Raw genomic sequence first — 57671 nt, 5'->3', positions numbered from 1 at the left:
GATTGTGCCATTGCATTTTCGACACTGGCTGCAAACTGTCCCTGTTGCTGCTCTAGCGATGCAATACGCTGATTAGGCTCAACTAAAGCAGCCTGAAGCTTTTTGGTTAGCTTTGCAGACTCGGCTTGCTGAGCTTGTAGTTGTTGATATAGGTAATAGCCGCCAGCAACAGAAGTAAAAGCCAAAATTAGCAGCAAAAATAGGGTGATGATAATGCCCCATGGGGTTGAGCTTTGCTGTTGAGCTTGCTCTTTAGGTGCACTTTCGCTGGAGCTAGTTTCTGGTTCTGACTGAGTGTCGATAACAGGCTGAGTGGCAATTGTTGCCTCAGTTGTTGGTTCTGAAGCGCTAGCGTCAGTGTTCTTGGTTTCCATTAAACAGTCCTTGAAAGCGATGATGCTGCAGTATTTACGAGTATTAACTTACAATCAGCTGCGGACTACTTAAGTGATAACGCAGCCAACATAGCATTAGTATTGGCGGCGGTTGCATTGCTTACATGTGCAAGTCCGTATGTCTTAGCTTTTTCGAATACTCGGGAGCTTGGCACTATAATATGACAAGTTTGCAGCCAAGCAAATAGCTCTTTTGGTACTGTTTTAACTAGGTTATCGAGTATTCCGCCACTGGTAATGATAATAGTGTCAATGCCGAAGCTTTGCCATTGTTGGCAAATAACGCTTGCTTCAATTGCTGGGCAGCCACGTTTATAGACCTCCCAATAATTAAGTTTTGCGCCTCGGTTTATTAGCTCTGTGGCTAAATCTTCTCGGCCACCTTCGCCACGAACAATAACAATATGCTTATTATCGACCTTAGATAACGAGTCGAGTGTTAATAGGCCTTCAGTTTGCTGGCAATCTTCAGGCGCTTTTTCAGCGTCAATACCTAACGCTTGCAAAGCACTATAAGTTGCATCGCCTACGGCAAGATAATGCGCGTGAGCTGGCCATTGATTATCAATAATCTGCGAAGCAAAAGTAACGGCGTTGGTACTGATAAAAATGATGATGTCGGCTTGATTGAGTGTAAGCTCAACGTCTGCAGTACTGAGGTTGGAAGTGGATTGAACGTTAAGTAAGGGCGTAACAAAATAGGAGACGTTGCGCTGAGTCAACGCCTCTATCATCAACTGATTGCGCCCTTCTGGGCGCGTCAGTAAGACTTTCATCGTGATTACGCGTTTGCGTAAACAGCATCAAGAATGGTTTTTGCGCCTTTCTCGAGTAGTTCTTCAGCCAATGCTACACCTAACTTTTCTGCATCTGCAGTGCTACCAGTGGTAGAAGCTGTGATGATTTGGCTGCCATCAGGGTTACCCACTAAACCACGTAGGCTGATGGTGTCACCGTCGATTTCAGCGTATGCGCCAATTGGTACCTGACAACCGCCTTCAAGACGAGTGTTCATTGCACGTTCTGCGATAACACGCATACGTGTTTCAGCGTGCTCAAGTGGAGCGAGTAGCGCTTTAACGCGAGCATCATCAGTACGACATTCAATACCTACAGCGCCTTGGCCGTTTGCTGGTAGTGATTGTTCAGCAGAAATAAAGCTAGCGATTCTTTCTTCAAGCTTTAGACGTTTAAGGCCTGCAGCTGCAAGAATGATTGCATCGTAGTTACCAGCATCTAGCTTAGCTAGACGAGTACCAACGTTACCACGGAGATCTTTAATCACTAGATCAGGACGTGCAGCGCGGATTTGGCACTGACGACGTAAGCTAGAAGTACCAACAACAGCACCTTGTGGTAGATCTTCGATTGTCTTATAGGTGTTTGAAACAAATGCATCACGTGGATCTTCACGCTCACAAATAACCTCAAGACCTAGACCTTCAGGAAACTCAACAGGCACGTCTTTCATTGAGTGAACTGCGATGTCAGCTTCGCCTTCCAGCATAGCGACTTCAAGTTCTTTAACGAATAAACCTTTACCACCTACTTTTGCAAGCGGAGTGTCTAAGATGATGTCACCTTTAGTGCTCATCGGTAGCAATTCAACAGTGAGGCCTTCGTGGATTTTTTCCAGTTCTGCTTTCACAAATTCGGCTTGCCACATGGCAAGAGGGCTCTTACGTGTTGCGATACGGATCAGATTTTGAGACATGAAGATATTCCATCTTAGAACTTATTTGCGCCAATGCTAACATTGGCTGAATATAGATGTAACATTCTGTTGTTGATTCTTTGAAGTCTACCCATTTCTAAAACTGCAAAAACAGTGATCTTGATCACATTTGCTTGCTGCTGTGAAGATTGCCATATACATTAGAGGGGCATTGTTTTCTTTTTAAAGGTCAAATCATTTGCCACATGAGCTTGGTAAATTTGAGCATGCCGCTCAGAGGTTAGATGTTATCAGGTTTGCGAGAGCGATAGCTTTATTGTCGCCATTAAAACGTCACCTGTTGCGGCTGATTGCGGTCTTTTTACATCAACACTCCCCAAAATTCCCCGGCTATAACGGCCCTTTAACGCCATGCGGCGTGATTGATTTTGAGCTTTCATATGAAACTCAAGAGGCTTGCGGCACCCTAAATATTGATATTGGCACTTTTAGTCAGGTTAAAAACCCTCAAATAGAGGGGATTTACAGTATGGGGAGTACGGCCAGTTTTGGTCAAAACCCTCAAAGTGATATCGATGTCTGGTTGGTTCATAGTGCCGAGCTAACTCAAAATGAATGCCAACTGCTTGCCGATAAAACTTTATTGCTCACTAGTTGGTTTGCTCAGTTTGATTTTGAGGTGAATTTTTATCTGGTTCATCCACAGCAGTTTATACAGGATCGCGAGCAGCAAACCGATTTATACAATTGCATGGGGCAAGAACACAGTGGCAGTGCGCAACATTGGTTATTGTTAGAAGAGTTTTATCGCAGCCAGTTCCGGCTTGCTGGTAAACCTATTGCTTGGTGGCCAAATGCAAAACCAAGCGCATCGTTCCTGTCGCTCGGCGACACTAATGCGCTGCCCGCGAGTGAATATTTTGGTGCTTCATTGTGGCAATTATATAAAGGGGTAGAAAAGCCCCATAAAGCGTTACTTAAAGTGCTATTGCTAGAGGCTTACGCCAGCGAGTATCCGCATACTCATTTGGTTAGTGATCGCATTTGGCAGCACACATTAGATGGTGACTTTTCCGCTGCAAATGATGCTTATTACTTACTTTATGAGTCGATAGAGGCTTATTTATTGAAACGCGGTGATGCTAGGCGACTTGAGATCACTCGGCGCTGCTTTTACCTAAAATGCGGCGTTAAATTGAGTCAGACAGATCAAGCTGTAGATTGGCGTTACTTTAAAATGCAAAAACTCGTTGCCGATTGGCATTGGTCTGACAGCTTACTGCGCACTTTAGATAATTGTGAAAACTGGCATTGTGGCCAGTTACAGTGGTTTAACGAGCAGCTCAATGAATTGATGTTGGGTAGCTATCGCACTTTGCTGCAATTTGCTTCGACTCATAAGTTGAGTGAAAGCCTACGGATCTCAGAACTTGGGCTGCTAACTCGAAAACTACATACCTATTTTAGTGAAGATGCACATCAAATAATGCGTTTGAATCCGCTATGGAGCCGCTCCATATTGGAGCCAAACTTATCAGTTATCTATAGCTCTACCGATCAGTATTATTATTTGTATCGCTGTAGTCCAAATCCAAGAAATTTTCTTGAGCATAGTGCGGTATTTCATTCCAAAAGTAAGGCGAAATTGTTGGTTTGGGCAAGCTTGAACGGCGTTGCTAATCAGCAAACACGCTGGCATGAAATAAGGCAAAGTAAACGTAAATCAAATTATTTAACTCAGGCCGCAAGTCGCCTAGATGGCTTAATTGTTAACGAGTCAATTAGGGTGTCTAAAATGGCACTTTATCAGCCTTGGCACTTCCGTAAGCTTGTATTCTTGCTTAATTTTAATAGCGATCCAACCGAGAGCTGGTCGGGGCAAGATATTATGGTTGATTACATGAATAGCAATGTATTCTCGATTGGACGCGGCTATTTGAATATGGTCGACTCGATAGATGTGATTAGCCTTAACAGTTGGGGCGAGTGGCATTGTAATCATTTTGAAGGTGAAAAAAGCATTTTAGATGCGCTGTCGTTTGTTACCCCAGGAATGAAACGGGCCAATAAAGCAGTGTCTGTTGATGTGATTAGCTGCTCATTAAAGTTACGCTCGCAAACTGAACGCACAGTTAAAGACTTACTTTACCGCGCTGTTCGCTTAAGTCGGCAGGCACAAAGTTCAACAACGCTGGCACATGCGCTACAAGTGGGCAAAGTTCGTTATGGTTTATTTTTCAATAATCGCGGTATGCATTACGAGAATTTAAGCGACGCAAAATCTTTCTATCAGCAGTTATCCCAGCGTAAATTATTAGAATTGCCCCGCCCGAGTTTAGGTGATGAGCCGTTTGCTAAACTACCTGCGGTTATTCAAGATTATGCTGCCAAAGGCGCAATTCAATATTTTCTGCGTCAGCGCAAGCAAGGTTTAGATGTTTTTATCTTAGATGAAGCCAATGAGCTGAATCATTATGTGCAAGAGGGGACGGACGTGAATGCGCTAGTTAATAAACTTAGCCACTACCATACTTTTGAAGATCCACAGCTGACTAAAGAAAACTTTAACTTGCCGCAGTTTTTTAAATTAGATCGAATTAAAGGTGTGTTGATTGCCGTGCCTTTTGGGGTGACACACGAGTCGAGTGAAGTCGATTTTTAATGTTGGCGTTATAACAAAGGGAAGCAGAGCTTCCCTTTGTACTGTTATTTAACAAGAGATTAGCGGTAATCGCTTGGTCGCTTTTAAATATCGAGTTTGTAGCCGCTTTGCTTAAAGATAGATTCAATGACAAATGGCATAAATTCATTGCCGTTGCGCTCATCCATCCACTTACCATCGACATAAGCAAAGTGGTAGCCACCAAACTGCGTTGCTAACCAAATCTCATGTAATGGCTCTTGCTTGTTCATTACGATTGTCGATGAACCGTTAAACTCTAATTGCAGCACATTGCCTGAACCATCAACATCAATATCTGCATCTTGCTCGTCAATGAGCACTTCTAATGCGTTATCAATAGTTTGAAATATTTCATCAACCAATTGATGAAATTCGAAATCTGTTAGAGCCATGCTAATTATTCCTCAGATTTAGTTAATACAATCATATTACCAATCGTCACGATGATTACCAATCACATTAATTTTGTGGTTAATGCTTTGCTAATCCAAAATGGAGGGTGTCATTATTAATAATGTAAGTATTTCAACAGCTTAAAAGGTTGCTGTGGCAGGGTGATGACTTAAAGCCCTACAGGGTTTAGTTGATTTATTTTGTATTAACCGCGTTTTTACCCTGCAAGTTGCGATTTAACCCAATTAACTTTGCTCGTTTAAGCTTAACAAGGCCGATATTAGTTGTAATAAAGCGGCTATATAAATGCGTTAGAGGGTTGACGCGTAGCGGGCTGTCTGCAAACATCAGGATTAACTATTTTCGCCGTATAGCAAGCCTTAGTGCTATTGCTCAAAGGGTCACCTGATGTTGAATAAAATGAGACTGTTTTTGCTAGTAGGGCTTGGTAGCCTAGTACTTTTAGGTTGTGGGCAAAAAAGTGCGTTATATCGAACGCCACCACAGGAAGTTAATCAGCAGGCAACTGATCAGCAGATGCCTGACGCAGAGCAAAAGCAAAGCGAACCGAGCAAAAAGGACTAAAGACGTTGGATCATTTTTTATATCAAGCAGATGAGCTTTATGCGGAGCAGTGCCAAGTTGCCGAACTCGCAAAACAGCATGGAACACCGCTGTATATATATTCTCGCGCGACATTAGAGCGCCATTGGCACGCTTTTGACAATGCCGTGAGTGATCATCCACATCTTATTTGTTATGCGGTAAAAGCTAACTCGAATATTGCGGTGCTGAATGTACTGGCACGTTTAGGCAGTGGTTTTGATATCGTTTCTGGCGGTGAGCTATCACGGGTGATAGAAGCCGGTGGCGATCCAGCTAAAGTGGTGTTTTCTGGTGTGGGTAAAACCGTTGCTGAAATGGAAATGGCACTGAACCTTGGTATTTATTGCTTTAACGTTGAGTCGGCTGCAGAGCTTGAGCAGCTAAACCAAGTTGCTTTGCGTCTTGGTAAGATTGCCCCAGTATCATTGCGCGTTAACCCTGACGTTGATGCCGGCACTCACCCTTATATCTCAACGGGTTTAAAAGAGAATAAGTTCGGTATCGCCATGGAAGAAGCCGAAACTATCTTTGCCCGAGCCCATGAATTAGCGGGCCTTGAGGTCAAAGGGGTGGATTGCCATATTGGATCGCAACTTACCGAGATTAAACCGTTTTTAGATGCTATGGATCGCATGTTGGCGCTAATTGATCGTCTTGGCGCGCAAGGTATCGAGATCAAACATTTCGATGTAGGTGGTGGACTGGGTGTGACTTACGAAGATGAAGTGCCACCTCAGCCTGATGTGTATGCGGCTGCATTACTCGATCGTTTAGGCGGTCGCGATCTTAAATTGATTTTTGAACCTGGTCGCGCGATTGCTGCTAACGCCGGGATCTTTGTTACTCAAGTGCTTTATCTTAAAGAAAACAGCGATAAGCGTTTTGCCTTGGTTGATGGTGCGATGAATGATTTGATCCGTCCATCTTTGTATAGCGCATGGCAAAAGATCATTCCGGTGCTCGAACGTGCTGGTGCAACCCATAGCTATGATGTGGTTGGCCCTGTTTGTGAAACCGGTGACTTTTTAGGTAAAGATCGCCAGTTGAATGTGCAAGCTGGTGATTATCTTGCGGTACGTTCATCAGGTGCATACGGCTTTACTATGGCGTCTAATTACAACTCTCGTCCACGAGCTGCCGAGCTGATGGTTGATGCAGATAACGCTTATGTCATTCGAGAGCGAGAAAAAGTCGCTCAGTTATGGCAAGGTGAGCAGATCCTACCGTAAACTAGAACAATACTTAAATAGCGGATCATTGATCCGCTATTGATACTTTTTAAGGATACCCACCTTGATCCAATTCACTAAGATGCATGGCTTAGGCAATGACTTTATGGTCGTGGATGGAGTGACACAGAATGTGTTTTTTTCACCTGATCAAATTAAGCGCCTAGCCGATCGGAATTTTGGCGTAGGATTCGATCAGTTGTTACTGGTTGAGCCGCCTTATGATCCCGATTTAGATTTTCATTATCGCATCTTTAATGCTGACGGTAGCGAAGTAGAGCAGTGCGGTAATGGCGCACGCTGTTTTGCTCGTTTTGTGCGTAATAAGGGCCTAACCCATAAGCACAAGATCCGAGTTAGCACTTCATCGGGTAAAATTACCTTACGCCTTGAGCGCGACGGCAAAGTTACTGTGAATATGGGGGTTCCCGTACTTGAGCCTAATAAGATCCCTTTTACTGCTAAAAAAGTAGAAAAAACTTATCTATTAATGGCATCAAGCGGCACTTATTTATGTGGCGCCGTTTCTATGGGTAACCCACATTGCGTGCTTGAAGTTGAAGATGCTGCTGCATCTGATGTTGATACGATCGGTGCGGATCTGACTAATCATGAGCGTTTCCCTAAAGGGGTTAACGTTGGCTTTATGCAAGTGGTCAACTCTGGTCATATTAAACTGCGGGTTTATGAGCGCGGCGCTGCTGAAACCCTTGCTTGTGGTACAGGTGCTTGTGCTGCTGTGGTTGTAGGTATTCAACAGGGGAAGCTAGATCGTAATGTGCAGGTTGATCTTCCTGGTGGCACGTTAATGATCAACTGGGAAGGTGAAGGTAAACCTTTGTGGATGACTGGCCCTGCTGAACACGTATACGACGGGCAGATCGCACAATGATCGATAATCCAAACTCTAACCTTCCTTTTGACGAGATCCTGATCCGCGAATATCTGCTCGATAACCCAGACTTTTTCAGTCGTTATCCAGAGCTGTTGCTGGCTATGCGTATTCCGCATGCGGAGCGTGGTGCTGTGTCACTGGTTGAACGCCAGCAAGAAAGCTTGCGTCAACGGGTGCGTCAATTAGAGGAAGAGATCACAGCACTCTTGGCTATGGCATCACGTAATGAGCAGATCTACATGTTTAACAGTGCATTATCTTTGCAGCTGCTAAAATGTGAAGATATGGGCGAATTACGTCAGGTGTTATCGACTGGTTTAAAAGAGCAGTTTAACTTTACCCATGTGAGGCTGATAACAGTGCACGATCTTGATAGCGAGCTATCAAAGATCTGGAGCAAGCGTCTTGATTCAGGCTATTACTTTGGTCGCTTAACGATCGAAGAATCGAAACGACTATTTGGCAGTGAAGTGGGTTCAGTTGCACTGTCTCGCTTATCACAAGATTGTGGTCAGGTGATCTTTGCGATCGCCAGCCAAGATCCAATGCATTTCCATCCAGAAATGGATCACTTGTTGCTGTCACAGTTAAAACAGTTTCTTGATCACCAGTTAACCAAAATCTAATCGCGAGGCTTTATGGCTGCTAATGCGCTGTCAGATAATAAAGGTTGGCTAGCTGACTTTGAACGATACTTGCGCACTGAACGCCAAGTATCGGCTTACACTGTGCGTAATTATCTGTTTGAACTCAATCGTGTTGAAAAGCTATTTGCTGACACAGAATCGTGGGGCGCGCAGCAACATGATTCTTTACAGGCATTGCTGGCTAAGTTGCACCGCAAAGGCTTAGGTCCACGCTCTCTGTCCTTGACGCTCTCATCGCTAAAACAGTTTTATGAATTTTTACTGCGCGAACAACATATCAAGTTAAACCCTGCGATAAATCTAACAGCTCCAAAACAAGGCAAGCCTTTGCCTAAGAACATGGACGTTGATTCAGTAGCCCATTTGCTAGAGATCGACGCCAATGATCCGCTGAGTTTTCGGGATAAAGCCATTATGGAACTGTTCTACTCTTCGGGTTTACGTTTAGCTGAACTGGCAGGCTTAAATGTGGCCGATATTCAGTTTTCAGAGGCGCAAGTTAAGGTGCTAGGTAAGGGCAGTAAAGAGCGTATCGTCCCGATAGGTAAATTAGCGCTACAAGCTATTAGCCAATGGTTGGATATCAAGCGTGATATTCCGTGCGAAGATGACGCCCTGTTTGTTACTGCTAAAGGCAAGCGTTTAGCTCATCGCAGTATTCAAGCGCGTTTAGCTAAGTGGGGCCAAGAGCAAGCGTTAGGCATTAAGGTGCATCCTCATAAGCTGCGGCACTCGTTTGCGACGCATATGCTTGAGTCCAGTGCCGATCTGCGCGCGGTGCAAGAGTTATTAGGTCACGCCAATTTATCGACCACACAGGTTTATACCAGTTTGGATTTTCAGCATCTGGCTAAGGTTTACGATGGTGCGCACCCAAGAGCGAAGAAAAGAGGTCAGTCTTAATGAATATCTTTATTCGGCCGCAAGCTTTTGAGGCCATAAGTTTTGATTTAGATGACACACTTTATGATAATCGACCGATTATTGTTGCGGCTGAAAAGGCGTTGCAGCAATTTCTCCACCCAAATTACCCTAAAGCAACTGCGTGGCAGTTTGATGATTGGCGCGCGTTAAAGTCACGTATGCTGCGCCAATCACCACAATTACGTCATGATACCAGTAAAGCAAGGTTGCAGATGTTAGAACTGGGATTAATTGAGCTTGGGTACGATACAGAAATCGCCAAAGCAGGTGCAAAAGCTGGGCTTGCACATTTTGCGCTGCATCGCAGTCATTTTAAGGTGTCTGCTGAAGTGCTCGGGCTATTAGCCCAACTTAAGCAAAAGTACCGCTTAGTTGGCATTACCAATGGCAATGTTGATTATCAACGCATTGGTTTAGGTGACGTGTTTGAGTTTGTACTGCATCCAGGTCTAGGTTATCCGCAAAAGCCTGCAGCAGACATGTTTGAGTTGGCTGCAAGCAAATTAGCTTTACCCTTAGATAAAATACTGCATGTCGGCGATAGCGCTAAAAGTGATGTCGATGGTGCAAGACTCGCGGGTTGCCAAGCTGTGTGGTTAAATCCAGGTTTTGGCGTAGCGCAGAAATCGTTACCTCAACAACAGCTGCCGCACATCGAAATTTCATCAATACTGCAGCTAAAACAGCTCTTATAGCTTTCCAATTATTTGAGTTATCTGAGTTATTTAAGCCATTAAAGGCTCACTGATGTGAGCCTTTTTACTTTCATAGCTTGGTCACTTTCTTTGATTAAGCTGTGAGTTCCAGTGCTTTTGGGAACAGAATATTGTTCTCAAGATAGATATGCTGTTTTAAGTCTGCTTCAAATTCTGCCAAGCTGGCATAGCAAACTCGCCAAGTAGTGCAAGCGTGCGCTGGTGGTTGAAAGTCATTTGTTAGCTCACGTATCTTTTCAAAGATCTGTAATGCATCATCATGCTCATGCAACATGGCATTGATCGGGTTACCAATGTGGCCAAAGCAATTTTGCATCTCAACTTGGTTGTGTAGGCCTAAAATTGCCGGAAACAGAATTTGCTCTTCTTTCATCAGGTGCGGCATTAAGTCTTCGACGAGTGCACGGATCCAGCCTGCCAAGGGTTTGATTTCAGCATGCTTCTCACCATGAGCGCGAACCATTTTTTGGCTGTACTCCACAAGTAAAGGCGCTTTATCTCTTACAAATGTATGGTGCGTTGCTTCAATATAGTTAAGTAAATCAGGCAGAGGCAGTTGATCTAAACCTTGCTGCTTATCGCCTTGGCTATCGAGTGCCATTAAGTCTTCAAGTAAGGCTGTTTCATCTGCATCGAAACGCTTAATTGCCCGTTCTAATGCAATCCCACCGCCACAACAAAAATCAATACCGTGTTGGCTAAAAAGATGTGCACTACGGAAGTCATTGGCAACTAATTCACCGACGCGACAGGCAAGCAGTTGCTCTTTTGCGTGCAGTGATTTTGGCTGAAATATATTTGGTTGAGACATTGGTATCTCCAAGGCAAGAGTGACGCTAAAATTTACATGTATATTATTTGCACCTTTTATGTGGTTCAATTATTACTTGAGTAAAATGCTCGGGTAATCACACTTTTCGCTGTAAATTAACTCGATAGAGGTAGGGGGGAAGGGGGAAATTGGTTGCTATAGGTGCGGGCTCATCGATGTTTTGAAACTTTTTTATACAGAGAGCGGATTAAGGTTTGTAAACGCATAGTGTTTTAATTTTGATTAATTTAAACTAGCCAACATCAAAGTGATGCGAGTGCGTAATAAAGTCAGTCATGTACGTTATTAAAAATAAAGGTAATGCTGCGGCCTAATGTCGAGCTTATCGCGTTTTATCCGAGCAATATTCATCACCTCTCCAGCTAAGTTGGGGCGGATGTTGTTGATCGTGATTTTAACGATGCAATCTATGGTGACGATGGCTGATGACTGCAGTTCGGCCCACGATGATTGTGGCAGTGACGCAAGCTATATTGTTGAGCAAATAAATAGCGCCGACAAGCAACCACAATGTGATGACCTTGAAACTGCAAGTCATGTAGAAGATGACTGCGCTGAATGCAGTAATAACTGCTGCTCATGTTGTATGACCTTGATGCAGCCTATCACAGCGTTAAAGTCCGTGACCGCAAGCCCGGATAGTCATATTTTTGTGTTTAATTTTACCTCTGTAGAATCCCCTTATTTCGCTTTTCTGCGCCCCCCTAAAGCCTTAATCGTTTAATCAAAATTTTATTATGTTAGCGAGCTTAAATCGTTCGCTAAAGATCTGTTGCTGCACCTATTGGGTTTAGTTATTAACAGGTCTGATATTTTGTATTAAATCGAGGCTTATTCTCTGATGTTTTATAATACTTATGCTGGCAACGACGCCTTAAAAATGGCGATGCGTTGTCTTTGGCGAGGGCTGTTTAGCACTCTCGTTATCATTACTCTGTTATTTGCAGTGCCCTTGCTCGCCAAGGCTGAAACGCACACAGGTACGCTGTCGTTAACCACGGTTATTGAACGAGTGCGGCAGCAACACCCTTCTCTAAAGGTTTTTAAGTTTAGACAGCAAGCGCTTGATGGCGCAGCGCAAACTCAAGCTTTATCTCCGGGTTTTGAAATCGGCTTTGATGCTGACAATATTGTGGGAAGCGGCGAGTTTCAAGGTATCGACAGTGCAGAGTTTAGCGTGTCTTTATCATCGGTGATTGAGCTCGGTGATAAACTGGATGCCCGTGGCGGTATTGTCAGTGAACAGCGTGCGATATTGGAGGCTGAGCAAAAAATTGCCGCTTTAAACGTACTCGCAGAAGCAACTCGCCGTTATATCGATGTATTAGCGGCGCAGTCTCAACTAGAGCTTGCCATTGATTCATTACAACTTGCCGAAGAGACGCAAACGGTTGTGGCAAAGCGCGCTCAAGCGGGGGTAACTCCAGACGCGGAAGTCAAACGTGCTCAAGCGGCGGTGTTTAATGCAAAACTGGTTGCCGAAACTCAACTGCAACAGCTCGATTACGCTAAATTAGCTTTAAGCATGATGTGGGGCGAATCTCAGGTCGGCTTTGATTCGTTGCAAGGCAACTTGTTTGCCTTTAGTGATGATGTCGCGCTCGAACCACTATTCGAGAAGGTAAAGTACAGCCCCGCTATCACTGCTTATTTAACTCAAGCACAACTCAAAGAGGCTGAACTGCGTTTTGCCAAAACCCAGTCGAGCACTGATATTAGCTGGTCGGTTGGCGTTAAACAGTTTCAACAAACTAATGATATGGCGTTGACCGCTGGCTTCAGTATGCCGCTGTTTAATGCTGAGCGAAATACTGGCGAAATCCTTTCTGCTCAAGCCGCAAAAGAGCAAGTGCTTGCTAACCGAGAAGTCGCTTTATTAGAGCTTTATGGCCAGTTATATCGTGCCTATGCCAGCCGTAAACAGGCGATGGTGACGGTCAACCGTTTACAAGCCAGTGTTATTCCTACCTTAACTTTAGCCCTTGAAGACACCAAACGAGCTTATGAGCAAGGCTTATATAGCTACCTTGATTATTTAACTGCACGTGAAGAATTACTCTTTTCTCGCCGAGCACTGATTGATGCCGCGGCCTCAGCGCTGCGTTATGGCGTCGATATTGAGCAGTTGATTGCCGAGCCATTACCTGCTTCTCAACATACTTTCTTCAATGACTTTTCCGATCTAGCAGACTTTTCTAATGCAGCTAAAGGACACACAAAATGAGCGCTAACACATTAACTAAACTTTCTCTCGTTCATCTTGCTGTGACTGCGGTTATTACAGCTTGTATGCTTGTGACACCAGTGCATGCTTCTGATGACCACGCCCATGAGCTTGAATATCAACATCAAGCAGAGCGTCATGACGAACATGGTCATGATAAGCATGACGATGAGCATGGACATAAGGGGGAACATGGTCATGATAAACATAATGATGGTCATCAAGACGAACATGATGGTCACGGTGATGAGCATGGCGATGAACACGGTCACGATGAGCATGAAGAAGGCAAAGTCCACATTACTGCAGAGCAGATGCAGCGCTCTGGTATAGCGACTCAATTAGCCCAAGCTGGGGATATTAAACAAACTGTTACCGTATATGGCCGAGCAATCTTGCCAGAAGCAGCCAGCAGCCAAGTCAAAGCTCGCTTTGCTGGTTTAATTACGCAAATAAAAGTTAACGTAGGCGATAGGGTCAAAGCGGGGCAAATCATCGCTGAAGTTGAGTCTAATTCAAGCTTAAAGCGTTACGCAATTAAAGCGCCTATCTCCGGAGTGGTGGTTGAACGTAATGCCAACGCTGGCGAGATGGCAGCAGATAATGTGCTGCTAAGCATTATTGATGACAGCAAACTGTGGGCTGAATATCAAATCTTTCCTGCACAAATGCGCAGTGTTGCGGTTGGTCAGGAGTTACTGATCTCAGGCACACAGCAACAAGCAGAATCTAACATCAAGTACCTATTGAGTGCACCCAAAGGTGAGCTATACCAGCTTGCACGTGCACCGCTTGATAATACTAACGGCCAATGGCCGCTGGGTAGTTTAGTCTCAGGTTATGTCACTCTGAGTAAACAAGCCGTTGGTTTGATGATTGATAACCTAGCGGTGCAAGAAATGGAAGGTCAGCAAGTGGTGTTTGTGCGCACTGCAGAAGGTTTTGAAAAACGTGTGGTTGAGTTAGGACTGCGTGATAGCCAAATGACAGAGGTATTGTCTGGGCTAAGTGCTGGCGAAGAATATGCGGTGCAAAAGAGCTTTTTGTTAAAAGCGGATCTTGAGAAATCAAGCGCTGGTCACGTTCACTAAAGGAGACGACAATGATTGAATCTATATTGCGTCTCTCGATTGATAGACGCTGGATGATGATGTTCTTTGCGATGCTGCTTGTTGCAGTAGGCTTGTGGAGCTATCAAAAACTACCTATTGATGCTGTACCCGATATTACCAATGTGCAGGTACAAATTAGTACTCGTGCAGAAGGTTACTCACCGCAGGAAACCGAGCAGCGAATTACCTATCCGATCGAAAATGCTTTGATGGGGATCCCTAAGCTCTCTTATACCCGCTCACTATCGCGCTATGGTTTATCGCAAGTGACAGTGGTATTTGATGAAGGTACAGATCTGTACTTTGCCCGTAACTTGATCAATGAGCGTTTAAATGCGATCAAGGGCAAGTTACCCAGTGATATTGAGCCGGAGATGGGACCGATCTCCACTGGTCTCGGTGAGATCTACATGTACACCATTGAAGCGTTGCCTGATGCCAAACAAGCAGATGGCAGCGAGTTTGATGCCACCGCGCTTAGAGAGATCCAAGACTGGATCATTAAGCCGCAGTTAGCTCAAGTGCTGGGTGTTACTGAGGTTAATACCATTGGCGGTTACGATAAGGAATACCATATCACGCCATTCCCAACGAGCATGCTGCAATACGGTGTGTCTTTGGTTGATATCAAGCAGTCATTGCAAAGCAGTAACAATAACCGCGGCGCAGGCTTTATTGAACGTGAGGGGCAGCAGTTAACAGTTCGCTCGGCTGCGCAGCTAAAAACCATTAGTGATATTGAGCAAGTGGTTATTAAGCATATCGATGGTGCGCCAATTTTTATAGCTGATGTAGCAGAAGTGGGTATTGGTAAAGCACTGCGTACCGGCGCGGCAACTCGTGACGGTAAAGAAACCGTACTTGGTAGCGCAATGATGCTGGTGGGTGAAAACTCACGTGAGGTATCACTCGCTGTGGCGGCAAAGCTTGAAGATATCAAAGCATCGCTACCAGATGGCATAAAAGTAGAAGCGGTTTACGATCGCACCACTTTGGTCGATAAAGCCATTTATACGGTACAGAAAAACCTAGTTGAAGGCGCGCTGCTAGTTATTGTGGTGCTGTTTATTCTGCTGGGTAATGCAAGAGCTGCATTAATCACTGCTGCGGTTATTCCGTTAGCGATGCTCGCTACTATGACAGGTATGGTGCAAGCTGGCGTATCGGCTAACCTTATGAGCTTAGGTGCGCTCGATTTTGGTTTGATTGTCGATGGCGCAGTGATCATAGTTGAAAACGCAATCCGCAGACTCGGCCATGCACAGGCGCAAAATGGTGGTCAGGTACTGGGGCGTAAGCAGCGTTTGCAGGTGGTGTTTGCTGCCACTAATGAAGTGATCCGCCCAAGCTTATTTGGCGTGCTGATCATCACTGTGGTCTACATTCCACTGTTTAGCTTAACGGGTGTTGAAGGCAAGATGTTCCACCCAATGGCGGCAACCGTGGTGATGGCATTGCTAGCTGCGCTAGTGCTATCTTTAACGCTAGTGCCTGCCGCTGTAGCACTGTTTATGACGGGTAAAGTGACTGAGAAAGAGAGCCGCGTTATTACCGCCACTAAATCAGTTTATAAGCCGTTACTTATTGCGGCGATGAAACTGCGTTGGTTGGTACTTGGGGCAGCAATGGCGTTAGTGGGCTTCTCTATCTGGTTGGCAACAACCTTGGGCTCTGAGTTTATCCCGCAGCTTAATGAAGAAGATATCTTGCTGCAGGCGATCCGTATTCCGGGCACAGGGCTAGAGCAGTCGGTGGATATGCAGATGCAGTTAGAAGATCGCATTAAGCACTTCCCACAGGTGTTAAATGTGTTCTCTAAGATCGGTACGCCAGAAGTGGCTAACGATCCTATGCCGCCAAATATTGCCGATACTTTTATTATGCTTAAGCCGCGTAATGAGTGGCCTAACCCTAAGATGAGTCATGACGCTTTAGCTGCGGATATTGTTGACGCTGTATCTGGGCAACCGGGTAATAACTTTGAGCTGACACAGCCAATTGAGATGCGCTTTAATGAATTGATCTCTGGTGTGCGCGCCGATCTGGGGATTAAGGTAGTGGGTGATGATCTCGATCAGCTATTAGCTTCAGCTAACGCGATCCATGAAGTGCTAGAAAAGATCGATGGTGTGGCGGATCTGCAAGTTGAGCAAGTCACTGGTTTACCTATGCTCACGATCCAACCTGATCGTATGGCATTGGCTCGCTTCGGGTTAACAGTGGATCAGTTACAAGACTTTGTCGCAACGGCAATCGGTGGCGAGCAAGCTGGTACTATCTTTGAGGGCGATCGCCGCTTTAAAATGGTGGTGCGTTTACCTGAAGCGATCCGCCAAGATGTAGAGCGCTTGCATGAGCTACCTATCGTGTTGCCATCAGGGCAGTATGTGCCGTTATCTGAGGTGGCGACGCTAGACATCGCACCATCGCCTAATCAGATCGGTCGTGAAAACGGTAAGCGCCGCATTTTGGTTACTGCTAACGTGCGTGGTCGCGATTTAGGTACTTTTGTTAGTGAGGCTAAACAGCAAATTGTTACAGAGGTAGATATTCCGGCGGGTTATTGGCTTGAATATGGCGGTACCTTTGAGCAATTAGAATCGGCAACTCAGCGCCTATCGATTGTGGTGCCATTAACACTGGCGCTCATTCTAGGTTTGCTAGTCATGGCCTTTAGCTCGGTGAAAGATGCGCTAATCATCTTTACTGGTATTCCACTGGCTTTAACTGGTGGAGTGATTTCGCTGTGGCTGCGGGATATGCCATTGTCGATTTCAGCAGGCGTAGGTTTTATTGCGCTCTCAGGTGTGGCAGTGCTGAATGGCTTAGTGTTGCTGAGCTTTATTCGTCAGCTTTATCAAGAGAAAGGCGAGTTGATGAGCGCAATTATCGATGGCGCGATGATCAGATTACGTCCTGTATTGATGACAGCCTTAGTAGCAGGTCTAGGCTTTGTGCCTATGGCTCTGAATATAGGCACTGGTGCAGAAGTGCAGCGCCCAATTGCAACTGTAGTGATTGGCGGCATTATCTCATCGACGCTATTAACCCTGTTCGTGCTGCCGATTTTGTATCGTATGGCGCACCAGCGTGGTGAGAGTAAACAGAAAGTGACTGATGAGGCGACAATCTAATACCTCAGTCTTATCGCTAAAGAGCGGCACGAATTGCTGGCCGCTCTAGCTTAGCTTGGATGTGATGATAAAACTTGCTGCGACAGCTAGCTTACTCGTTGTAGCGAGTTCAATCCGACAGTAAAACAAAAGCCCTGCATCTGCAGGGCTTTTTATGACTTGCTATCATCTAAGTTATAGATGTCGTACCAAAAGCTTATTTGCTTTGGGTCATCAGCCAGTTGCTAAGTAAGCGTACACCGTGACCTGTGCCGCCTGCTGGAGTCACACCCACATCTTTTGCCGCTAATGCACTACCAGCAATATCTAAATGCGCCCACTTAGTATCACCAGTGAACTGTTGTAAGAATACCGCAGCTGTAGTAGCCCCCGGGCCGCCAAAGCCGGCGTTCTTTAGATCTGCAATTGGGCTTTTTAGTAAGTCATCGTAGGCAAGTGGCAAGCGCCATAGTTTTTCATCAACCGCTTTGCCTGAGAAAGTGAGTTCATCGACTAGAGTATCATCTTCACTAAATACCGCTGTGTAGCGTTTACCGAGTGCACGCACCTTAGAGCCGGTAAGTGTTGCAACATCAACCATCACTTGTGGCTTATAGTATTCACGGGCATACCACATGCCATCGGCTAAGATTAAACGGCCTTCAGCGTCAGTATTAAGCACTTCAACGCTTAAGCCTTCAGCAGTCATCAATACATCGCCTGGAGCGAGTGCGGTTTCAGATACCATGTTGGCTGCCATTGGCATTACAGCGACCACGTTTACATCAGCTTTTTGCAGCGCCATAGCCTTAACTGCACCTAGCACTGCAGCCGCACCAGCCATATCTGACTTCATACGCGAGATAGAGTCGCCAGATGCCTTAATGTTGTAACCACCAGAGTCGAACGTGATGCCTTTACCGACAAGCGCGATAGGCGCATCGTCATTGCCTTCCCAGTGGGCAACTACGAGGCGAGAGCCTTCTAGAGAACCACGGCCAACCGCATGCAGTGCACCCATACCTAGTTTGGCGATTTTCTTAGGCTCAAGAATGGTAATTTTAACGCCGAGCTTTTTAAGCTCCTTTGCCGCATTGGCAAAGTCTACCGGTGTCATCTCAGTTGGTGTTTCAGAGGTTAAATCGCGGGCTAAGAATACACCTTGCTCAATCGCTGCTAGCTGAGTGTAGAGCTTGTCAGTGTCTTGCGCTTCGTCGACAGCGATGATGTAGTTCTTTTCGGTAGGCTTTTTCTCTGAAAAGTATTTATCGAACTTGTAAGCGCGCAGGTTAATGCCGTGAGCAAGCTCTGCTGCGAAGCTGGCGTTGCTGGTGGCATCGCTAATGCCATCGGTTAATACTTGAATGTCTTTGACTTCAATACCGTTGAAATGAGCTGTGATTTCCGCACCGAGCTTATTCACTTCACCTGGAGTCAGCTCTGCTTGCTCACCCACGCCGATAACCACAAGGCGCTTAGCATCAATACCTGTAGGCATTAAAATCTCTACGATTTGTTTCTTTTCGCCAGTGAACTCTTGCAAGGCTAGCGCATTGCTAATTTGCTGCTTTGATTGTTTGTCTAGCTTGTTAAGCGCGCTTGATGCTTGTTCGCCCGCTTGGAAGACCACTAAGGTGTCGATGTTGTTAGCTTGCTTTTCGACAAAATCAAATGTCTCAGCATTTGCAGAGAAGCTGGTTAATAGACCTAGGCTTAATGCACTGCTTAGTAGGGTTTTCTTAGTTAGCATAATGTCCTCTATCGGGATTTAGTTCTGCGGTCATGTTTGCAAATATGCCGCAGCTTTAATTGTTGTAATGATACTGATTCTTCAATCTGCACTTTGGCCGTGCTCATGCTTTGTTGAGTCGCGGCGGGTGGTGAAATTTATCACTTTTCGAGTTAACAACTAAGTTAAAACTTGTTAGAAATTGTCACATGGTTTGCGAGTCTACAAGGTGAAAATTAGCCGAAGCTGAAAGCGTTGCATGGTTTGAGGTTTATTTGCTTGATTTACAAATGGAATGAATGTGATTTTTGATAGAGGCAATAGAGATAGCGGAGTACATATGGGGGTACATATAAAAGCAAAACGGGCTCTCAATTACTTGAGAGCCCGTTTTAATACAGCAAGTTAAGACGTTAGTCTTAGTTCATGCCGTAGAGTACGACGGGCTGTTTTGAGTGGTTTTTAATTGTCTTTTGTCGCGATATTTTTTCTTATTTATCAATAGCTAAAGCTGATTTCGTGTCTTCATTGGTATTGGTGGGTTTTGGTTCCTATGGTTACATGGGGGTACATATGGGGGTACATGGAATTGGCCGTATTCCCACCCAAATGAGCCGAAATATCATGCTGTACGAAACGAGTTTGCGGGCACTAAATGGCAAGCATCAACCTCAATCTATCGAGCTTGCCGATGGTAAAGGTTTAGGTGTGCGAGTGTCTAAACTAGGGAAGATTCGTTTCCAGTACCGTTACAAAATCAATGGCAAAAATAAGCGCATGGATATTGGCGCTTACCCAGATTTATCACTCAGGCATGCTAGGGATGTTGCTGATGAGTGCCGCTCTTGGTTGGCTGAAGGCCATGACCCTAAAATAAAGCGCTGCATGGGTAGAGAGAAAACGCTAACGCCAGTGACCGTTAAGCAAGCGCTAGAGTATTGGATTGAGAATTACGCTAGAGATAATCGCGCTAATGTCGACAGAAATATCGCCCAATTTGAAAAGCACATTTATCCCTATATTGGCCACTTCCCATTAGAGCAGACAGAGACTCGCCACTGGATTGATTGTTTTGACCGTATTCGACGTGGCATTGCTGGTAGACAAAAGCCCGCGCCTGTCGCTGCTGGGCAAATTCTACAAAATGCCAAACAAGCATTACGCTTTTGTCGAGTAAGGCGCTATGCCATTAGTCGTGAACTGGATGATTTGATTGCTAGCGATGTGGGTAAAAAGCAAAGGAAGAAAGATCGAGTGCTGACCGATGTTGAGTTGTACGACTTGATGAGCTCAATTGCAAACCGTAAAGGCACCTTTTATATGCGCTACCTATGTCGTTTACTCATTATTTTTGGGGCTCGCACACAAGAGCTAAGGTTATCGACTTTTGATGAATGGGACTTAGAGCTAAATCTATGGACAGTGCCTAAAGCGCATAGCAAGACCAATACGGTAATTGTTAGGCCTATTCCCGCTAAAGTTAAGCCAATTATCGAGTTTTTATATAAACGCCATGGTGATACGGGTTATCTGCTTGGCGAGCTTAAAAGTGGTGAGTCCGTTAGCGGTGCGGGTAGCTTAATCCACAAACGCCTTAAGCATAAAGAGTCTTGGTCATTGCATGATTTACGAAGAACCTTCACGACCAAACTGAACGATTTGAGTGTAGCGCCCTACGTGGTTGAACAGCTACTAGGTCACTCTCTAGGCGGGGTGATGTCTATCTATAATCGCAGCCAATATCTACCAGAAAAATTAGCAGCACTTAATATGTGGTGCGAGTGGTTAGAGCTGTTGGTCAATCCTGCTGATAATGTCGTACTCATTGGCTCTGCAAGGTACGGCTAGGGCTTCACTTTCCAAGCTAACTCTCTTCTGCTGCGTCATCTCCTCTCTGCATTGTGTGAACCAGATAACAAAACGCTGTTTTCACTGGTTTTTATAGGTCTCTGTTTATATTTATTATTTACTACTTATCCACACTGATGAGGATTTTACGCCCCCTCTAGCTATTGGGTAGGCTTGTTCCTTATGCTTATATTCGCTCATATTTAGGTTGTTGGGGTAAGTGATTTACCCCCTGTAATATCAGCTGGATAATCATGCTACACGAAACACATTTGCGCTCCATGAATGGAAAGTCTCAAGCGGTGATTAAAGAGAAAAGTGACGGACAAGGGCTAGGTGTTCGAGTCTCTAAACAAGGGCGTATACGATTCCAGTTTCGCTATAAAATTAAAGGTAAGAATAAGCGTATAGATTTAGGTTATTACCCTGATTTGTCCCTCAAACAAGCTAGGGATGAAAGAGATAAATGCAGAGCTTGGTTAGCTGGTGGTCATGACCCTAAAGTTGCGCGTGAAATGGCGAGAGATAAAACGCTAGAGCCTGTGACGGTTAAAGACGCTTTGGAGTATTGGATTGAAAAATATGCGCGAGTGAAGAGAGTGAGCTTTAAGAAAACACAATCTCAATTTAACAAGCATATTTACCCTTACATAGGTCATTACCCTTTAGAACAAACCCAAATAACCCATTGGCTTGAGTGTTTTGATCGTATTAGCGTTGGCATTGAAGGTGTGCAAAAGCCTGCAGCTGTTGCTGCGGGGCAAATATTGCAAGCCTGCAAACAAGCATTAAAGTTCTGTCGAGTTCGAGGATATGCAATCACTCATGCATTGGATGACCTTGTGGTGGGGGATGTAGGTAAAAAAGCAGCAATAAAAGATAGGGTGCTTTCATATAGTGAACTGAAGGATATATTGCAGTGGAGTCATGGGCGCAAAGGCTCCTTCTATATGCGCTACCTGTGCTTGTTGTTAATCGTATTTGGTGCACGCACGCAGGAGGTTAGGCTCTCAACTATCGATGAATGGGATTTAGGTAATGACTTATGGACTGTACCAAAACAGCACAGTAAAACGGGCTTAGTGATTGTTAGGCCGATACCGCAGCAAATAAAGCCTGTTATTGCGTTACTGATTAAGCGCAATACCAAACAAGGCTATCTATTAGGTGAGTTGAGAGAAGATGTCAGCGTAAGTGGTTCAGGCGGTAAGATTTGTAATAAGTTAAAACACAGGGAGCGATGGACACTGCATGACATAAGAAGCACTTTTTCAACCATCCTAAATGACCTTGAGGTCGACTCACGAGTAGTGGATAAGTTGATAGGCCATGTGATTAAGGGCTCAGAGAGGCATTACAACCACAGCAAATACCTTAAGCAATCGGCAGCGGCACTGGATATGTGGTGTGAGTGGTTAGATAGACTGGCAAATCCCATTGATAACGTGGTGGAGATAGATTTCGTAAAGGCGTGCTAAGCGGTTAGGATTAGTCACTTGGGCGTGGTGACTAATCATTAACACTTATTCAAGAGTTCAATTTAGATACTAAGTTAAAGATCACCTTTAACTCTTTAGGTGTTTATTAACGGCAAACTCTGCAAAATAAAGAGGGATGACTAGGTTAACTTGCTCGGTAGCTGGTGAGCCCTGAGTCCCTGTTAGCTTAATCGTTTTATGCGGCTGACATTTGCCAATATAGGACTCCAGTGACCTCGCTCTAGTGCGTTTACCGCTTTTAACCTCAATAGGCACAATGCGGCCTTCATCATCAGCGATAATAAACTCTATTTCAGCTCGTGCATCACCCCATGAATATGTTGGGTCGATACCTTGGGCTGCAAACTCTTGTTGAACAAAGTTTTCAGCAACATAGCCCTTATACTCATAGCCTTGTTGCTTCACTTCTTTATAGCTAACGCCAAGCATGTGATTGAGTAGCCCGACATCAAACATAAATAGTTTGAGCATATTTTCTTTTTTATAAGCAGCTAACGGACTTTTAGGTGCGCCCTCTATAGGGTAGTTTTTCAATACTAATCGGCATTTATCTAACCAAGTAATGGCACTTTCTAGTTCACCATAGCGAGATTTTCGCTCATGAACGCCTTTAAACTTAAAGCGTTTCACAGATTCGTCTATTACAGCAGATAACTGAGAAGGCACATTATTAAATACCGCCTCAATGAGTCCTGTATCAACTTTGCCTGAGTACTTGCCAAAGTCTCGTTGATAGCCCGAAATCAAATCGGCTTGGATATCTGTCACCGCCTCAACACGCTTCAAAATACTATTGTCAGCCATCGTAAACCAAGTGCTAACAGCCTCAGGCATACCGCCAGTGAAATAGTAGTCGGTGAGTTTGTCGAAGAGTTTAGTGTGGGCGACCGATGTACTCGCTTGTGCTTCAAACGCTTTAATCAGTGGTGCTTCATTAGAAGCGATTAAGAACTCATGAAAAGTGAGTGGTCGAAGGTTATGTTGCTCAACTTTACCCACGGGGAAAGTATTAAGTAAGCCGATATTTGAGCCACTAGCAGCAACGAACATATGCGATGCTTTTTCAGCAAAGTATTTTAGCGCTGTAACGGCGCGAGGACATTCGCCGATTTCATCTAAAATTAGCAAGTGGGTTTCTGGGTTGAAAGTCTCACCAGTTAGTAACTCAATATTTGAAATAACGTCGCTAGGGCTAAGTGATTCAGCAAAAGCCTCAGCCATCTCTGGCGACTCAAGAAAATCAATGCGTAAAACCTGTTCAAACGTTTCGCCTAACAGAGTTTGCAGCAGATAAGTTTTACCTGTTTGGCGAGCACCATCAATCAATAAGGGTTTACGCTCACTCTTGCCTTTCCACTGTAGTAGTTTATCGAGTAGTAACCTTTGCATGACCATTATTCCAATATCAAAGCGTATTCCAATTACACTTTAATGCGCATTAAAATGCAAGTTTTCACACTTTTATGCGCATAAAAGTGTGTTTTAGTGATTTTTTTAGCGCTTAAAAGTGCGGCGGTTATGGAGGTGGGTATGGGTATAGATCATTTGAGTCAAATAAGGCGATAGAGTTATAAGGGCTCGTCGCGTTGGTCGTATATGTGAGACTGACAATTTCAGCTAACCGTCAAACAACTAAGCAAGCTTGATTGCTCCACCAGCAACAACACCGTAGAATCTGCCGCAATACACAGTTTAAGTATGGGGTAGGTAAACGTACCTAACCCATGCAGGCTTATGGCTCTATGTTAAGGCAGCTCAATGACTAACAAACTCACTCTTCAAACGCTTGAATCTTTCTTATGGGAAACCGCTGATATCTTGCGTGGCAATATGGATGCGTCTGAATTTAAAGACTACATCTTCGGCATGATGTTCCTTAAGCGTCTGTCTGATGCGTTCGATGAAGAGCGTGAAAAAGTAGTGCAGTATTACCTCGATAAAGGTAAGTCACTAGAACAAGCCGAAGAGCTCAGTGAAGATGAAGATGAGTACGACAATACCTTCTTCATGCCTGCTAATGCCCGTTGGTCTGCGCTAAAAGATTTAAAGCACAACATTGGTGAGGCGCTGAACACTGCAGCCGAAGCGATTGAAGAACACAACTCAAGCCTTGAAGGCGTGTTAGTCACTATCGACTTCAACATTAAAAACAAGCTGTCAGATAAGAAGCTGCAAGACCTGTTATCGCACTTTAATAAACACCGTTTACGTAATGCCGACTTTGAGCGCCCAGATATGCTGGGTACGGCTTACGAATATCTGATTAAGATGTTTGCCGACAGCGCGGGTAAAAAGGGCGGCGAGTTCTATACCCCATCTGAAGTCGTACAGCTGCTGGTGGCACTGCTTAAGCCACATGCGGGTATGCGTATTTACGACCCAACCTCAGGTTCGGGCGGTATGCTAGTGCAAACTCGTAACTACCTTGCTAGCCATGGTGAGAATGCGGCTAACTTGTCACTGTTTGGGCAAGAGATGAACCTGAACACATGGGCAATCTGTAAGATGAACATGTTCCTGCATGGGGTGCACAGTGCCGACATTCGTAAGGGCGATACCCTGCGCGAACCTAAGCACACCCAAGGTGGCGAGCTAATGCACTTTGACCGCGTTATTGCTAACCCACCTTTCTCACTTAAAAAGTGGGGCAAGGATGAATGCGACAATGATGGTTTTGGTCGCTTCCCTTATGGCACACCACCAAAAGATGCAGGTGACTTAGCTTTCGTGCAGCACATGATAGCCAGTACCAACAGCGAAGGTATGGTGGGCGTAGTCATGCCGCATGGGGTGTTATTCCGTGGCTCAAGCGAGAAAGCCATTCGTCAAGGCATATTACAAGATGACCTACTTGAAGCGGTTGTCGGTCTACCATCGGGTTTATTCTACGGCACAGGCATTCCTGCGTGTTTGCTAATAATCAATAAGCAAAAGCCAAGCGAGCGCAAAGGCAAGGTGCTGTTCATCAACAGTGAGCTTGAGTTTGAAGAGGGCAAGAACCAAAACAAACTGCGCCCACAAGATATCGCCAAGATTGTTGAAACCTTTGACAACTACACTGAGCAGTCACGCTACTCAAAAGTGGTTGAGCTATCTGAAATCGCCGATAACGATTACAACCTCAACATTCGCCGCTATGCCGACACCTCGCCACCAGTGGAGATCTTCGATGTACGAGCCATACTGCACGGCGGTATTCCAGTACGTGAAGTGGAAGATGAGTACATTCAGCAAGAGATCCTCAAAGGCTTCGATGTCTCGGCTGTGTTCGATAAAGCTAATGATGGCTATTACGCATTTAAAGCCGAAATCGAGACCAAAGAACAGATCCGCCCGCTTGTTGAAAACAGCCTTGAGCAGATCGAGAGTATTGAGCGAATAGAGAGCCCAGAGCAAGCGTCCGCGACGGCTCTTGTATTGGGTGAGCAAGCGCCTGCGGCTACTATCATTAGTCAGCTAGAGCGCTGGTGGGACAAGTACCAAGTATCACTGCATCAGCTTGATGCTGAAGTAGCCGAGGCAGAGCAAGTGATGCAAAGTTACCTGAAGGAGCTGGGTTATGAGTAACTTGGTTCCTGAAGGTTGGCGTGTTAAAACTGTTGGCGAGTTATCTAATGTCAAAAGGGGGGCATCCCCACGCCCAATAAAAGACCCCAAGTGGTGGGGAGGGGATGTTGGTTGGGTTCGTATATCTGATGTTACATCCTCCCGTAAGTATTTGAGAAAAACTACTCAATATTTATCAAATGAAGGAGTTCGTAAAAGCGTTCAAATCGCCAAAGGTGAGGTTGTTCTAAGTATATGTGCAACTATTGGACGTCCAATTATCATCAATGTAGATGCTTGTGTACACGATGGATTTGTCTGGTTTCATGACTTAGATTGCTCTATAGACCGTGAGTTTTGGTATTACTTTTTGTCTAGTAAAGAAAGCTTTTTAGCTAGTCAGCGCCAATCTGGAACGCAGGGAAATCTTAACACCAGCATAGTTTCTGATTTGTTGTGCTTACTCCCCCCACTCCCTGAACAGCAAAAGATTGCTGCGATTTTGACGTCAGTGGATGAGGTGATTGAAAAGACCCAAGCGCAAATTGATAAGCTTAAAGACCTTAAAACCGCGATGATGCAAGAGCTGCTAACGAATGGTGTTGGCACTAAGCAAGGCACTGGCGATGGAGAGAGTTACATCCCGCATACCGAGTTCAAAGACTCACCCGTCGGCAGAATCCCCAAGAGCTGGGAGGTTTTGCCGTTATCGAAGGTTGCAAAATTAGAAAGGGGGCGGTTCTCACATCGACCGAGGAATGATCCTGCTTTTTATAATGGGGATATTCCATTTTTGCAAACAGGCGATATACCTAAAGAAAGTCCATATATCACAAAGTTTAGTCAAACTTTAAACGAGAAAGGGTTGCGTGTTAGTAAACTATTTCCTGCAGGAACTCTAGTTATAACTATTGCTGCGACAATTGGTGAGATAGGGATTCTTGAGTTTGATTCATCCTTTCCTGATAGTTTAGTTGGGATTAAAGTGAATCCTATCAAAGCTGATTCGATGTATGTTTTGTATGTCATGAGATATCTAAAAGGTGAGCTTGATTTACTTGCTCCTCAGACCGCACAGAAAAACATTAATTTAGATATTTTGAATCCTTTTGTTATTCCTGTTCCACCTTTATTTGAACAGATCCAAATATCAAAATCATTGGAAGCAATAGATGGTCGGCTGAACATATTGAATCTAAAGCTATCCAAGATTCAAAACACCAAAAAAGCCCTGATGCAAGATCTGCTTACGGGAAAGGTGCGAGTCAAGCTCGATTGACGACAACAGCTAGCACGAATAGAGCGCAGCCTATGAGCGCTCTATTCGTAAGTTCTTCGTAAACAGCCGCTGGTAGCTTTCTCTACTTTGGCCTCTAATTCGGTTTTTAACTCAGTCTTTAATTCGGTCTTTAATGAGCTTGGGTAAAGCGCTATCAAGCTTACAGTCACGGAATAGGCTGTCGCTTATGTCGAAAGTGTCGAGAGTCTAGGGACTGCGCACTTAGTTGGAGAGAAATAGCTGGGTAGAAATCGTTGGATAGAAATAACAGGCTAAAAATAGCTAGATAAAAACAACAGTACATAACAAAGGATAACCATGAGCAAGGATGCTTTACCGCAACAATCGTTGTCAGCACTCTACAGTCATTCATTTGAACAATTCAAAGCAGAGCAGCAAACAAGTCAGCACGTTGTATTTTCAACTGGAAATTTCAATGACTTCTTCTTGCCACCTCTAGATGCTGCGTTAAAGCTTTTAGGGGTCAAGAACCCAACGCTATTCGGTATTGAATCTGCTGAAAAACACTTAAAACTGCCACTTAACATCAAACCCAGTAGTCGCCATAAACTGACGAAAGAAGGTGTTGGACTTCCTAGTGCCACAAAGCTAATAGAGTGGGTCACTGAGCTAGTGCTGCAAGTGATTACTAAGGATGCTGTCTTTTCTGAAAAGCAGTTGATTGAAAGTATGCTGGTGAACTCGAATGCTGCTGGTTGGTATTTTGGCGTTAATAACGCAGTTCAGATGAAGCAAGCAAATAGCACAGATGAGTTTACCGCTTTTACGCCGCTGCTTAAGTTTATTACTCAGCGCTGTAGGGCTGACTTGGATTGCTTGAATTTAGCTAAGTGTCGAATAGAAGAATATGGACTTGAAGGGCTAAGTTTAGCGGATATGTTGGCGATACAAGCCCCGTTTTGGTTGGCGAACTCTGAGATTGATAATGCTACTTGGGAGTGTTACTGCGAGGTATTGCTGCAAAGTCAAGCACAGACAATCAGAGATAAACAAACAGAGTTAGCGGTCTTTCGTTGCTTTGCTGAAATGCAATTTGATTTTTATTTGGCAGCTATTGCAAGTTACGAAGTGGGTCATACTTTATCGGCTAGTACAGATATTGAAGTTGTGACTAAGCCTAATGGACTATTAACTCGTGGAATATTGTTCTACACCGATGGCATCGCTAAAAACTGTTTTGATGGTTTTTTGCATGAGTTAAAGCGGGTTTATGGCATTCAGCTTGGCGAGGTAAATTGGCGATGGATGGCAAGCTTTATTGATATTGAGGGCGAGAGCTCGGATGAAATTGAGGAACAGTATGACCGCTTGAAAAAGTGGCGTAGCGGTAAGGGTTCTATTTCAAATAAGAAGTTATTGCACTTTTTCCAAAACCTCGTTGGTACTGATGATATGGACTCACTATTGTTACTCAATGAGTATGCTCGTATCGCCTTAGGGTTAGATAGACAAATCACTCTCTTTAAACAGCAGTATAAAGTGGCTGAATCCACAACGGTAGAACTTGATAAGATATTGAAACAGGTCTTAGCTCAATATCCTAATTACTACTTACGCTGCGTTGAGCGAGAGTTGCTGCTGATTAAAAAGCGACAACCTGTATAGAGAGCTAAAAGTTAGCCTACAGACTGCTACTCGGATAAAAGCCGCTATTATTTAATATTAGCGGCTGAAATCCCGACTTATAGTCGTTCAGTCTGTGTGACAGAGCGTTACTTATCTAGCTGCTCTTGCCAATCTTCAGGGCGTTCATCTTCGCCGCGACTCTGCCAATATGCATCGTTATTAGGGTTCAGTTGGTCGCTATGGTTATCATCGTCATGCTTAGCCATGTTACTTACCTCCCTTTAGTGCATTTTCATTTCTTGCTGCTGCACTGATAGCTCTTGCTGCAAAGCTACCTTTAGGCACTCTTCCACCATTTTGCTTTGCTGTTTCGCTTTGAATTCGACGGGCAGCGTCGGCAGTCATTGGGGTTTTGTTATTACTCATTTTGTATCTCCAATATTAAAAGTGACGTTGGTAGAAGCCTCTGCCAACGAGAAAGATAGTATCTAAGACGTTTTTTGTTTTGCAGGTATCAAAAATTCCAAATTGCAATTATTTGAAAGTTTTTAAAATCCTGAGAGCTGTTTAGCTTTCTCGGTGTTGAACTGTGTGTAATATTGCTTATCGATAATAAGGAATTGAAGTTAAGGGACTATTCATATGCTAAAAGCGATTCTGCACGGTAAGGCTGGGCGCATTGATCACAATGAAGGTGAGTCGGTCAGCTGGTCTAGCTTATTTAAAGCCCGTGAAGATCTGCTTACCTCCACGATATTTGAACGCTTTGCTTATTTGTCTGCCTGCTTGCAGAACTACCTGTTAAATCAATGCTTCGCGAACTCCCATGGGGCGACCCCAGTTAGCTTTGGTGAGTTTGAAGGGATTACTTATTGGCCTCGATTTACTCATGAACATGGGGCTGGCAGTAACCAAGTCGAACCCGACTTGATCATCCACTTTGACCAATGCAATATCATCGTTGAGGTCAAGCCACCAGCTGGTGGAGATCAATACTTTGGTCAATGGAAAAAAGAGATAGAGTCATTCCTGCAAGTCGAGGAAAACCGAGGTAAACCGCTGTACTTCTTAGCTGTAGGACGGGTTCATGTATCGGGTGTTGAGCAATGGAAAGCTCAATTATTCGAGGATTTTAGTTTACTTAATAGTATCGGAACTATCTCTTGGCAGGATATTGTTAATCAGTTGATTGAATTGCAACTGCAAGACGGTGAAAGAGTCTGTATTCGCGATAAGCGAGTAATTGCAGATATGCTTAAAGCTCTCGGTTTATACGGCTTAAAAATTTCTGAGTTTAAGTGGGAAGATTTACTTAACAATACACTACCTAAATTAATGCTTACACATAAAACGCTTTCCAAGACGAATAGGGGGAAGCCTTGCACTTCGAACCAACAATTATTGGTTGAACACGCCTTTCCTAATATCGATTTAACTCTTATAAAAACATGGATGATTAATAAAAATGACTGAACAAGAGCAAACCGAATCATTATTTACCCAGATTAGATCTGCCCATCGTTTGTTGGCATCTTACTATCAACGTTTGTTACCGAGCATAGAGCGTGTTGCTAGCCCATTAGGCGTTGACTTTTATTTCTGGCTACCAAGAGAGTTTGACCGTCCAAAACAGCTAACGAGCAGCCCATTTGATGCATGGAAGTGGGACATGTTGCCGGGGATTTCGACTTATTATACTTTCAAAAAAGTAGAGGACGTAAATAAGTTGAGAATGGGGGAGTACCTGATTTCTTTTTGGGTTATCTCTGATACAGGTGTTTCTAGTGAAGAAATGAATAACGTTGAAGCCGATGGCTTATCTTTGCCTATGAGTGTAGAGGATGCAGATTCCATTATCAGGGTTGGTGTTTTTACACCATTCAAGGAAGTGGATACGAATTGGTATTATAACGTTTGGAACCCTTGTCCTCATCCTGAATATGTAGCCTTAAATGCAGAACCTATAGTTGCTAAAGATGTTGGCGGCTATCCAGTAGTTTCTTGTGGTGTAGAGCTTCCTATTTCGCAATTAATTACAGAAAAGGGAATTCAAGAACTGACTGATAAACTGGCTGTATGTCGAGATAAGGCTTTACAGCATGCGCAGGCTATTAGTTAGTCCCAGTAGTTGCAGCACCATTGCTCGATAACTGTTTAGCATTCGCTTGCAAACTCTAGCCCCATATTTTGAGTTTTATAAATGAATCAAGATGAATTTAACAAAGTAGAAGCACCAGCTATTGAGCAGTTAGTGAGCTTAGGCTGGCGCTATATTCAAGGTAAGGCGCTGTCGCCTGAGCACATCAATGCAGAGCGAACTTACCTACGCGATGTGGTGTTAGTTAAGCGTCTTGAGGCTGCCATAAAACGGATTAACCCTTGGATAAGTGATGAGAACCTACGCAAGGTCTCGCGTGAAGTCACTCATCCAAACTGCGCCGCTTTAATGGAGTACAACCACAGCTTTTATCAAACCTTGGTGAGCTACCTATCGGTAGAGCAGGACTTAGGTAAGGGACGTAAAGGGCAAACGGTTAAGCTGGTGGACTTTGAGCGACCAGAAAACAACGAGTTTATCTGTACCAACCAGTTCAAGATTGAAGGCGTTAATCAGAAAATCATTCCCGACATTATCTGCTTTGTTAATGGTATCCCACTTGCAGTGATTGAGTGTAAGTCACCTTATATCTCAAGCCCGATGAGTGAGGGGATCGATCAGTTACGTCGTTATGCAAACTTGCGCCATAGTGAAGATGATGAAGGCGCTGAAAAACTGTTTTGGTATAACCAGCTCATGGTGTCGACCTGTCGTGATCAAGCTAAAGTTGGCACCATCAGCTCAAGTGCACAGCATTATGGCGATTGGAATGATGCTTTCCCCTTCTCTGATAAACAAATAGCTGATGAACAGCTCTCGCAGCAATTATTGCAGAGTAACGTAATAGGTTTGCATTTCCGTATTGAGATTGAGCTACCTGAAGATGCTTTATCTAATGCTGTAGCAGAACTGCAGCAAGTGGCAGAGCCATTAGCTCAGTATCAAGAGCCTTCTGCGCAATATCAACAGTCATTAGCTCAGTACGACAAGCCACCAGCTAGCTATGAAGCTCTAACCCATGTGACTGCGCAGCAGCGATTACTTGCGGGTATGTTCAGCACGGCTAACTTTCTCGATATTCTGCAAAACTTCATTCTGTTTGAAACTGATGATGGTCGCATGATTAAGAAGGTGGCGCGTTATCAACAATATCGTGCAGTGAACAAGGTCATCGAGCGCCTTAAGAGTGGTACTGATAGAAAAGAGAAGTCTGGCGTTGTTTGGCACACTCAAGGTAGTGGTAAATCGCTCACTATGGTGATGCTAGCGGTGAAGATGCGCCGTGACCCAGAGCTTAAACAATACAAGTTGGTGTTTATTACCGATCGTACTCAGCTTGATGAGCAGCTTTCTAATACCTTCCGTGATGCTCAGGGTGAAACCGTCTATAACGCGGGCTCTGTAGCTCAGTTGAAAGAGCTGCTTAAGAAGGATAGCTCTGATCTTGTTACTGCCATGGTACAGAAGTTCTCCGATTTAGAGAAAGAGACGGAAAAAGAGCAAGCAAAGCAAAAAGGCGTTGCTGCAGGTTTTACCGATCTTAACCCTAGCGACAAGATTATTGTGCTTGCTGATGAAGCGCACCGAACACAATTTGGTGGCTTGGCTATGACCATCAATGCGGCATTGCCTAATGCGCCAAAGATAGGCTTCACTGGTACGCCATTACTCAAGACCCAGAAGATGGGGCAAGCCTTCGGTGGTTATATCGATGAATACAAGATTAACCAAGCGGTAGAAGATGGTGCAACGGTTAAACTGTTGTACGAAGGGCGTGAAGTGATCTCTGAAGTTGCAGGGGAGTCACTGGATAAGCTGTTTGAAGAATACTTTGGTGAATACACTGCAGAAGAGCAGCGTGAAATCAAAAAGAAATATGGTGTAGAACGTGCTGTAAGGGAAGCGCCTGCCCGTATTCGTTGGGTGTGTATCGATCTGCTTAAGCACTATAGAGAACATATTCGCCCCGATGGTTTTAAAGCCATGATAGTGGTGGGAAGTCGCCATGCGGCAGCCATTTTTAAGCAGACCTTAGATGAGCTGGGAGCGCCGCCATCTGAAGTGATTATCTCTGGCGACCATAACGATAAAGCTTATATCGCTAAATACACAGATAAGGTTCATCAGAAGAAAGTTATTAGCAACTTCAAAAAGCCTTTCGGTATCGATAAGCAGGGTACTGAAGAGAAGAATAAGAAGTTTGATAATACCGCCTTTCTTATCGTTAAAGACATGCTGCTAACGGGCTTCGATGCGCCGATTGCGCAGGTAATGTATATCGACCGTAAGCTGCAAGACCATACTTTGATGCAAGCCATTGCCCGTGTGAACCGAACGTACAAAGGTAAAAACTGTGGCTATGTCGTCGATTATTATGGCTTGGCGACTCATCTGACCGAAGCTTTAGATCTGTTTAGTAGTGAGGATGTTGAGGGAACGATTCAAAGCCTGAAAGATGAGATCCCTAAATTAAAGGCTAAGCATACCCGTGCGATGTCTTTCCTCAAGGACGTAAAGAGCCGCGATATTGATGAGTGTGTACTGCTTTTAAAAGACGAGGCTGTTCGTGCCCAATTTGATATGGCATTTAAGCAGTTTGCCAAGCAGCTTAATGTGATTTTACCTGATGCCGCAGCAGCGCCTTTCATCCCAGATATGAAGTTACTGGGTAAAATCCATAACGCATCTAAAACCCTGTACCGCGACGCAGGTTTGGATATGCGAGAAGTTGGTGAGAAAGTTAGGCAGCTGGTGGATGAGCATATTCTGAGTACCGGAGTCGATCCTAAAATCCCACCCGTTGACCTATTGGCTGCTAACTTCAAAGAGAGCATTAAGCCTACTAAGTCTGACGAGTCTAAAGCATCAGAAATCGAAAGTGCGATTAAGCACCACATTACGATTAACCTTGATGAAGACCCTGAATACTATCGCTCGTTGAGTTTGCGTCTACGCGACATTATTGAAAAAACACATGGTAAGTGGGAGCACCAGCTAGAACTGCTTTTTGAGTTTGCAGGCGATATCAGTAGCGCCCACCAGCAAGCCGCTCAAGATGTTGGCTTAAGCGAAACAGAGTTTGCGTTCTACGGTATTTTGATGGCAGAAGTGACTCAAGTCAGTGACGGTGATGTGATTGATGAAGCTGTTCATGATGCGATTAAAGCAATGACACAAACCTTAGTCGCTATGCTCGATGAAGCGACCGATATCATCGACTTCTTCAATAAGGGCGATGAAGTTAAGCGTATGCAGAAAGAGATTAAACGTGCCGTGTTAGATCAACCTTTCGGTGATAAAGCACTCGTTGGTGTTTTGCAAGACCGCTTTATGGAACTGGCGAAAACTAAGTTCGGAAGTAAAGAGTTCGGGAATAAGTAGCGGTGAAGGCAGTGAAACCTGAGCAAGTTGAAGTTAAAGGACTCTGTGTGGATGTTGTCCGTACCAGCAGAACCAAAACAGCCTCGATTAAGGTCGATGATGGTTTGGTTTCTGTAGTGGTACCTAAAGCATTAGATATTGAGCGTATTAAGCAGCTGGTGGCTGACAAGTATCTTTGGATAATTCAAAAGGTTGCACTGCATGAAGAGTCAAAGCCTGCCAGTGATAGAGAGTTTGTTTCAGGAGAAGCCTACGCCTATCTAGGGCGTAATTATCGTCTCAAGGTAGTAGCAGGAGCCTATAGCCCCGTAAAGCTTATCCAAGGGCGCTTAGTAGCGACGCTGCCTGATGGTGCGAAGCGCAGTAACTTAGTCCGAGATGCTGTGATCCGTTGGTATAAGCTCAACGCCTTACGCAAGATTAAAGAGAAGGTGAGGCGCTACTCAAAGGTTATGGGCTTAGAGCCTAAATCTATCGGTATCAAAACATTCAAGAGCCGCTGGGGTAGCTGTAGCCCCAAGGGCGAACTCGATTTTAATTGGGTTATCGTAATGGCTCCCAATCGTGTTGTGGATTACGTGGTGATCCATGAGCTGTGCCATCTGAAACAGCTCGACCATTCCCCTAAGTTTTGGAAAGAAGTAGAGCGAGTCATGCCTGATTACGCCGAGCACAAAGAGTGGCTCAAGGTGAACTCAGGGAAGTTGGTTGTTTAGTTTTGATTTTTCTAACAATGAATACTAATAAAAAGGAATTAAACTGATGTTGAAGCAACAGATTATAGATTTTTTAGCTAGGCATAATAAGGCTTTATCTGCTCAGGAAGAGAGTAATTTAACAATATTGATTGATGCTCTTCAGAGTGACTTCCCTGACTTTGATGTTTATACATGGGTGTATGGCTCTAAGCCTATGATAAAATTTGGATTTTATGGCGGAGACTCTAATACTAATAAGCCTGCTTTCGGTATATACAAGCGCACTACAGATGCAAAATGTAGCTTTGGCTTAAGCTTTGATAGTACTAAATTGCGTGACAAGGTAAAAATTTATGATGACCGATTTGAGTTGGGGGAGTTGCATAAGGCAAAAGTCGAACTTAAAAAATTTCTTCATACTTTAAAATCTATTCCTGAGATTGAGGAAAGAATGTCAGGTAATAGGCGAGTTATTATTGATAATGCAGAGCAGGTTCAAAGTGCTGAGGCTGATGAACATAACCATGATTGGCGAGAAGATGTTGAAACTACTATCAAAATGCGTCGTGGTCAGCCAGCTTTTCGACAAGCATTAGTGAGTGCGTATGGTAATAAATGCGCTGTCACTGGCTGTAGAATAGAAGGACTTTTAGAAGCTGCTCATATTGTCCCGCATTGCCAAGGTACGAATTATGAGGTCAGCAACGGATTACTCCTAAGAGCTGATATTCATACCCTTTATGATATTGGGTTACTGACAATTGCTGGGGATGGAACCATTTGCCTTGCAGAAGAGCTTAATGATGACCCTACTTATGCTGTTATAGCAGATAAAGCACTCATAAACTTTCCTTTGGCTACGCCAGAGGTACTAGAGAAATTGAAAGCATCTTTAGCAAAAAGGTATGCTAAACAAACTGCTGATAAATTAAATTAGGCTGTTTAACCCTACTTTGTTGTGCGGAATTAGTTCAAACATTCGTTAGAATGCTAAATCTTGTAACTGCTCGTAAGTCACTTTCATGGCGTTAATCGCCGCAGTCTCAGGCTCTGCATATTCGGAGTGATCACAAAAAAGTGATCACTCTTGGCTCTCTTAGCTAATTTCTATTTTTGATCACCTGCTTAAAACCTAACATGCTGAAAAGTAAATAGTTGCACAGGGGGACTAAGTAAAGTGAGTCTATAAATAAGCTTGTGATCAAAAAAATGGCGAAACGGTTAACAATTAATTAACTGTTTCTGTTGTAAAAATACGACCTGTAGTTGGTTGCTGGTGGTCTGGCTGAAAGTCATGCTGTTTAGGCTTTATGTTTTATACGGCCAAAGTAATGACCTTTGGCAAAAGCTGGGTTGTTTTCTTTAGTCACATTTTTAACTAAATAGCTGAGCCTGTATAAAGCGGCTTGGATGCTACTCAGGGTGTTAGGCAATATCATGTAGGTACAATTTTCAGGAAAATGGATATTGATGTCGATAATTAGCTCTCTTGCCTTTTTCGCTAGATCAAATGTCACATAGCTGCTCTTGGCCTTTTGCCCATTTAATAAGACAAAACAATGGTAATGACATTTATCATCATATCGGTTCTGCTCCCTAACCCAGCCAAACTCAGCTTTAGAGTTGTAATGTGATTTAAGGTGCTTGAGAATGTAGCTTCTTAGCTTACTGATGGTATTGTTGTTGGGTAATGAATCATATAATGAGACATCGAAGCGGATCACTAATATTTTAGAGTGCCATGAGATATAGGCCATTAAAGTGTTATAAAGGGTGTTGAGAAGTTTGCGGTTTAACCCTTCAGGGAATAGCATTACTTTCCATCTGATCCCACCTAGAACAACATCTATAGCTTGATCTAATTGTTTAACACTATTCTGTGTATCTTCTATTTCCGGTGCACTTATTAAGAGTAAAGACATAATAATATTTAAAACCTAGTACATTTGGGGGAAGCCCTGCTTCTAAGGCCGCATGGTTGTTGACTTCTGGACTGATTTTTTCGATTTTTTAGGTTTGATAAAGCACTATAACAGCCCATTTTGTCTCATCCTTACCCTTGAAAAAGGGCAACACATTGCCCTCTTCTAATTGGTCGAACGCTACAGCTGTGAGCGAACTTCCCACTTTTCATATTCCGATATACTGACAAACCATTCATTCTGGTCTTTAAAGGCTTTAGGCGCATCAGTGGCTTGTCTTAGCCAATTTCTGATGGTCTTAGTACTTTTACCTAGTCGAGTTGCGATTTGAGCCACAGTGAGCACTTGTTCAACGGTATGTGTTGAGGCGACTAATTGGCACAGCCTGACTTTTCTATCGTTTTTAGTATTTGCGTTAGGTGATTTAGTCATTGCTGGCTCCCACTTGTTTAAGCTCTGCAATTGGGCGTGAACGCACCCAAGCTAGGATTTCTGCTAACTTCCAGCCATTGGTGTTGTCATCTAACTTTAGGTGTTTAGGGAATAGGCCTTGGCGCTCTAGTTGAAAGGCGTGGGCTCGACTAACCGATGTGATGAACCTGCGTTGCTGCTCATTGATGATAGGCTCATTAATACTGTCTTCGATTGACGGGGTGAATATCGATGTTTGCATTTGTTTTTCCTTGGCTCCAAAGGGCTTTATTGCTCTTGGTTGAAGGATTTTGCTTAGCTTGCAGGTAAAAACTAAATTTTAGGGAGTTTTAGTGTTTTGGGCTGTCTTGTAGAGGCGTTGCGGGGAAGATAGCTGAGTTTGAGTTATACATTGTATAACTATTTAGGTCGTGATTAGGGGAGGTGCTGGTGGTGAGGGGATGTATCACCACCAGCAAGTCAGCTGTTTCTATTTTTGAGCTAATTGCCATTGCTCAAATTTTAGAGGGCACCAACCAATGGTTCGATGGTTTTGATATACAGGCGCTAAAAGCTTACGAGCTTTTACCCATCGATGGATAGTTGCGCGGCTCTTATGCAATTTAGCGGACATCTCTGTAATGCTAATAAGCGGCATAATCTCAACTTGTGGCGAGTGCACTGCGCCTTTGGCGATAATCATAATCTAGCATCCTACTCATGGTTATCTGGCAACACTACAGCCTCTCTAGATTTTATCCACTCTAGCAATTCAGAGAGCAACCAAGCTACAGATCGTTTAGAGAGTTTTCTGCGGCTAGGGAATAGGCCTTTTCGCTCTAATTGGAAGGTTTCAGACCTACTGAGAGAGGTAATTAGTTTTCGTTCTTTCTCTTTAACCATTCGGTCAAACACTAATTCATTTGCTGCAGCGATATCCATTAAACCTAAATTGACGTCTTTCATTGGTATTTCCTCGTATTCATAGCGCTTGATTGCGCGGATATGGATTTTGAGGAGAGTGCAAGTAAAAACGAAATTTTAGGGCTTTTTAGCAGATAGAGAACATTTTCACACTAAAACCGTCTTATTTATTGTAATCCAGAAAAAGCTATGCGTTACTGTGTTCGTTGTTCGCGAACAGAAAACATGGTGGAGCAGGTTAATGTTAAAACCGCAAGATCTCTTAGTCACATTAAAAATTTTGAGTTTTGAGTTTAATGAAAATTCTCTTATGTCTACAGACGATGGAGAAGATAAACCTTGGGTGTTATTTGAACCTATAAGCTTGTACTACAAAGATAAAGATGAAGTTATCATCTCTGATGAGATGGATGATTTCGATGCTCTTGACTTAGAAAGGATTGAAAAGTTTCTCAAAGATACAGAAACGCTAGAAGACCACTCCAATTGGACTTACCGGAAGTTGGCTCAGCAGCTTTTTATGTCGCTTAGCGAGACAAGTCAGGCAATAAAAAGATCCACAGCGGCAGGGCTACTAATAAAACGAGGAAGTAAAGGGGTTAAAGTTAATAAAAAAGTCCTGACTGATTACATTAGATATGGCGTTGGAATTAGCTTTTTTGCTGAGAAAGGAAAAGTCGTTCGCGGTATACCTACAGCTATTGCAGCTCCTTCGTTTAAAGGTACTTATGCTAGTGCATCGGATCTTCCACCTGTTTGGCCTTGTGCTCGAGGTACAATTAGAGGCGTTGCGATACCAGCTCTGTATAAATCGGTAACTAAAGCAGTAATGATTGATCCTTGGTTGTATAAGCAACTAGCTCTTGTGGATATTTTTAGAGTGGGAAGTGCTAGAGAAAAAGAAGAAGCATTGTATTTTTTGAATAAATTGAAAGGTTAGTTATGACAGAACATGAAGCATTAATCCTTCCTATAGCTATTGCTCTCGGAGAAGACTTATTAAAACAGGTTGCATTTGTCGGCGGGGCTACTGTATCTCTCCATTTAGATGACGCTCAACCAATCGATATAAGCAGTACCAAAGATGTAGATTTTATTGTGTCAGTATCTAGTTATTGTGATTATCAAAAGTTGGCAGAAGAGCTCCGTAATAGAGGTTTCAAGGAATCTCCACCAGAACTAGGGGATGATGATCCAGCGCCTTATTGTAGATTTGTTTGTGATGGCATTTTGGTCGATGTTATGCCTGATGATGAGGATGTTCTGGGGTTTTCTAATCAATGGTTCCGAGTTGGGCTTGCTGAGTCAGTGGATTACATATTGCCAACAGGTCTTAAGATTAAGATTGCTCAAGCAAAACACCTATTGGCCACGAAATTAGCAGCATTTGCTGATCGTGGAATTGATATGTTAGCGAGTAAGGATGCTGAAGATATTGTTGTACTCATTAATGGTAGAGATGATTTGATTAGTGAAATAGCGTCCTCTCCCTTAGAACTGAGACAGTATATTCAAGTAGAGATGTCAAAGTTTATTTCTAATTCAGATTTTGATTACTTATTAAGTAATGCGATGAATGGTGAGGAAGATGAGAGAATAGAGATGATTGAAGAGAGATTTAACCAGCTTTCATCTGGAGGGGAATTGAGTTGACTCCGACTATTCTAACTTGCGAACTTGGAGGCGTTGAGAGTGTTAATGCCGATTACGCAGCTCACTGGCCTGTTGCGGGAGGACACTTATATGTTGTTTGTGATGGTATTAATCATAAGGATATAGTGGCTCAAGCTGTTAGCCTGTTTTGCTCGACATTACGCAGTAATACTCAACAGCAAGATATTTGCAACGAAAAGTGTTTTTTAAACGATATTGAGCAAGCCGTTAAATCTGTGGAAAGTGAATTCGGCACTGATATAGCTTTTTGTATGACTATTGCAGTGGTGCTTGAAGGAGAGGTTCTTGTTGCTCATTGTGGAGACTGTCGGCTTGGGTATTTAACAGCGTCAGGTGTCGACTGGCATACTGTGGATGATGTGCCCTATTTGGAGCTGTATAAAAACGGCAGTATAACTCGCGACACGTACCTAGATCTTAGACATTTAGTAGCTTGCAAGATTAAAACAGGAAAAGCATTGAGTGATGTCAAAGTGTTTACTATTCCAACGCCTGAACAGGGCTGCTTGTTACTGTGTAGTGATGGTTTTTGGTCTGAGATGGAACCTAAACTAGTTGGGGATATCGAGGAGTGTAAACATCTTATTAAAAGCGAACTACCTAATTTGACGAAGAATGCCCGAGACAATTTCAGTCTCATTCTCGTTTGATGCTTACTAGAATCATTTTACTAAAGTTGTTGGTTTCCCCTTAAATTTAGATACAAGTAAAAACAAATTTTTTGAGGATCTGAAGAGATAGGCCTTTTAACTGCGTCTAACAGCTGAACTTTTCACATGATATTTTTTATGGGTGAAATTGCGAAAACTGAGAGGGGATAAGGGCTAGGGCAACAAAACAACGGGGGTACATATGGGGGTACATATTAGCAAAAACGGGCTTTTTGTCGCCAAAAAACCCGTTTCTATACAACACGTTAAGACGTTAGTCTTAGTTCATGCCGTATTTCTTTAATTTCTTGCGTAGAGTACCACGGTTGATACCTAGCATGTTGGCAGCGCGAGTCTGGTTGCCACGAGTGTGTTGCATGATGATATCTAGCAGAGGTGCTTCAACTTCGCTTAACACCATTTCATATACTTCTTCAGCTTCTTGCCCGTCCATCTGAGCGAAAAAGTTAGTGACAGCACGCTTTACCGCATCACGTAGTAATTGTGGCTTGATAGCGCCACTTGCGGTTTCGATTTTGCCAACAGTAAGTGGGTGAACTTCAGTGTGAGTAGTCTGATCAAACATTCGTATTCTGCTCTTTATTAATTTGCAACAAATTCATCAAAATAGCGTTCCACCATGGAACATTGTTCTTCAACGGTTTCGAGTCGATTAAATTCGGCCCTAAAAGGTCGTTGATGTTCTTGGTCTAGGTACCAGCCAACATGCTTTCTTGCGAAGCGGATGCCCTTGAAATCACCATACAGTTTGTATAGTAGTTCCAGGTGTTCAAGCATAACTTGACGCTTTTCATCCATCTCAACGGGCGCTAGCTTATTACCTGTATCCAGGTAATGCTGGATTTCCCTAAATATCCAAGGCCTTCCTTGAGCTCCTCGTCCTATCATCAGGGCATCCACACCAGTATAATCCAACACAAAACGTGCTTTCTCTGGCGTTAAAATGTCTCCATTTGCGACAACAGGTATCGAGATCTGTTTTTTAATTGCTTTGATTGTGTCGTACTCGGCATCGCCTTTGTACATGCACTGCCTCGTTCTGCCGTGAACGGCTAATGAAGCAATACCGCAATCTTCTGCAATCTGGGCGATATGAACACCATTCCTGTGCTCTGGAGCCCAACCCGTTCGAATTTTTAGCGTAACAGGCACGTCAACCGCAGCTACTACAGCACGTAGAATTGCTTCTACTTGTACTGGATCTTGTAGCAAAGCTGATCCCGCAAGCTTCTTATTCACTTTTTTCGCTGGGCAGCCCATATTGATGTCAATGATTTGCGCCCCTTGTTGTACGTTAACAACAGCGGCATTGGCCATTAACTCAGGATCTGCTCCGGCAATCTGAACCGAACGTATTCCGTCTTCACCTGCGTGTGTCATACGCAAGCGGCTTTTATCTGTATCCCAAACTTCAGGATTAGACGAAAGCATCTCTGACACGGCTAAGGCTGCGCCATAACGTAAACAGAGATTTCTAAAGGGTTGGTCTGTGACACCTGCCATTGGTGCCACGATCAACTGATTTTTCAGGTGATAGGGGCCAATCTGCATTTATCAAAACACCTTGCTCGTCAAAGGGGCGCTATAGTACGCCTTTTTCAAGCCTGTGAAAAGGTCAATAAATGACCTAGAGGCAACTTTTTTGCTTGACTTTTGTTGACTGAGAAGTCAGTCGCGGCGCTGAAAGCGCCGCGGGTTACCGCTATTTGCGTATACCTGTCAAGCGACTCCAGTCGTCTTTGTGAGCCGGTGCATCCATATCGAACCACTGGCTGTAGAAAGCTGAGATCTCTTCAGCTTGTTCTTGTAGTAGGCCTGATAGTGCTAATTGTCCACCTGGTTTTACTTTTTCAGCAATAAGTGGCGCAAGTTCACGTAGTGGACCCGCAAGAATGTTGGCTACTAGAATATCGGCAAGCAGATCGGCTGGCTGATCTTCAGGCAGATATAGGTCTAGCTTGTCTTCAACGCCGTTACGTTCTGCGTTTGCTTTTGAGGCTTCAATTGCTTGGTAGTCGATGTCGATACCAGTTACGCGCTCAGCACCAAGTTTTAGTGCGGCTACGGCTAAAATACCTGAGCCACAACCAAAGTCGATAACGTCTTTATTGGTGTAATCTAGGCCGTCTAACCATTCTAAACAAAGTGCAGTGGTTGGGTGAGTACCTGTACCAAATGCTAAACCTGGATCTAAGATCACGTTAACTGCTGTTGGATCAGGGATTTCACGCCAGCTTGGGCAGATCCATAAGCGATCTCCGAATTGAATCGGGTGGAAGTTATCCATCCACTCACGTTCCCAGTCTTTATCTTCAACTTGTTCAATCTTATGGCTGAAGTTTTCACCTAGGTATGGCAAGCCTTTAAGCATGGTCACAATTGGCGCTAAATCGTAATCGGCTTCAAATAGCGCGGTTAGTACTGTGTGGTTCCACAGTGGCGTTTCGCCTAAAGTTGGCTCAAAGATTGGTGTATCTTTGCCATCTTCGTAAGTGATAGATAGTGAACCAAGATCCATAAGCATGTCGCTTAAGGCATCGGCGTGCTGGTTGTCGGTGTCGACCTTTAATTGGATCCAAGGCATGGGATCGTCTCTGTAGCTAGATATAATGGCGTTATTGTAAACCATCTGTTCGATTTACGTCAGCGCCAAGCGTAAAAAGCTGTGGTTTTAATTGTGATGCTGTTTAAGCGTACACTTGTAACAGAAAAATAGGTTGTGACTTAATAGGCTTATTTGTGAGAAAAGCTTAGACTAAAGTCGTAGCAATTTAAGAAGGTTAGTGTTTACAATTGCTTTTCAAGTTATTGAATTTTGTCGGTAAAATGGTTTGACCAGTGTTCGTTTGATTGATGTCTGTTTGTGATCGGCGTCAAAGACTGGTGTTGCTGTTGGTGAGCAAGCTCACGCTTTAAAATGGCGAATATTTGTAGGGTAAATCTTCCTGTTATGGTGTAAGTCCCGACAATAGGCACTATAAAAGAAAAATAACCGTGAGAACCCTAACTGACACTACCGCTCTATTTCAACAAAAAGTGGCTAGCGCTTGGTCTGCTAAAGCTGACCGTTTACAAAGTGCTACCGGCATTCTATTAGGATGCTTTCTATTAGTGCATCTGCACTTCGAATCTAGCATCTTGTTTGGTAAAGAAGCTTTTTACCATGTGGTGCAATTTCTAGAAGGCGGCATGTTTAGCGAAACCGGCCATGGTTATCCGCTACTGACCACCATTTTCTCGACTTTCTTATTAGTAGTGGTTTTAGTCCATGCGGCATTTGCACTGCGTCGCTTCCCTGCACAAATTGGCCAATGGCGTGCGCTACGCAGCCAAATGCAAGTGGTTAACCATAGCGATACTCGTGTGTGGTTTTGGCAGCTAGTCAGCGGCTTCATCTTATTCTTCCTAGTGCCTGTGCACTTATACACCATGATTGCGACCCCAGAAATTGGTCCGCACTTAAGCGCTGAGCGCGTGTATCACGATAATGCATGGTTACTGTATATCGTGTTACTGCCTGCCGTGGTTATTCATGCCATGTTTGGTTTGTACCGCGTTGCAGTGAAATGGGGCATTAGTGCTAATCGTAACGGTCTGCGTAAATTAGCTCATATCTTAGTGGTGTACTTAATGGTGATTGGCTTATTGAGCCTAGCTCAGTACATGATTATCGGCAGTGAGTTAACCCTACCGATTGAGCCGTTTCGCCCATAAAGAGCACGACTAACTCAAATTCTTTGATGCTGAGCCTTGAGATTGATTGCTTGAGATTGATAGTTAATCGGCATCTATAAAACCAATAAAAATAACGCTGAGCATGGCAATGAGCCAAGACACAGCGCAATAGAACATCGACCTATTCCTATTTAAGGAGCAAGCGTGAAACTCATATATACCGATTCTTTAGTCGTGGGCGCCGGTCTGGCTGGACTAAGGGTCGCCATCGCCTCGAAAGAGAGAGGGCTCGACACCGTCGTGCTATCTCTGATCCCTGCTAAACGTTCACACTCTGCGGCTGCGCAAGGTGGTATGCAGGCAAGTCTTGGTAACACTGTTAAGGGCATGGGTGATGATGAAGATGTGCATTTCCAAGATACCGTAAAAGGTTCTGACTGGGGATGCGATCAGGACGTCGCTCGTATGTTTGCCCACTGTGCACCTAAAGCCGTGCGTGAATTGGCAAACTGGGGCGTACCTTGGACCCGCATTACCAAAGGGCCACGCCAAGTGGTGGTGAATGCGGAAAAAGTCACTATTGAAGAAGCAGAAGAGGCGCACGGTTTAATTAACGCCCGCGACTTTGGTGGTACTAAAAAATGGCGTACTTGCTACACTGCCGACGGCACAGGCCATTCACTGCTGTATGCGGTAGATAATAAAGCCATCTCGATGGACATTCCTGTGCATGAGCGCATGGAAGCATTGTCGCTTATTCATGACGGTAAGCGTTGTCACGGTGTGGTTGCGCGCTGCTTAATTACCGGCGAGCTTATTGCGTATGTTGCTAAGTCGACCACCATTGCCACTGGCGGCTATGGCCGTATTTATGAAGTATCGACTAACGCGATTATCTGCGAAGGTGTGGGTCAAGCACTAGCACTAGAAACTGGTGTTGCCAAACTAGGCAATATGGAAGCGGTACAGTTCCACCCTACAGCGATTGTACCAGTGGGCATTTTAACCACAGAAGGTTGTCGTGGTGATGGTGGTTTATTGCGTGACAAAGATGGTCACCGCTTTATGCCAGATTATGAGCCAGAAAAGAAAGAGCTAGCTTCACGTGACGTGGTATCGCGCCGCATGACCGAGCATATGCGCAAAGGTAAGGGCGTAGATAGCCCGTACGGTCCGCATTTGTGGTTAGACATTACTTTGCTAGGCCGTAAGCACGTTGAAACTAACTTGCGTGAAGTAAAAGAAATTTGTGAGAACTTCTTAGGCATAGATCCTGCTAAAGATTGGATCCCAGTCAGACCGACGCAGCATTACTCTATGGGTGGTATTCGTACTGATGCTACCGGTCAAAGCCCACAGCTTAAAGGCCTATTCAGTGTCGGTGAAGCAGCCTGTTGGGATATGCACGGCTTTAACCGTTTAGGCGGTAACTCATTGGCTGAGACTGTGGTTGGCGGCATGATCATCGGTAAGTATGTGGCTGATTTTTGTGAGCAGAACACTCTTGAAATCGACACCAATCTAGTTGAGACCTTTGTGGGTAAACTGCAAAGCGAAATTGACGAGCTGATTGACGGTGAAGGCACAGAGAATCCATTTGAACTTAAGCAGCAGATGCAGCGCATCATGATGGATTACGTGGGTATTTTCCGTAATGGCCCAGAACTTGATAAAGCGGTAAGCGAGCTGCAAGACTTGCTTAAGCGTGCTAATGCGTTAGGTCTTAAGTGTAAGAAGCGCCATGCTAACCCTGAGCTGGTTGAAGCGCTGCGTGTTAAGCGCATGCTTAAAGTGGCACTGACCGTTGCAACTGGTGCTGCTGCGCGCACAGAGAGCCGCGGAGCGCATGCTCGTGAGGACTTCCCACAGCGTAACGATAAAGACTGGCTAAATCGCACGTTATCAAGCTGGCCAGATGCTAACAGCTTGTCACCACAGCTTGAGTATGAGCAGTTAGATGTGATGAAGATGGAGTTGCCACCAGGATACCGTGGTTACGGTATCGACAATGCGATTGCCCACCCAGACACTGAAAAGCGTGAACAGCAAATTGCAGAGATTATCAGCCAGCTTGGCCCTGATGCCAATAGACATCAAAAACAAGCGGCAGTGATGCCATTTGACGTACCAGAATCATTAAAACCAAAGAACGAACGTTTGAGTGATAAACTAAACTCAGGCGCAGGAGAGATCGCTAAATGAGCCAACAAATGGCTAAGGGCCGCACCTTAACTTTCAGTATTTTCAGATATGATCCGCAAATGCCGGATGATAAGCCGAAGATGGTGGATTACCAGATCGAAGAAGCGCCTGGTATGACGGTCTTTATTGCGCTAAATCAGTTGCGTGAGTTGCAAGATCCATCGCTGCAGTTTGACTTTGTTTGTCGTGCGGGTATTTGTGGTAGCTGCGCTATGGTGATTAACGGTATGCCGACTCTGGCCTGCCGCACTCTAACCAGCAAATTTGCTGATGGTAAGATCAAGCTAATGCCGCTACCTGGCTTTGAGTTGATTGGCGATCTATCAGTAAACACCGGTAAGTTTATGCGTGAAATTGCCGAGCGCTTAAAGCTATGGTTACACCCGAAAGCGGGCGATGATGATATTCACCGTTTAGAGGCGCCAATGTCACCTGAAGAAGCGGCTAAGCTATACGAGTTAGAGCGCTGCGTTGAGTGTGGCGTATGTGTGTCAGCGTGCGCAACTAAGCAAATGCGTGACACCTTTGTTGGCGCTGTTGGCCTAATGAAGATTGCGCGTTTTGAGCTCGATAGTCGTGATGCACGTAATGCGGAAGACTTCTACCATGTGATTGGTAACCAAGACGGTGTGTTTGGTTGTATGACGCTATTAGGCTGTCAGGATAACTGCCCGAAAGATTTGCCGCATATGCAGCAAATTGCTTATCTTCGTCGTAAGATGGCGGTTACGCTAGTCTAAGTTAACTTATTTTGTTAAGACAACATATTGAAAAGCCTGCTTAACGCAGGCTTTTTTGTGGATGACGTTTGCGCGAGTTTTATCTACAATTTGGTATTAAATACCTGTGCATTTATAAACGGAATATTGATAATGCAACTTAACGACTTGAAGCTGTTTGTACGCGTTGCTGACTGCGGTAGTTTAACTGCTGCTGCGCTTGAGCTGGATATCTCCTCAGCTGTGGCGAGTGCTGGCTTAAAGCGGCTAGAGAAGGAGCTAGGCACAGCGTTATTTATTCGTAGTACGCGTAGTTTAAGGTTAACTGATGCAGGGGAGCGTTATCTCATTCACTGTCGTCGTGCGCTGAGTGATCTTGAGGTGGGTCAGCGCGCGATTGAAAGCACCCAAGCGAGTATTTCTGGAATGGTGAGTTTGTCGGTGCCATCAGATGTTGGCCGCAATGTGTTGCTGCCGTGGCTGGATGACTTTTTGCTGGAGTACCCAGAACTAAAGCTTAGGCTGCATATTGGCGACAACCTCTCTGATTTTTATCATGACAAAATCGATGTCGCGTTGCGTTCTGGTGTACCTAAAGACTCATCGCTGGTGGCCTTTAAGATCTGCAATTCGCGCCGAGTGTTATGCGCGTCACCAGACTATATTGCGCAGTTTGGTGATATCGCTTCACTTGAGCAGTTAGCCGATCATAATTGCTTGTTCTTTATGTTAGATGAGCGCACTCATGACCAATGGGTTTTTAATAAAGATGGCCAGCAGCACAAGGTAAGAGTCACCGCTAACCGCACCTGTAATGATGCCGATATTGCAAGGCGCTGGGCAGTTGCAGGCCAAGGGCTAGTGTTTAAGTCTTGGCTCGACCTAACTGACGATATAGAGTCTGGACGCTTGGTGCCGCTGCTCAATGAGTATCAAGGTGAGGAAGCTGACTTATATTTAGTTTGCCCCGGAAGAGAGCATGTAACGCCAGTTATATTGCTGCTCAGAGATATGCTGCGAGAGCGTTGTAAACAGCGCTTGGCACGGGTAAAGCATCTGATGGGCTGATAATCAATCGGTACAAATTGCAGCTACAAAAAAACCGCACGAATGCGGTTTTTTTAGTGTTATCCGTTTATGGCTGATAGTGTAAAAGCTAATTAGCTTTTAGCACGCTTCATCGCAGTGAAGAATTCATCGTTAGTCTTGGTCATTGCCAATTTGTCGATAAGGAACTCCATACCTGTCACTTCATCCATAGGATTTAGGATCTTACGTAGGATCCACATCTTCTGTAGTTCGTCAGGCGTAGTTAACTTCTCTTCACGACGTGTACCAGAGCGGTTAAAGTCGATTGCAGGGAATACACGCTTTTCAGCTGCTTTACGAGAAAGGTGTAACTCTTGGTTACCTGTACCTTTAAATTCTTCGTAAATAACTTCGTCCATTTTAGAGCCTGTATCAACTAGCGCCGTTGCGATAATGGTTAAGCTACCACCATGCTCGATGTTACGTGCAGCACCAAAGAAACGCTTTGGACGGTGTAGAGCGTTAGCGTCAACACCACCAGTAAGTACCTTGCCTGATGAAGGGATTACCGTGTTGTAAGCACGTGCTAGACGCGTGATAGAGTCAAGTAAGATAACCACGTCTTTCTTGTGCTCAACTAGGCGCTTAGCTTTTTCAATCACCATTTCGGCTACTTGTACGTGACGGCTTGCTGGCTCATCGAAAGTAGAAGCAATTACTTCACCTTTTACCATGCGCTGCATCTCGGTAACTTCTTCTGGACGTTCGTCAATTAGCAATACCATCAACACCACTTCTGGGTTGTTGTGAGTAATGCTTTGCGCCATGTTTTGTAGAAGCAATGTTTTACCGGCTTTTGGCGGTGCAACGATTAGACCACGCTGACCTTTACCGATTGGTGAACATAAATCCAGAATACGTGAAGTAATATCTTCAGTAGAGCCGTTACCACGCTCCATGCGTAGACGATCTTGTGCATGTAACGGAGTTAAGTTTTCAAAAAGGATTTTGTTGCGAGAGTTTTCAGGCTTGTCGAAGTTAACTTCGGTAACTTTTAGAAGGGCAAAATAACGTTCGCCTTCTTTTGGTGGACGAATTTTACCAAAAATCGTGTCACCAGTGCGCATGTTAAAGCGTCTAATTTGGCTCGGTGATACGTAAATATCATCTGGACCCGCTAAGTATGAACCATCAGAGCTACGAAGGAAGCCGAAGCCGTCTTGTAAAATCTCTAAAACGCCACCACCGAAAATATCTTCACCGCTTTTAGCGTGGGCCTTAAGAATAGAGAAAATAATGTCTTGCTTACGAGCACGAGCCATATTATCTAGCTTCATGTCCTGCGCAAGCTGGACTAAATCTGATATTGAGGTGTTTTTTAATTCTGATAAATTCATCTTGGTGGGTCTTGTTTTGTACGTGGCAATGCCATCTACGATCGACAGTTTTGTAGCTTAATGAGTATCAATCGGATAGCGAGAAGTGGGTTAATTAGAATGATTCTGGTTATTAAAGTAGCACTAACAGGGCGAGGCGTCTAGAAGTTTAGCTAAACCCGACACATTTTCTTGTTGAAGCTGTGTCGGGAGTCACTTATACACCGCACAATCGAGTGTTGCGCGGTGTTTTAGTGATTAAAGTTGCGCGTCAATGAACTCTTTAAGTTGAGTTTTTGATAGTGCGCCAACTTTAGTTGCAGCAAGCTCGCCTGCTTTAAATAGCAGTAGAGTTGGAATGCCGCGAACGCCATATTTAGCTGGTGAAACGTTGTTTTGGTCAACGTTTAATTTAGCGATAGTGATCTTACCTTCGTACTCTTCAGCTACGTCATCTAAGATTGGGGCGATCATCTTACATGGACCACACCATTCAGCCCAAAAATCAACCAGAACTGGTAGTTCTGAATTAATTACGTCATTTTCAAAGCTATCGTCGCTTAGGTATACAATCTTGTCGCTCATGTCGTTCTCCAGTTTGGCTGCCATTGCTGGTTTGTTAATGGCTTAACCTGTATATTGGGTCGGTAAAATAGCTTTTCAAGCTAAAAGTTATGCAAATATTACTGTCGGCACTCTTGAGTATGTTAAATCGCTTTAGACAAGACGCTGATTTACAGGCATAGTTAGCCTACGTCAACGACGTTTAACGCCTGATGCGTTTAAAATTGTCCTAAAGAGAACGATAAACACACGCTTAAATTTCATTGCATCACATAAATATAGAGGGAATGATGATTCCGTCACTGATGCCAAAAATATCGTGGTAAACGTTTCTCCGAGAGTGCACCAATTTTCCGTGATAAAATTCAATCGCTATTTCAAACGATCGAGTTTTTTATTGCAACCTTTTACAGGTAAGCCTGCGCTATGAGCGAAACACATTTATCTACACAGAAGTTTGCTGACTTCCCTTTGAATAAAGAAGTTCATCAAGCACTTAATGAAGCTGGTTTTGAGTTCTGTACTCCAATTCAGGCTTTATCGTTACCGATTTTATTAGAAAAAAAAGATATAGCCGGTCAGGCACAAACGGGTACAGGTAAAACACTGGCCTTTTTGGTTGCGACGTTTAACCACCTTCTATCGACACCTATCCCTGAAAATCGCCAATTAAATCAACCTCGTGCAATTATTATGGCGCCGACTCGTGAGTTGGCTATTCAGATTGCGAAAGATGCTAACTTATTGGCTAAACATACTGGCCTTAAAGTGGGTATTGTTTATGGCGGTGAAGGTTATGAAGTTCAACGTAAAGTATTAGACAAAGGCGTTGATATTTTAATTGGTACCACTGGCCGCATTATCGATTATGTGCGCCAAGGTGTTATCAACGTTAGCGCTATTCAGGCGGTAGTGCTTGATGAAGCCGATCGTATGTTCGATCTGGGCTTTATTAAAGATATCCGTTTCTTGTTTAGACGTATGCCTGACGCTAAGTCACGTTTGAACATGTTGTTCTCTGCAACGCTTTCAATGAAAGTACAAGAGCTTGCATATGACCACATGAACGAACCTGAGAAAGTTGAAATTGCGCCAAACGAGAAAACGTCAAAGAACATTAAAGAGGAGATCTTCTATCCATCGATGGAGGAGAAGATGCCTTTGCTATTGTCTTTGCTTGAAGAAGACTGGCCAGAAAAAGCCATCGTGTTCTCAAATACCAAGCATAGCTGTGAAAAAGTCTGGTCATGGCTTGAAGGTGACGGACATCGCGCAGGCCTGCTAACCGGTGATGTGCCGCAAAAGAAACGTTTACGTATTCTGGAGCAGTTCACTAAAGGTGAAATCGATATTCTAGTGGCTACTGACGTTGCTGCACGTGGCCTACATATTTCTGATGTTTCGCACGTTTATAACTATGACTTACCTGACGATTGTGAAGACTATGTGCACCGTATTGGTCGTACTGGTCGTGCCGGTCAAAAAGGTGTGTCAGTCAGTTTTGCTTGTGAAGAGTACGCGCTAAACTTACCAGCGATTGAATCTTATATTCAGCATTCAATTCCTGTTACGTCGTACGACAGCAGTGCCTTACTTGATGATATTCCACCACCAGTAAAAATTCATCGCAAGCCTAGCACTCACACGCGTAATACTCGCGCTCCGGGTAGTCCTCGTCCACAGGGTGGCCAGCGCAATGGTCCGCGCCGTCATGACAGAACTCGTAGACATTCATAGGCGATAACGCTTAATGACAACACCTCTTTATGCAGCCATTACCCTCGGCTCAAATAGCTTTAATATGTTGGTCGCGAAAACCGTCGGTCAACAGCCTAAAGTTATTGCTAAATATAAGCGCAAAGTTCGTTTAGCCGAAGGGATCCAAGATGATGGCTCGCTGAGTGAAGAGGTGTTATTACGCGGTCTAGATTGTTTAACGATGTTTGCTGACATGCTTAAGAAAGAGGGCGTGTCTGCAGAAAATGTTGCTGTTATCGCAACCGCGACCTTACGTAAAATCTCTAATTCAGATGACTTTTGTCATCGTGCTTTGCCTATTCTTGGTCATCCTATTGAGATAATTTCAGGTATGCGCGAGGCTGAGTTGATTTATCAAGGGATGGTTGCAACGACTGAAGGACATGGTCGCCGACTGGTTATTGACATTGGTGGGGCGAGTACAGAGTTTATTATTGGTGACGGTAATAAAGTTTTGCTAAAAACCAGCCTGCCTATAGGCTGCGTCACTTTTAATGACTCATTTTTTGCAAGTTCGCCTTTGCAGCAACTCGATTTTGATGATGCTAAAACCAAAGTCAAAATGATATTAGGTGAACAGCTTAGTGAGTTAAAAAAGCTAGGTTGGCACTGTGCTGTTGGGGCTTCAGGTAGTGTACAGTCTGTGGTTGAGTTGCTTAATCATCGTGGTTTATCGAGCGTGATCACCTTAGATGTGTTATCGAGTTTAAAGCAAGAAATCCTATCTCAAAACGACAACTCAATGTTGAATATCAGCGGTTTGAACCCTGAACGGGCACCAACATTTGCTGCTGGAGTCGCTATTTTGTTGGCGTTATTTGAATTGCTCGATATTCAAAAGCTTCACCTTTCAGGTGGCGCATTGCGTGAAGGTGTATTGCAGAATCTTGCTAACTGTTGTTAATGCTTAATAATTATCGCTAGTTTAAGTGCTTTCCTAGAATATTGTTTGGTATTAATGAAGAGTTTCAAACGTTAACTCTATTTGATTTAATCTCTCCTATCGTCGTTATTTAGTTATTTTTGTCGCTTAGATAGCGGCTGAAATATTTTTGTTATATTGCATTTCTACGCATTTAACTATTCTTTTTTCCGTTATAAATCCCACCTTTATTCATTATTTAATCTCGGTTTTTTGTCATTTATCTAGACGGCTATCCTCACTATTGAATGACTTTTTAAATGTTTATTTTGCATTTCTATAATTGCTACCTGCAAATGATATATTGCATACAAAATAAAATATGTGATACAAATGTTATCGCATTGTTTCGTGGTTGTATTTGGCTTTAGGACACTTTACTGCTCAAGCAATAGCACTTAAAAATTACATTCTGGGGAGACGGAAGATGAGATTTAATAAAGTTGCAAAGCTAGTTAGCTTGGCTTGTAGTGGCATGGTTGCTGTATCAGCACCAGTATATGCAGCAGAAACAGAAGAAAGTGTTGAGCGCATAGAAGTCACGGGTTCGCGTATTAAGCGTATCGATATGGAAGGTGCAAGCCCTATCACGACAATTACGGCTGATGAGCTGGCAAAGTCAGGCTTTTCTACTGTAGGTGATGCATTACGTAGCTCAAACTTAAATGCCTTTGGTTCTTGGGGCGGTGGTTCTAACAATGGCTGGGGCTCGCAGTCTACAGTGCAGCTGAAAGGTGCTTCTGCTTTTCATACACTGACGCTTTTAGATGGTAAGCGCATGGCTAAGTCGCCAGTTATGGATGGCGGTGCAGCAAATATTAATACCATTCCAATGGCTGCTGTTGAGCGTATTGAGATCTTAACTGATGGTGCTTCTGCTATTTATGGTACAGATGCCATTGCGGGTGTAGTAAATATTATTCTGAAAAAAGATTTTGAAGGTGTTCAGTTTGATGCACGCCTTGATCGTCCAGAACAAGCAGGCGGTGATTCATCAAACCTTTCATTCACAGGTGGTTTGAATTCAGATAAAGGCCATTTAGTTTTTACTGTTGAGCATTATGAACAACAAAAGATTATGCAAAAAGATCGTTGGTATACTCAGCCTTTCGTTGTTGAAGGCGGAGATCCAAATGATTATCAAGATTGGGTAAACATTAGCCCTACTGGTAGAGTTTTGACCCAAGGTGGTGCTGGCGGTTGGGTGTATTCTGCACCATTTTCAAATTCTGATAAGACCTGTGCCGATGTTTATGGTGATGCTTTCTTAGGGCCGCTTGATGATTCTGACTATCCAGGCGATACACTTTGTGCGTATGACTATACCCAAGCTGCTGCAACGACGACGGACCAAACTCGTAATAATACGTTGATCCACTATAACTATGAAATTACGGATCAAATAGAGCTGACGGCGCGAGCGTATTGGGCATCGAATGAAACCATTGATATTTCTGCACCAGTTCCTGCTTCAATTAGCATTCCAAACGGTTTACCGGCTTACACAACTGATGAAGGTTTAGATCTTGTTGAGCTAGTTGCAGATCCTGATGCTGGTATGAATTACCGCTTTGATACTGCCGGTGATCGTGTTGCAGAGCATCACGATAATATCTACGATATTTTAGTCGGTTTAGACGGCTCTACCGATAACTTAGATTGGGATATTTCTTTTAATTACAACAAGTATGACAACTATACTTGGGGTACAGGCTATCAGTTAAAAGGTGCTACAACGGATTTAGTTGGTCAGTGGAATGATCAAACTAATTCATTTGAAGGTTGGGACCCACGTGATCCTAATTCTGAAATGCCTGCTGGTGCGACAGCCAACTATGATAAGCGGATGGCTGCGACTTATGTAGATATTAATGGTGGTTTGTCATTTGAACTATTTGAACTACCAGGTGGTGCGGCAGGTATGTATGTTGGTGCCTCATACCGTGAAGAGTCGCTAGATTCAAAAGTTGCCGCATTAGCTGAAGCTGGACAAATTGTCGGCGGTAATGGTGGCTCTGGTGGTGAGGGTGAACGAGATGTGACAGCTGGTTACTTTGAAATGGCATTGCCTATTCTTGATAACTTAGAGCTAAATCTAGCGGGTCGTTATGATGAGTATTCCGATTTTGGTGGTACATTTAATCCGCAAGTATCAGTTCGCTATAATCTAATAGAGCCTTTACTACTGCGTGCATCGTGGGGAACGGGCTTCCGTGCACCGACCTTGTCAGATCTCTATCAAGGTACTGCAGAAGGTTTCGGCTATATCAAGAATTACCTAAATTGCTATGAGCAGGGTGAAAGCATTGATAGCTGCAGTCGTTGGGATTATGGTCCAACTCGAACTGGTGGTAATGAAGAATTACAACCTGAAGAGTCTGAATCATATAACCTAGGTGTTGTTTGGGAAATTTCAGACCAAGTAAATATCTCTGTTGACTATTGGTCATTAGAAACTACGAATCTAATCGACTCACTAAGCGCTAGCGAAATCGTGCAAACGCAGGCTAAGTTGTGGGAAGCTGCTGACGCTGCAGGTGTTGCACGTCCAGATGTTTCGACAGTCTATCCTGGCACGGAAATTAGTCGCTTAGGTAATGGCAAAATTGACTACGTAGTTAGCCAAAAACTTAACGTAGGTTTGAGTGAGCGTGAAGGTATCGACGTTAAAGTTGGTGCAGGGTTTGATAGTGACTATGGTGATTTTAACTTTGGTTTAGGTTGGTCATACTTTCTTAAATATAAGTCATCATATTCATCTGCAGGTGTGCAAATTTTGTCTGACGATGAAGCGGGTCGCGAAGGTACGCCTGATCATCGTATCAACCTTACTGCAGACTATTCATATGGTGACCATGTTGTCAGTTACTTCGGTAACTTCATTGGTTCTCAAAAGAGTTGGGATGTAGTTGAAGGCAGCTGGGATCCTGATGCAGGCCAAACAGAGGATGATGGTAAGCTGTATGAGATTGATTCGATTTTCTATCACAACTTAACTTATACCTATACTCTGCCATGGAACAGCAGCATTTCTCTTGGTGTAACTAACTTAACAGATGAAGACCCTCAGTTCGCCTATGATGGTACATATGAAGGAGACTTATATGACATCCGTGGTCGTACTTATTGGGCTGGTTTCCGCCAATCTTTCTAGGTTAACTGTATATAGGCTAATTTAACTAACAAAAAGGCACTCACTAGAGTGCCTTTCTATTTTGTGTGATAAAGCTAAAATCTAGCTGTTAACTTTTGGTGGTATTATTTTAAAATATTCAATAAATCAGCTTCTAGCGATACTTCTGGTCTTTCCACAATACGGCCAATCTCTTCGTCATTTTGCTCGACAATAAAGGTAGGAATACGGCTGAATTCATAGTTAGCTGCCAAACCTTGTGGATCTTGTTTCTCTCTATCAACACCAATATAAGTTACTTGTATATTCGGGTTATTGAGTTCTTCAATAAGACGGATAAATCTTGGTGTTTCACGATGACAGTCTGGGCACCATGTACCAATAATAACGGTTACTTGGGTTGGTTTATCGATTTTCTGTAGCTTTGCGATGATCGCAGCATCTGTTTTATAGTTTTTATACTCATCATTAAACCAGTCGAATTCGTTAAGTTCTTGATGTGTTACAGCACCAGTTAAAATCACTTCTTGTTTCTCCTCACTGCAAGTTGCTAGAAAGCCATCTTGTTTATCTTCAAATCCGCAGCCACTATTTGCCATGCTTTGGCTGCTGAAAAATAACAATGTGGTCGCGAGTAATGCTTTAACGTTATTGTGCATGATAATACCTTTGGCAAGAAGAAATGATGTTGCTTTATTCAAACATGTCTAAACAAATGGGTGAAGCTAACGATTGTCGCATTGTTAAAGGGATCACTTTATAAGTAAGAAATGTATTTTGAATGTAGGTTTCTGGCGTAAAGCCTTAAAACTAGCTGAATCGAACGAACTATTACATTAATGCTGCCTATATAAGGAGGCGAAAGTGAGATGCTTCAATTTCGGATAAAAAATAAGTCAGCACCGCAAAGTATGTAAGGCGTAAAATACGCTGACATACAATAGGGACTCTTTAGGTTCAGCCAGTAGTAAGTTAGACCAAGTCATTTGGATTATATAAGTCTCAGCTTATGACAAGATCATGCAAATGAATTACGTAGCTATATAGTGGTGAGCTTTGTAATTGATTACAGCAAAAGGCATAGATATTGATTTTAGAGCGAACACCTTGCCACTAGTATAAGTAGATATATTCATTAGTGAGTAAGACTGACTTAAAAACACTCTGGGTTAGACCTTATTAGATTAGCAAAAAATCAAATTTGTTTGAAATTGTCCGTGCAACTCAAAAATACTGTACTAGACTCATTATCCCGGTGCACAAATAGTAAGCTTTAAGTAGGTGTTTGTGGATAACTCTGGGGGTATTTAGTGGGTATGGTGTGCTTATAATATCTTTTTGAAAAAACGTCATTTTTCTTTCAAAAAACGCTTGCACTCAGATCAAAACTCCCTATAATGCGCATCCACTGACACGGCACAGCAGGCCACCTACCCAGCGTAAACGCTAGATAGAACGGGACTTGCAGCGGTGTTAGAGAGATTAACTTCTACGGAAATTAGCCTCAGGTGACAATCGCTTTAGAAGCTCAATTAGATGTGACTTGAACAAAGAATCATCGCTTGAAAAACTTCTTAAAATA

General features: G+C 43.8%; 50 protein-coding genes (1 of these 50 running past the window's edge). 31 read left to right on the top strand and 19 right to left on the bottom strand.

Annotated elements, in window-relative coordinates; translation table 11 throughout:
• The 3 genes from MSG37_RS20085 to hemC form a co-directional block, all read right to left on the bottom strand.
• Positions 1–374, bottom strand: partial view of a uroporphyrinogen-III C-methyltransferase gene (locus tag MSG37_RS20085; RefSeq protein ID WP_248472472.1) — the 5' end (the start) only. It extends 775 nt beyond the left edge of the window; only the first 374 of its 1149 coding nucleotides appear in the window; its start codon is at positions 372–374; its stop codon lies beyond the left edge, outside the window.
• 65 nt (positions 375–439) lie between these two features.
• The gene (locus MSG37_RS20080) at positions 440–1171 is read right to left on the bottom strand and encodes a uroporphyrinogen-III synthase (protein ID WP_248472471.1); all 732 of its coding nucleotides are present in this window, start codon (positions 1169–1171) and stop codon (positions 440–442) included.
• 5 nt (positions 1172–1176) lie between these two features.
• Positions 1177–2109, bottom strand: a complete 933-nt coding sequence (hemC, locus tag MSG37_RS20075) for a hydroxymethylbilane synthase (RefSeq protein WP_248472469.1) — start codon at positions 2107–2109, stop codon at positions 1177–1179.
• A 199-nt stretch (positions 2110–2308) separates the two neighbouring features.
• Here hemC and MSG37_RS20070 point away from each other — a divergent pair, with 199 nt between their 5' ends.
• The gene (locus MSG37_RS20070) at positions 2309–4732 is read left to right on the top strand and encodes a class I adenylate cyclase (protein WP_248472467.1); all 2424 of its coding nucleotides are present in this window, start codon (positions 2309–2311) and stop codon (positions 4730–4732) included.
• Positions 4733–4815: 83 nt separating this feature from the next.
• On the opposite strand, the gene cyaY is transcribed toward MSG37_RS20070, so the two are convergent.
• A complete protein-coding gene (gene cyaY / locus MSG37_RS20065; RefSeq protein WP_028767903.1) occupies positions 4816–5145 on the bottom strand; it encodes an iron donor protein CyaY in 330 nt (109 codons plus the stop codon).
• Positions 5146–5554: 409 nt separating this feature from the next.
• On the opposite strand from cyaY, the gene MSG37_RS20060 reads away from it, so the two are divergent.
• The 6 genes from MSG37_RS20060 to MSG37_RS20035 all read left to right on the top strand — a co-directional run bounded on the left by MSG37_RS20060 (position 5555) and on the right by MSG37_RS20035 (position 10142).
• Positions 5555–5731, top strand: a complete 177-nt coding sequence (locus MSG37_RS20060; protein ID WP_248472466.1) for a lipoprotein — start codon at positions 5555–5557, stop codon at positions 5729–5731.
• Positions 5732–5736: 5 nt separating this feature from the next.
• On the top strand, positions 5737–6981 hold the full coding sequence (gene lysA, locus MSG37_RS20055; protein WP_248472464.1) for a diaminopimelate decarboxylase: 1245 nt from the start codon (positions 5737–5739) through the stop codon (positions 6979–6981).
• Between the two features lie 64 nt (positions 6982–7045).
• Positions 7046–7873: a diaminopimelate epimerase gene (gene dapF, locus MSG37_RS20050; protein ID WP_248472463.1), complete on the top strand. Its 828-nt coding sequence runs from the start codon at positions 7046–7048 to the stop codon at positions 7871–7873.
• The gene (locus tag MSG37_RS20045; protein ID WP_248472461.1) at positions 7870–8502 is read left to right on the top strand and encodes a DUF484 family protein; all 633 of its coding nucleotides are present in this window, start codon (positions 7870–7872) and stop codon (positions 8500–8502) included. Before dapF ends, MSG37_RS20045 begins: the two co-directional genes overlap by 4 nt.
• A gap of 12 nt (positions 8503–8514) precedes the next feature.
• A complete protein-coding gene (xerC, locus tag MSG37_RS20040) occupies positions 8515–9426 on the top strand; it encodes a tyrosine recombinase XerC (protein ID WP_248472459.1) in 912 nt (303 codons plus the stop codon).
• Complete coding sequence (locus tag MSG37_RS20035; protein ID WP_248472457.1) at positions 9426–10142, top strand: HAD-IA family hydrolase; 717 nt, start codon at positions 9426–9428, stop codon at positions 10140–10142. Before xerC ends, MSG37_RS20035 begins: the two co-directional genes overlap by 1 nt.
• A 94-nt stretch (positions 10143–10236) precedes the next feature.
• On the opposite strand, the gene ric is transcribed toward MSG37_RS20035, so the two are convergent.
• A complete protein-coding gene (gene ric / locus MSG37_RS20030) occupies positions 10237–10974 on the bottom strand; it encodes an iron-sulfur cluster repair di-iron protein (protein WP_248472455.1) in 738 nt (245 codons plus the stop codon).
• Positions 10975–11308: 334 nt separating this feature from the next.
• Between ric and MSG37_RS20025 the strand changes: the two genes are divergently transcribed.
• From MSG37_RS20025 to MSG37_RS20010, 4 genes are all read left to right on the top strand, one after another.
• Positions 11309–11719, top strand: a complete 411-nt coding sequence (locus MSG37_RS20025) for a hypothetical protein (protein ID WP_248472453.1) — start codon at positions 11309–11311, stop codon at positions 11717–11719.
• Between the two features lie 117 nt (positions 11720–11836).
• Complete coding sequence (locus tag MSG37_RS20020; protein WP_248472452.1) at positions 11837–13219, top strand: TolC family protein; 1383 nt, start codon at positions 11837–11839, stop codon at positions 13217–13219.
• On the top strand, positions 13216–14310 hold the full coding sequence (locus MSG37_RS20015) for an HlyD family efflux transporter periplasmic adaptor subunit (RefSeq protein WP_248472450.1): 1095 nt from the start codon (positions 13216–13218) through the stop codon (positions 14308–14310). The genes MSG37_RS20020 and MSG37_RS20015 overlap by 4 nt, the downstream gene beginning before the upstream one ends.
• 11 nt (positions 14311–14321) lie before the next feature.
• Complete coding sequence (locus MSG37_RS20010; protein WP_248472448.1) at positions 14322–17465, top strand: CusA/CzcA family heavy metal efflux RND transporter; 3144 nt, start codon at positions 14322–14324, stop codon at positions 17463–17465.
• A 196-nt stretch (positions 17466–17661) separates the two neighbouring features.
• On the opposite strand, the gene MSG37_RS20005 is transcribed toward MSG37_RS20010, so the two are convergent.
• Positions 17662–19194, bottom strand: coding sequence for a leucyl aminopeptidase (locus tag MSG37_RS20005; protein WP_248472446.1), 1533 nt, complete (start codon positions 19192–19194; stop codon positions 17662–17664).
• A 498-nt stretch (positions 19195–19692) separates the two neighbouring features.
• Here MSG37_RS20005 and MSG37_RS20000 point away from each other — a divergent pair, with 498 nt between their 5' ends.
• Both MSG37_RS20000 and MSG37_RS19995 read left to right on the top strand, forming a co-directional pair.
• Positions 19693–21021 (top strand): site-specific integrase, encoded by a 1329-nt coding sequence (locus tag MSG37_RS20000; protein WP_248472444.1) that lies wholly within the window; start codon positions 19693–19695, stop codon positions 21019–21021.
• A 254-nt stretch (positions 21022–21275) separates the two neighbouring features.
• Positions 21276–22499 (top strand): integrase arm-type DNA-binding domain-containing protein, encoded by a 1224-nt coding sequence (locus MSG37_RS19995; protein WP_248472443.1) that lies wholly within the window; start codon positions 21276–21278, stop codon positions 22497–22499.
• A gap of 87 nt (positions 22500–22586) precedes the next feature.
• Here the strand turns inward: MSG37_RS19995 and MSG37_RS19990 are convergent, their stop codons facing one another.
• The gene (locus tag MSG37_RS19990) at positions 22587–23909 is read right to left on the bottom strand and encodes an AAA family ATPase (protein WP_248472441.1); all 1323 of its coding nucleotides are present in this window, start codon (positions 23907–23909) and stop codon (positions 22587–22589) included.
• 369 nt (positions 23910–24278) lie between these two features.
• Between MSG37_RS19990 and MSG37_RS19985 the strand changes: the two genes are divergently transcribed.
• From MSG37_RS19985 to MSG37_RS19975, 3 genes are all read left to right on the top strand, one after another.
• Positions 24279–26087, top strand: coding sequence for a type I restriction-modification system subunit M (locus MSG37_RS19985; RefSeq protein WP_248472439.1), 1809 nt, complete (start codon positions 24279–24281; stop codon positions 26085–26087).
• Positions 26080–27345, top strand: a complete 1266-nt coding sequence (locus tag MSG37_RS19980; protein WP_248472438.1) for a restriction endonuclease subunit S — start codon at positions 26080–26082, stop codon at positions 27343–27345. Before MSG37_RS19985 ends, MSG37_RS19980 begins: the two co-directional genes overlap by 8 nt.
• A gap of 318 nt (positions 27346–27663) precedes the next feature.
• Positions 27664–28971 carry a hypothetical protein gene (locus tag MSG37_RS19975; protein ID WP_248472436.1) on the top strand — a complete coding sequence of 436 codons (1308 nt, stop codon included), beginning with the start codon at positions 27664–27666 and terminating at the stop codon, positions 28969–28971.
• A 228-nt stretch (positions 28972–29199) separates the two neighbouring features.
• Here the strand turns inward: MSG37_RS19975 and MSG37_RS19970 are convergent, their stop codons facing one another.
• Positions 29200–29358 carry a hypothetical protein gene (locus MSG37_RS19970; RefSeq protein ID WP_248472434.1) on the bottom strand — a complete coding sequence of 53 codons (159 nt, stop codon included), beginning with the start codon at positions 29356–29358 and terminating at the stop codon, positions 29200–29202.
• A gap of 216 nt (positions 29359–29574) precedes the next feature.
• On the opposite strand from MSG37_RS19970, the gene MSG37_RS19965 reads away from it, so the two are divergent.
• From MSG37_RS19965 to MSG37_RS19945, 5 genes are all read left to right on the top strand, one after another.
• On the top strand, positions 29575–30405 hold the full coding sequence (locus MSG37_RS19965) for a hypothetical protein (RefSeq protein ID WP_248472433.1): 831 nt from the start codon (positions 29575–29577) through the stop codon (positions 30403–30405).
• On the top strand, positions 30398–31051 hold the full coding sequence (locus MSG37_RS19960; RefSeq protein ID WP_248472431.1) for a hypothetical protein: 654 nt from the start codon (positions 30398–30400) through the stop codon (positions 31049–31051). Before MSG37_RS19965 ends, MSG37_RS19960 begins: the two co-directional genes overlap by 8 nt.
• Positions 31052–31132: 81 nt before the next feature.
• Positions 31133–34411, top strand: coding sequence for an HsdR family type I site-specific deoxyribonuclease (locus tag MSG37_RS19955; protein ID WP_248472430.1), 3279 nt, complete (start codon positions 31133–31135; stop codon positions 34409–34411).
• An 11-nt stretch (positions 34412–34422) separates the two neighbouring features.
• Positions 34423–35127: a SprT family zinc-dependent metalloprotease gene (locus tag MSG37_RS19950; RefSeq protein ID WP_248472429.1), complete on the top strand. Its 705-nt coding sequence runs from the start codon at positions 34423–34425 to the stop codon at positions 35125–35127.
• Positions 35128–35173: 46 nt separating this feature from the next.
• Positions 35174–36046, top strand: a complete 873-nt coding sequence (locus MSG37_RS19945) for an HNH endonuclease signature motif containing protein (RefSeq protein ID WP_248472427.1) — start codon at positions 35174–35176, stop codon at positions 36044–36046.
• 364 nt (positions 36047–36410) lie between these two features.
• Here the strand turns inward: MSG37_RS19945 and MSG37_RS19940 are convergent, their stop codons facing one another.
• The 5 genes from MSG37_RS19940 to MSG37_RS19920 form a co-directional block, all read right to left on the bottom strand.
• Positions 36411–37031 carry an inovirus-type Gp2 protein gene (locus MSG37_RS19940; RefSeq protein ID WP_248472426.1) on the bottom strand — a complete coding sequence of 207 codons (621 nt, stop codon included), beginning with the start codon at positions 37029–37031 and terminating at the stop codon, positions 36411–36413.
• A 180-nt stretch (positions 37032–37211) separates the two neighbouring features.
• Positions 37212–37463: a helix-turn-helix domain-containing protein gene (locus MSG37_RS19935; RefSeq protein ID WP_248472424.1), complete on the bottom strand. Its 252-nt coding sequence runs from the start codon at positions 37461–37463 to the stop codon at positions 37212–37214.
• Positions 37456–37704 carry an AlpA family phage regulatory protein gene (locus tag MSG37_RS19930; protein WP_248472423.1) on the bottom strand — a complete coding sequence of 83 codons (249 nt, stop codon included), beginning with the start codon at positions 37702–37704 and terminating at the stop codon, positions 37456–37458. Before MSG37_RS19930 ends, MSG37_RS19935 begins: the two co-directional genes overlap by 8 nt.
• Before the next feature lie 228 nt (positions 37705–37932).
• A complete protein-coding gene (locus MSG37_RS19925) occupies positions 37933–38145 on the bottom strand; it encodes a hypothetical protein (protein ID WP_248472421.1) in 213 nt (70 codons plus the stop codon).
• 11 nt (positions 38146–38156) lie between these two features.
• Entirely contained in the window at positions 38157–38408 is a 252-nt protein-coding gene (locus MSG37_RS19920) for an AlpA family phage regulatory protein (protein WP_248472419.1), read from the bottom strand.
• 199 nt (positions 38409–38607) lie between these two features.
• Between MSG37_RS19920 and MSG37_RS19915 the strand changes: the two genes are divergently transcribed.
• From MSG37_RS19915 to MSG37_RS19905, 3 genes are read left to right on the top strand one after another with little or no spacing between them, the layout of a single operon-like run.
• Positions 38608–39306, top strand: coding sequence for a hypothetical protein (locus MSG37_RS19915; protein ID WP_248472417.1), 699 nt, complete (start codon positions 38608–38610; stop codon positions 39304–39306).
• A gap of 2 nt (positions 39307–39308) precedes the next feature.
• Positions 39309–40019 (top strand): hypothetical protein, encoded by a 711-nt coding sequence (locus MSG37_RS19910; protein ID WP_248472415.1) that lies wholly within the window; start codon positions 39309–39311, stop codon positions 40017–40019.
• Entirely contained in the window at positions 40016–40690 is a 675-nt protein-coding gene (locus MSG37_RS19905) for a hypothetical protein (protein WP_248472414.1), read from the top strand. The genes MSG37_RS19910 and MSG37_RS19905 overlap by 4 nt, the downstream gene beginning before the upstream one ends.
• Positions 40691–40970: 280 nt before the next feature.
• On the opposite strand, the gene fis is transcribed toward MSG37_RS19905, so the two are convergent.
• The 3 genes from fis to prmA all read right to left on the bottom strand — a co-directional run bounded on the left by fis (position 40971) and on the right by prmA (position 43295).
• Positions 40971–41276, bottom strand: a complete 306-nt coding sequence (gene fis, locus MSG37_RS19900) for a DNA-binding transcriptional regulator Fis (protein ID WP_012153658.1) — start codon at positions 41274–41276, stop codon at positions 40971–40973.
• A 17-nt stretch (positions 41277–41293) separates the two neighbouring features.
• Complete coding sequence (gene dusB, locus MSG37_RS19895) at positions 41294–42262, bottom strand: tRNA dihydrouridine synthase DusB (RefSeq protein ID WP_248472412.1); 969 nt, start codon at positions 42260–42262, stop codon at positions 41294–41296.
• 151 nt (positions 42263–42413) lie between these two features.
• Positions 42414–43295, bottom strand: a complete 882-nt coding sequence (gene prmA, locus MSG37_RS19890; RefSeq protein WP_248472410.1) for a 50S ribosomal protein L11 methyltransferase — start codon at positions 43293–43295, stop codon at positions 42414–42416.
• A gap of 410 nt (positions 43296–43705) precedes the next feature.
• On the opposite strand from prmA, the gene MSG37_RS19885 reads away from it, so the two are divergent.
• From MSG37_RS19885 to MSG37_RS19870, 4 genes are all read left to right on the top strand, one after another.
• Positions 43706–44425, top strand: a complete 720-nt coding sequence (locus MSG37_RS19885) for a fumarate reductase cytochrome b subunit (RefSeq protein WP_248472408.1) — start codon at positions 43706–43708, stop codon at positions 44423–44425.
• 165 nt (positions 44426–44590) lie between these two features.
• Complete coding sequence (locus tag MSG37_RS19880) at positions 44591–46588, top strand: fumarate reductase flavoprotein subunit (RefSeq protein WP_248472406.1); 1998 nt, start codon at positions 44591–44593, stop codon at positions 46586–46588.
• 8 nt (positions 46589–46596) lie between these two features.
• Positions 46597–47328, top strand: a complete 732-nt coding sequence (locus tag MSG37_RS19875; RefSeq protein WP_248472478.1) for a fumarate reductase iron-sulfur subunit — start codon at positions 46597–46599, stop codon at positions 47326–47328.
• A 132-nt stretch (positions 47329–47460) separates the two neighbouring features.
• Entirely contained in the window at positions 47461–48375 is a 915-nt protein-coding gene (locus MSG37_RS19870; protein ID WP_248472404.1) for a LysR family transcriptional regulator, read from the top strand.
• A 92-nt stretch (positions 48376–48467) separates the two neighbouring features.
• Here MSG37_RS19870 and rho read toward each other — a convergent pair whose 3' ends face one another.
• Both rho and trxA read right to left on the bottom strand, forming a co-directional pair.
• Positions 48468–49733: a transcription termination factor Rho gene (gene rho / locus MSG37_RS19865; RefSeq protein WP_248472402.1), complete on the bottom strand. Its 1266-nt coding sequence runs from the start codon at positions 49731–49733 to the stop codon at positions 48468–48470.
• 237 nt (positions 49734–49970) lie between these two features.
• Positions 49971–50297 carry a thioredoxin TrxA gene (gene trxA / locus MSG37_RS19860; protein ID WP_012278950.1) on the bottom strand — a complete coding sequence of 109 codons (327 nt, stop codon included), beginning with the start codon at positions 50295–50297 and terminating at the stop codon, positions 49971–49973.
• A 405-nt stretch (positions 50298–50702) separates the two neighbouring features.
• On the opposite strand from trxA, the gene rhlB reads away from it, so the two are divergent.
• The 3 genes from rhlB to MSG37_RS19845 all read left to right on the top strand — a co-directional run bounded on the left by rhlB (position 50703) and on the right by MSG37_RS19845 (position 56110).
• A complete protein-coding gene (gene rhlB, locus MSG37_RS19855) occupies positions 50703–52013 on the top strand; it encodes an ATP-dependent RNA helicase RhlB (protein ID WP_248472401.1) in 1311 nt (436 codons plus the stop codon).
• Between the two features lie 13 nt (positions 52014–52026).
• The gene (locus tag MSG37_RS19850; protein WP_248472400.1) at positions 52027–52938 is read left to right on the top strand and encodes an exopolyphosphatase; all 912 of its coding nucleotides are present in this window, start codon (positions 52027–52029) and stop codon (positions 52936–52938) included.
• 445 nt (positions 52939–53383) lie between these two features.
• Positions 53384–56110 (top strand): TonB-dependent receptor, encoded by a 2727-nt coding sequence (locus MSG37_RS19845; protein ID WP_248472399.1) that lies wholly within the window; start codon positions 53384–53386, stop codon positions 56108–56110.
• A 104-nt stretch (positions 56111–56214) separates the two neighbouring features.
• Here the strand turns inward: MSG37_RS19845 and MSG37_RS19840 are convergent, their stop codons facing one another.
• Positions 56215–56748, bottom strand: a complete 534-nt coding sequence (locus MSG37_RS19840) for a thioredoxin family protein (protein ID WP_248472398.1) — start codon at positions 56746–56748, stop codon at positions 56215–56217.
• Between the last annotated feature and the right edge of the window lie 923 nt (positions 56749–57671).

The sequence above is a fragment of the Shewanella sp. 1CM18E genome, from assembly GCF_023161665.1.
GTDB lineage: Bacteria > Pseudomonadota > Gammaproteobacteria > Enterobacterales > Shewanellaceae > Shewanella.
The sequence above is the reverse complement of the archived record's forward strand: the minus strand, read 5'-3'. Positions and strand labels throughout refer to the sequence as shown.

Excerpts from the sequence above, each read along its gene's own strand:
- MSG37_RS19945 (WP_248472427.1), top strand. The coding sequence starts at position 35,174 with ATGTTGAAGCAACAGATTATAGATTTTTTAGCTAGGCATAATAAGGCT.
- MSG37_RS20025 (WP_248472453.1), top strand. The coding sequence starts at position 11,309 with ATGTCGAGCTTATCGCGTTTTATCCGAGCAATATTCATCACCTCTCCA.
- MSG37_RS19930 (WP_248472423.1), bottom strand. The coding sequence starts at position 37,704 with ATGCAAACATCGATATTCACCCCGTCAATCGAAGACAGTATTAATGAG.
- MSG37_RS19870 (WP_248472404.1), top strand. The coding sequence starts at position 47,461 with ATGCAACTTAACGACTTGAAGCTGTTTGTACGCGTTGCTGACTGCGGT.
- xerC (WP_248472459.1), top strand. The coding sequence starts at position 8,515 with ATGGCTGCTAATGCGCTGTCAGATAATAAAGGTTGGCTAGCTGACTTT.
- MSG37_RS19980 (WP_248472438.1), top strand. The coding sequence starts at position 26,080 with ATGAGTAACTTGGTTCCTGAAGGTTGGCGTGTTAAAACTGTTGGCGAG.
- MSG37_RS19965 (WP_248472433.1), top strand. The coding sequence starts at position 29,575 with ATGCTAAAAGCGATTCTGCACGGTAAGGCTGGGCGCATTGATCACAAT.
- MSG37_RS19990 (WP_248472441.1), bottom strand. The coding sequence starts at position 23,909 with ATGCAAAGGTTACTACTCGATAAACTACTACAGTGGAAAGGCAAGAGT.
- MSG37_RS19955 (WP_248472430.1), top strand. The coding sequence starts at position 31,133 with ATGAATCAAGATGAATTTAACAAAGTAGAAGCACCAGCTATTGAGCAG.
- MSG37_RS19940 (WP_248472426.1), bottom strand. The coding sequence starts at position 37,031 with ATGTCTTTACTCTTAATAAGTGCACCGGAAATAGAAGATACACAGAAT.
- MSG37_RS20015 (WP_248472450.1), top strand. The coding sequence starts at position 13,216 with ATGAGCGCTAACACATTAACTAAACTTTCTCTCGTTCATCTTGCTGTG.
- MSG37_RS20005 (WP_248472446.1), bottom strand. The coding sequence starts at position 19,194 with ATGCTAACTAAGAAAACCCTACTAAGCAGTGCATTAAGCCTAGGTCTA.
- MSG37_RS19935 (WP_248472424.1), bottom strand. The coding sequence starts at position 37,463 with ATGACTAAATCACCTAACGCAAATACTAAAAACGATAGAAAAGTCAGG.
- ric (WP_248472455.1), bottom strand. The coding sequence starts at position 10,974 with ATGTCTCAACCAAATATATTTCAGCCAAAATCACTGCACGCAAAAGAG.
- prmA (WP_248472410.1), bottom strand. The coding sequence starts at position 43,295 with ATGCCTTGGATCCAATTAAAGGTCGACACCGACAACCAGCACGCCGAT.
- cyaY (WP_028767903.1), bottom strand. The coding sequence starts at position 5,145 with ATGGCTCTAACAGATTTCGAATTTCATCAATTGGTTGATGAAATATTT.
- MSG37_RS20010 (WP_248472448.1), top strand. The coding sequence starts at position 14,322 with ATGATTGAATCTATATTGCGTCTCTCGATTGATAGACGCTGGATGATG.
- MSG37_RS19975 (WP_248472436.1), top strand. The coding sequence starts at position 27,664 with ATGAGCAAGGATGCTTTACCGCAACAATCGTTGTCAGCACTCTACAGT.
- MSG37_RS19985 (WP_248472439.1), top strand. The coding sequence starts at position 24,279 with ATGACTAACAAACTCACTCTTCAAACGCTTGAATCTTTCTTATGGGAA.
- MSG37_RS19845 (WP_248472399.1), top strand. The coding sequence starts at position 53,384 with ATGAGATTTAATAAAGTTGCAAAGCTAGTTAGCTTGGCTTGTAGTGGC.
- MSG37_RS20035 (WP_248472457.1), top strand. The coding sequence starts at position 9,426 with ATGAATATCTTTATTCGGCCGCAAGCTTTTGAGGCCATAAGTTTTGAT.
- MSG37_RS20060 (WP_248472466.1), top strand. The coding sequence starts at position 5,555 with ATGTTGAATAAAATGAGACTGTTTTTGCTAGTAGGGCTTGGTAGCCTA.
- MSG37_RS19995 (WP_248472443.1), top strand. The coding sequence starts at position 21,276 with ATGCTACACGAAACACATTTGCGCTCCATGAATGGAAAGTCTCAAGCG.
- rho (WP_248472402.1), bottom strand. The coding sequence starts at position 49,733 with ATGAATTTATCAGAATTAAAAAACACCTCAATATCAGATTTAGTCCAG.
- MSG37_RS19850 (WP_248472400.1), top strand. The coding sequence starts at position 52,027 with ATGACAACACCTCTTTATGCAGCCATTACCCTCGGCTCAAATAGCTTT.
- MSG37_RS19960 (WP_248472431.1), top strand. The coding sequence starts at position 30,398 with ATGACTGAACAAGAGCAAACCGAATCATTATTTACCCAGATTAGATCT.
- rhlB (WP_248472401.1), top strand. The coding sequence starts at position 50,703 with ATGAGCGAAACACATTTATCTACACAGAAGTTTGCTGACTTCCCTTTG.
- MSG37_RS20020 (WP_248472452.1), top strand. The coding sequence starts at position 11,837 with ATGTTTTATAATACTTATGCTGGCAACGACGCCTTAAAAATGGCGATG.
- dusB (WP_248472412.1), bottom strand. The coding sequence starts at position 42,262 with ATGCAGATTGGCCCCTATCACCTGAAAAATCAGTTGATCGTGGCACCA.
- MSG37_RS20080 (WP_248472471.1), bottom strand. The coding sequence starts at position 1,171 with ATGAAAGTCTTACTGACGCGCCCAGAAGGGCGCAATCAGTTGATGATA.
- MSG37_RS19915 (WP_248472417.1), top strand. The coding sequence starts at position 38,608 with ATGTTAAAACCGCAAGATCTCTTAGTCACATTAAAAATTTTGAGTTTT.
- hemC (WP_248472469.1), bottom strand. The coding sequence starts at position 2,109 with ATGTCTCAAAATCTGATCCGTATCGCAACACGTAAGAGCCCTCTTGCC.
- trxA (WP_012278950.1), bottom strand. The coding sequence starts at position 50,297 with ATGAGCGACAAGATTGTATACCTAAGCGACGATAGCTTTGAAAATGAC.
- MSG37_RS20045 (WP_248472461.1), top strand. The coding sequence starts at position 7,870 with ATGATCGATAATCCAAACTCTAACCTTCCTTTTGACGAGATCCTGATC.
- MSG37_RS19840 (WP_248472398.1), bottom strand. The coding sequence starts at position 56,748 with ATGCACAATAACGTTAAAGCATTACTCGCGACCACATTGTTATTTTTC.
- MSG37_RS19875 (WP_248472478.1), top strand. The coding sequence starts at position 46,597 with ATGGCTAAGGGCCGCACCTTAACTTTCAGTATTTTCAGATATGATCCG.
- MSG37_RS19970 (WP_248472434.1), bottom strand. The coding sequence starts at position 29,358 with ATGAGTAATAACAAAACCCCAATGACTGCCGACGCTGCCCGTCGAATT.
- MSG37_RS19910 (WP_248472415.1), top strand. The coding sequence starts at position 39,309 with ATGACAGAACATGAAGCATTAATCCTTCCTATAGCTATTGCTCTCGGA.
- MSG37_RS19920 (WP_248472419.1), bottom strand. The coding sequence starts at position 38,408 with ATGAAAGACGTCAATTTAGGTTTAATGGATATCGCTGCAGCAAATGAA.
- fis (WP_012153658.1), bottom strand. The coding sequence starts at position 41,276 with ATGTTTGATCAGACTACTCACACTGAAGTTCACCCACTTACTGTTGGC.
- MSG37_RS19925 (WP_248472421.1), bottom strand. The coding sequence starts at position 38,145 with ATGATTATCGCCAAAGGCGCAGTGCACTCGCCACAAGTTGAGATTATG.